Here is a 47,695-nt window from a genome sequence, read left to right on the forward strand (position 1 = left end):
CACCAAGTCTCACGTGCGTTCGACTTGAATTATCAACTGTAGTTGTTTTTCCATGTCAATTCTATTATAATTATAAATAAAGAAAACTTATTTGAACAGAAACGGCTTTTTCAATCCGTTGGAAAACCAACGCTTTTTGAAAATTGTTGAAAAACAATGCTACAAATAAATGAGGTATGATCATGGATATCAGAATAGAAAAAACAAAAACTGCAATTCACAATACATTTTTAGAACTTCGCTCCAAAAAACCATTGGAAAAAATAACCATCAAAGAATTATGTGAAAAGGCTCAGATTAATAAATCAACTTTTTACTCTCATTATAGAGATATTTATGATCTGAGCGATCAATTAGAAACCGATGTCGTTGCCTCCGTCATTGAAGCCATACCAAATCCACAAAACTGCCTGGAAGATCCCGCCGTTCTGGCTAAAAATATGTTTCTCGGTTATCTCTCCAGGGATACCATCATCCGGATCCTGTTTTCCGGAACCAGAGCCGGAGAACTGGTACGCAAAGTCGAATATCAACTAAAAAAAATCCTGTTTGATGCTCACCCGGAGTACAAACAGGATCCTTCCGTCAATGTCGTGCTGTCTTACACGGTCTATGGCGGTTATTATGCATTTTTTGAAAATCGGCAGTACGGAGATGCCACAGTGGTTGATATTATCAGTCAGATTTCTTCCGAAGCAATGAACCTATTATAATTTCTTCCCGCACAAATACGCATCATTTACTCGGAATGATCCTTCTAAATATACATTAAATCCTCTTTGTCTGCCGCTCTTTTATTTCGGGCAAATAACAGGATGGAGACAATCATAAATACAATGGATATCAACTGTGCCGTTGTCAGCCCGAACAGCCCACCCTGTTCATTGGTACGCAAAAACTCCACACAGAATCTTCCGATTCCGTAAAGCATCAGGTACAACGCTCCCACATCGCCATGGTAACGCATCTTTCCTGTCATCCGGATCAGCACAAACGCAATGAGGAAATCACCTGCGGAAGAAAAAAGCTGCGTCGGCAGTAACGGTACCCCTGCCGGTGCAAAACTGTTTTCCGGGAATACAATTCCGATTGGCAAACTCGTCTCCTTACCATAACAGCAGCCTGCGAAAAAGCAGCCCAGCCGTCCAAAGGCCTGTGCCAATGCTACAGATGGTGCCAGCAGATCAAAATATGCGAAAAAACGGATATCCTTAATTTTACAGTAAATCAGCGCCGATGCCACACCAAAAATAATTCCGCCATACACCACAAATCCGGAAGACCCCAAAATACTCAGCGGATCAGCAAGAAATTGTTTCCAACTCAATATCACAAAAAATACTTTTGCACCCAGAAATCCCATCACCACACAGAGAATTGCCAGATCCAGCACGGACTCTGCCTTCATCTCGTAACGTTTTGCTCTATAATATCCCATCAGCACACACAAAATGACTCCTATGGCAATCATCACGCCATAGGTATGAACGGTGAATCTGCCAATAGAAAATAAATCTACTTTCATCTTTTAAACGCTCCTCTTTTTTCAAATCTGTTTCCTATTCTACACCATTTTCTTCCGTTTTCCAACTCTTTCTTCTTACTCTTTTCTGATCTGAAACACACTTGTTACTGTTCACACGCTTTTCGATTTAACGCTCCAATAAACAGGATACATTGTATCGTTTTTTACATTGACAGCTCATTTTCTCTGTGATAACATTTTGGTTACTATGCTGTGTCCGGTCACAACACACAACCCGTGCACATTATTTCACAACATTTTTATTTTCAGATATAAGTCTAAGAATGCCCTCGGCATTCTTGCTGCTTGTTCATGTATATAAGTATTTAGGAAAGGATCTCTTTTTTATGAAAATTCAGCTTTCTGATCATTTTACATTATCAAAACTACTGCGCTTTGTATTTCCATCTATTATCATGATGATTTTTACTTCCATTTACAGTGTCGTAGACGGACTGTTCGTATCCAATTTTGTCGGAAAAACCGCTTTTGCATCCGTCAATCTGATCATGCCATTCATTATGATCCTCGGTGCGATCGGATTTATGCTTGGAACCGGAGGAAATGCAATCGTATCAAAAACACTGGGCGAAGGTGAACCTAAGCTGGCACAGAAATATTTCTCCATGATCATATATTGTACCATGATTGGCGGCGTCATCGTTTCTATTCTTGGTTTCATTTTCATGCCAACAATTGCAAAATTACTGGGGGCCCGCGGTGAAATGCTGGCAGGAAGTATTCTCTACGGACGTATCTCCATGATTTCACTGACCTGTTTCATGCTACAAAATGTCTTCCAGAGTCTGTTAGTCACTGCCGGTAAACCAAAACTTGGGCTGTTGATCACCGTCAGTGCCGGTCTGACCAACATGACCCTGGATGCCGTATTTGTCTATGGATTAAAACTTGGTATTGCAGGTGCCGCACTTGCCACTGTCGCTTCCGAATTTATTGGCGGTCTGACTCCATTACTCTATTTTTTACATAAAAACAACAGTTCACTGCAGCTTTGCAGGACACGGATTCAGCTAGGAATTATGATCAAAACCTGTACGAATGGTTCTTCTGAATTCATGACAAACATTTCCATGTCACTGGTAAACATGCTTTACAATTTCCAGCTCATGCGTATCGCCGGTGAAAACGGAATTGCCGCTTACGGCGTCATTATGTATGTAAGTTTTATCTTCTGTGCAATGTTCATTGGTTACTCCGTAGGATGTGCACCGCTGATAGGATACAATTACGGTGCTGAAAATTATACGGAATTGAAAAATCTGTTTCGCAAAAGTCTGAAACTGGTAGGCTGCGCCGGTGTTTGCCTCGCTATCCTGGCAAACCTTCTGTCTGCACCGCTGGCCTCCCTTTTTGTCGGATATGACGATGCCTTATTTGCACTCACGGTACATGGATTCCGCATCTATTCACTGGCCTTTCTGCTGAACGGATTTTCCATCTTCGGTTCTGCATTTTTCACCGCTTTAAACAATGGATTGATTTCTGCCTGTATCGCATTTTTACGGACCTTTGCCTTTCAGATTGTTGCCGTGCTTGTGCTGCCATATCTGTTCGGCATCAATGGTGTATGGTGCTCCATCGTAGTCGCTGAATCACTGGCAATCTGCGTGACGACGACCTTCTTCGTACGGAAACGGCATGTGTACCATTATGTATAAATTCCTTTTTCGGGTGGCTTAAAATTTACTATCTGGGTTTTAATAGATGTGCGGGGATGTGCAGTGATTCTGAGAAGAATATGTCAGCTTTCGCTGACCAGATTCACGCACCAAGGCTCACGTGCGTTCGACTTGAATCCGATGTTGGGGTTAAAAGATGCCATACGAATTGTCCCGTACTTCGTACTCCCACAATTCTTTTACAGTATTACTGTAACGTCACCCGTAAAGATACCGGCTGATGATCCGTATACTCAAAATCAGTATCAACTACGTTTACCTGCTCCACCTGCAGATTATCAGACACGATATATCCATCAATGACATACACCTGAGAATCCTCATAATTTCCACTGTATGGTCCGTTCAACAGACGGCAGGTTGGCGCATTGTCTGCCACAGCAAAATCAAATCCTTCCGGCAAATCTTTTTTATACACAGTTCCCGGTACCCAACTGTCAGTATCATGGATTTCATATGTATCCACACCTTCAAATTGTTGATTAAAATCACCACCGGCAATCACATAATTGCCCGCTTTGTATTCTTCCTGCAACTTATCTGCCAGCATCCGGCTCTGAATTTTCTTTCCTTCTCCACTGTCATACGCTTCCAGATGAAAATTGATCAGCACCAGTTCTTTGTCTGTTCCCTCAATCGGAATCCTTGTCTCCAGCATGCAGCGTTTCAAATTACAGGTTTTGATCGGCCAGGAAAAAGATTCTGCCAGTTTGATACGCTTTGCACTCTCCACCTGATAATCTGTCATTGTAACCAGACCTGCTTCGACTTTTCCGATCGGCGGAATCGGATAAGGCACAAAATCACACTTGAAATTACAGGCATAAATGCTGCTCATATCCAGTGCCTTCTCATAATACGCACGTTCATTGATATGGAAGGAACGCTTTGCATCAATATCCACTTCCTGAAGGAAATAGAAGTCCGCAGCCTGATTTTTTAATATATCAGAAATACCTGCAAGATTTGTCTCTACAACTTTTTTACTATCCGGCTGTACCTTACTTCCACCGTCCATAAAAAAATCCTCATCTTTGCTTAGTGCACCATAACCTGTGTTGTACGTCAGGACAGAAAAACTGTCGCCTTCAGACAATGTCTTTGTTCCATTTCCCACATTAAGAAACTCAATGGATTTCGGACGATATTCCCGCACCGTATAAAAAATAAGTACTGCCGCTGCAAGCAATACAATGAACAGTATTACAATTCCAACCTTCTTTAATATTATTTTCCCCTTCATAATGTTTCTGCTCCTTCCCAACATTTTTCACCCGAATCATTATTCACAAAAAGGCATCCATAAAACGGATGCCTTTTCCTAATTTCATTATTTGGCTACAATATTGATAATTCTGCCCGGAACATAAATCTCTTTGATCACATTTCCTGTCAGTTTATCGCCAAGTGCTGCCTTACCTGCTGCGATAGCATCTTCTTTGCTGACATCAGCCGGAAGCGTAACCACGCATTTTGTTTTTCCATTGATCTGAACGGCAAGTTCTTTCTCATCATCTTTCATGGCATTCTCATCATAAGTTGGCCACGTCTCATGGAACACAGAATCTTCATGTCCAAGCTGACTCCACAGTTCCTCACTGATATGTGGAGCAAATGGTGCCATCAGAATAACAAATGTCTCTAATGTCTTTTTGTCTACACCGCCTTTTTTCGCCATGTCGATAAGCTTGTTATTATGCTCCATGAATCCGGAGATAACTGTATTCAGGCTGAAGCTCTCCAGACGGGTGGTAATGTCGTAAACCAGTTTGTTACGAACTTTTACCAGTTCTTTTGTCTCTTTCACATCAGCATCCTTGTTATCCAGGATCAATTTCCAGAAACGTGTGATGAAACGATATACACCATCGATTCCTCTGTCATCCCACTCAGAATCCAGTTCCGGTGGTCCTACAAACAGTTCGTAAAGTCTCAGTGAATCACAGCCGTAATCACGTACCAGATCATCCGGTGAGATTACGTTTCCTTTCGATTTGCTCATCTTGATACCGTTTTTACCTGTGATCATACCCTGGTTGAACAGTTTATGGAACGGCTCGTCAAAGTCGATCACACCGATGTCACACAGGAATTTTGTATAGAATCTGGAGTAAAGCAGATGCAGTACCGCATGTTCAACACCACCGATATACATATCAACCGGCAGATATTTGTCTGCTTTTTCTCTGGAAACCAGCTCATTCTCATTTTTGTTATCTACATAACGAAGGAAATACCAGGAAGATCCTGCCCACTGCGGCATGGTATTTGTCTCACGTTTTGCAGGTTTTCCACAGCATGGGCAGGTTGTATTTACCCAATCTGTAATGTCTGCCAACGGAGACTCACCGGTACCTGTCGGCTGATAGGACTCAACCTCTGGTAATAACAGCGGAAGTTCTTCTTCCGGAACCGGAACAGGTCCGCAGTCCGGACAATGAATAATCGGAATCGGCTCACCCCAGTAACGCTGACGGGAAAATACCCAGTCTCTCAGTTTGTAGTTTGTGGTAGCTTTTCCAATACCCATCTCCTCGATAATATGCGGAGCTTCTTTCTTCAGTACGGAAGATTCCATACCATTCCACTCACCGGAATTGATCATGGTACCTTTGGCATCTGTGTAAGCTTCTGTCATATTTTCAATTTCTTTGCCATCTTTTGCGATAACCTGAATAATCGGGATATTGAATTTGGTTGCAAATTCGAAGTCACGATCATCATGCGCCGGAACACACATGATCGCACCGGTACCATAATCAGCTAATACATAATCAGACAGCCAGATCGGTACTTTTGCACCATTGATCGGGTTGATAGCATAGCTTCCGGTAAATACACCTGTTTTCTCTTTGTCCTGCAGACGGTCTACGGAAGATTTCAGAGAAGACTGATAAATATAATCTTCTACTGCTGTTCTTGTCTCATCGTTTGCAAGCTCTTTTGCCATTGCATGCTCCGGAGCCAGGACCATAAATGTAGCACCGTGCAAAGTATCCGGTCTTGTCGTATATACGGTGATTTCTTTATCTGTATTCTCAACCTTGAAGTTAACTTCAGCACCGTAGCTCTTACCGATCCAGTCAGTCTGCATCTTTTTCACTTTTTCCGGCCAGTCAAGCTTGTCAAGGTCATCCAACAAACGGTCAGCATATGCTGTGATTTTTAACATCCACTGGTTCAGGTTTTTCTTCGTAACATCAGCGCCGCAACGCTCACATTTACCATTTACAACTTCCTCATTTGCAAGACCTGTCTTACAGGACGGACACCAGTTGATCGGCATCTCTTTCTGATAAGCAAGACCTGCTTTGAACATTTTCACAAAAATCCACTGTGTCCATTTATAAAAATTCGGATCGGTTGTGTTTACTTCCATATCCCAGTCATAAACAGCAGCGATTTCTTTGATCTGACGTTTGATATTTGCAATATTCTCTGCTGTGGATTTCTCCGGATGTACGCCCATCTTGATTGCGTAGTTCTCAGCCGGAAGTCCGAATGCATCCCATCCCATCGGATGAATCAGATAATATCCATTGAGCATTTTGTATCTGCTCCAGACATCGGAGATAACGTATCCTCTCCAGTGTCCGACATGCAGACCATTTCCTGACGGATACGGAAACATGTCCAGACAGTAGTATTTCGGTTTTTTACCATCATTTACATTAACCGGGTGTTCTTCCCAGATTTTGCGCCATTTCTGTTCAATCTCTCTGTGATTGTACGGTACAGCCATTTTCATTCCTCCTAACAGATTGTCCTTCTTTCTCTTGCGTGGACATAGTCTGTAGAAATTTTAACACAACCACTGCATTTGTCAAGGTTGGCATAGGAAAATTTGCATTGCTAAAGCGAAAAAAACGGAAGATTTTGCCTCTGCAGACGATTGTTAGCTGTAGAGGTAAAATCTTCCGTTTTCTCATATTTAGTTTTATTCTGCTCTTGCAGCCACTTCTTTCTCCTGTACATCAGACGGAGCCTGCTCATAACGTGAGAACTCATACTCATAAGTTCCGCTGCCGCCGGTCATGGAACGAAGATCTGTATTGTAGCCAAATAATGAAGACATTGGTACATCTGCAACAATTTCCTGCTTGCCGCCCTCTACCGGATTCATTCCAAGTACACGACCACGACGTTTATTTAAATCTCCCATAATGTCACCGGTGTATTTGTCCGGTACTAACACTTTTACTGAAGCGATCGGCTCTAATAAAACTGGGGAAGCATCCATAAATCCTTTCTTGAAAGCCTGAATTGCAGCTGTCTTGAATGCCATCTCAGAGGAATCTACCGGATGATAAGATCCATCGTATAATACAGCCTTTACACCTACAACCGGATAGCCTGCCAGCGGTCCGCGCTCTACGGATTCCTGAATACCTTTTTCTACTGCCGGGAAGTAGTTTTTCGGAACAGCACCTCCTACTACAATCTGATCAAATTCATATGCTTCTTCCAGATTGCCGGATGGCTCAAATGTCATCTTAACATGGCCATACTGTCCGTGTCCACCGGACTGTTTTTTATATTTGTACTCTACATCAGCTTTCTTGCGGATAGTTTCACGGAAAGCAACTTTTGGCTGTTCTAACGTAATCTCTACTTTGTATTTTTCTTTTAATTTGCTTACGACCACATCCAGCTGCTGATCTCCGATCGCATACAACAGAGACTGATGATTCTCACTGTCGTTGACTGCTTTCAGTGTCAGATCTTCCTGCATCATCTTCTGCAATGCCTGAGATACTTTATCTACATCAGCTTTGTTTACCGGTTTGTAGCTCATGTATGTATATGGTTTGGATACCGCTGTCTTGATAAAGGTCAATGGTGTTGCCTTTGTGGACAGTGTATCGGTTGTCGCTACCTTATTTAATTTTGCAAGTGCTCCGATATCACCGGCGTGCAGCTCCGGTACTTCTTCCGGTTTGTTCCCGCGCAGTACATACAGTTTACCGATTTTGTCGTCCATGCCATGTTCTTCATTGTACATCACATCATCTGTCTTGATTACACCGGATGTCACCTTGATCAGAGAATATTTTCCGATAAACGGATCCACAATGGTCTTGAAAACATACGCACTCTTTGCTTTTGCAAAATTAAAGTCTGCATCATATACTTCATTTGTCTTGATATTGATAGCTTTGCACTGTTTTTTCTCCGGGCTTGGAAGATATTTTACAATATCATCCAACAAGGTGTAGATACCTTTTGCCATTGTACCGGAAGCCATGGAAATCGGAACCATACTGCCGTCACATACATTGGTATGTAAAACCTGACGGATCTCGTTCTCAGAGAACGTATCACCGGAAAAATAACGGTCCATATATTCTTCACTTGTTTCTGCCACAGACTCCAACAGTGCCTCACGACAGATTTCCAGATTTTCAAAAGAGTAATCCGGCACATCCGTCTTGTCTACGGTTCCGTCTTCTTTCCAGCGTTTTGCTTTCATCTGAATGACATTGACGTAGCCAACAAACTGTCCGTTCTCACGAATTGGTAAATGCAGCGGTGCTATCTTCTTTCCATATAATTCCTGCAGATCTACGACTACCTGACGGAAGCTTGCGTTGTCATCATCCATATTCGTAACCCAGATCATACGCGGAAGGTTATACTTCTCACAGATATCCCATGCTTTCTGTGTACCAACTTCCACGCCGGCTTTGCCATTTACCACAATAATCGCCGCATCGGCTGCAGCTGCTGCCTCTTCTACTTCACCGACAAAATCGAAAAAACCCGGTGTATCCAGCAGATTGATCTTGGTTTCTCTCCACTCGATCGGAACCACAGATGTGCTGATGGAAAAACCACGTTTTATCTCTTCTTTATCATAATCACTGATGGTATTGCCATCTGTGACTGTTCCCATACGATTGGTAATTCCGGAAAGGTAAGCCATAGCTTCAACTATTGTTGTCTTTCCGGAACCCCCATGTCCCAGTAAAACTACGTTGCGGATTTTGTCAGTAGTATAAACATTCATGTCATTTCCTCCAATACATAAAAAAGTATGGTTATATTTTACTAAACTTTTCTTGTTTTTGCAACCTTTTTATAAAAAATGCACAAGTTTCATCCATATTATCTTGCAATTACTTCGCTTTCCGGAAATTCTCTGAACAAGATCTGCTTTCAGAGCGATATCCTCTATCAGACTTTTTCAACATCACCTTACCCGTCTTCTGTTTTTTTTCTTATTTACTTTTACGCTTTAAAGTGTTGACTTTTTTATATAAATGCGTTATCATGGCAAAAGAGTTCGCTGAGCGAACGATATGGATCATAGTTTTTAAATAAAGGGCTCGTTTTCGAAAGATTCCGAGCGTATATGAAATGATAAGGGAGGGTACATTATGATTCCAGAAAAAATCGGCTTTATCGGCCTGGGGCATATCGGCGGTTCTGTTGCAAAGACGGTGCATCGCATCTATCCGGATATTCAGATCGTCGCCTATGACACCTGCCGTGCCACTCTGGACACCGCATTACAGGAAGGTGTGATCAGTGAAGCACTGGATCAGGTTGGCAAAGGATTTTCCGATTGTAATTATATCTATCTATGTGCCCCGGTTCTCGACAATGCAGACTATGTCCGGGAATTATCCGGCATTCTGCATGATGATATGCTTTTAACTGATGTCGGCAGTGTCAAGACCGGCATCCACGAACAGATTCAGAAATTTCCGGATCTGGAACGACATTTTATCGGCGGTCATCCTATGTGCGGAACGGAGCATGTAGGCTATGAGTATTCCACTGCATATATGCTGGAAAATGCATATTATATTCTGACCCCGACACACACTGTTTCTCCCCAGAAAGTTGATGAATTCGAGCATTTTGTGACATCGATCGGTGCGGTTCCATTGATTCTGGATTATAAAAAACATGATTTTTCTGTCGGTTCCATCAGCCATCTTCCTACGGTCATAGCCTCTACACTGGTCAATCTGGTAAAAAATCTGGATGACTCTGATGAGACACTTCGTACGATTGCAGCCGGTGGATTCAAAGATATCACCCGCGTGGCATCTTCCGATCCTACCATGTGGGAAAACATCTGTCTGGCAAACCGCAATCAGATTCTGGAACTAATCGATACCTATGTCAATGCACTGAAGGAAACCAGAAACACCATAGCAGAAAGTCACCCGGAAGAGATCAAAGAATTTTTCAGTTCTGCCAAAGAATACCGTGATTCTTTCAACATCTCGCATCGTGGTCCGATCCGCCCGGTTTACCAGCTGTTCTGTGATCTGATTGATGAAGCAGGCGGAATCGCCACCATTGCTACGATCCTGGCTTCCAACAACATCAGTATCAAGAACATCGGCATCATCCATAACCGCGAGTTCCAACAGGGTGTTCTTCAGGTGGAATTTTACGATAGTGATGCTTATGATCACGCAGTAGAACTGTTACGCAAATATCACTACACCGTGTATGAGAAATAATTTTTCTTTTTTCAAAAAACAGACCAGTTTCAGGAAGAACGATACCCACCCCTATGGATCGTTCTTCTGAAACTGGTCTGTTTGCGGATTGCGAATGTCTGCTTTACTTGCTCCAATACCTGTGTCCTTTTTAATTTTGTGGAAGCGGCTGGATAGATGACAGAACAGCTTCACATTCTGCCTGCCCTGCTTCTGCCGGTCCTGTGGCAATGATTGTAATCATCCGTCCGCCATTTTCCGTCACTGCATAATACTGGTAAATATAGCTGCCCTGATATTCCGCCATACCGGCGAAAGATACAAACGGGCTCGTACCAATGACACTGTCTGTAATACCATTAAAATTGTAAGTAATACCCTGATCGGAATAACTCATCAGTTGCCCGGCAAGTGTATTTGCGTACTCCTGAGCTGTCACTTCACCAAACATCGTCAGATCCTCTGTCATCATTGCAATCGTAGATCCGGTATTTGGATTATAAATATAGAATTCATAACTGCTGGTATCACCCATATTATCTGTATTGCCTGTCACCTGCTGTCCGGCACTTTCCACAGCATCAATCTGCTCCTGTGTACCGATCTGCCAGCCATCCGGAAGTGTCAGGCACATACCAAGACTTGTATTTGTATAAGTAACACCATCCCAGGTTCCTGCCTGATAAGCAACAACATCCTCCGACGATGCACTGCTGTCTGCATTCTCTGCTGTTTCTCCTACTGCAGATGTATCCGTTCCTGCACTGCTCTGATTCTTTCCACCACAGGCCGCCAGAGAACAGATCATCGCTGTCATTAATAACCCCACGATCAATTTTTTCATTCTTTTTAGTCTGCCTTTCTTTCAAAGTAATATTTTGGTCAAAATCTCCATTATATTTTACTTGTATAGATAGAAAAAGTCAAGAAACGCTCCATTTCCTGACTTTTATCTCCATTTATACGATATTTATTTTGACTGTTCTTCTTCCATTTTCGCAATGCTGGCACGAAGTTCATCACGCTCTTCCTTGGATGATCCACGGATTGCAAGATAATTTTTCATCATCTCCGCCGGTGTCAGCCCCCAGAACTCTACAAAGTTCTGTACATCATATTTCATATATTCCTGCGCCTTTACAATCGGATGATAACTGTAAATCTTACCATTACGATCCATTCGTAAGAACTCTTTCTGAACCAGATGACTCAGGTAAGTACTTACCGTCTGAGGTTTCCAGTTCTTTTCATACACTGCATTGCAAGCTTTTACTACTTCACTTAAAACCATATCATGATCTGCGAGCCAGATAGCACGCATCACAAGCATTTCCGCTGTTGTCAAATAATATCTGTTTGTTCTATCAATCATTGCTGTCGCCCCCTTGCGTTTTATGCTCTTTGCATTAAGTAAATTTTTCTTTATTACAAAAAACAGGAAAGCGATACACTTTCCTGCTTCTCAAATGCCGCTGGCCGGACTCGAACCGGCACGGAGTTACCCGCTTGATTTTGAGTCAAGTGCGTCTGCCAATTCCGCCACAGCGGCATGGTGTTCGGTTTTTACCGAACACATTAATCATATCATACAGATATGCAAATTGCAAGAAAAATTTATCTTTTCTTTGTTACTTTTTTATACCAGTCCTTTGATAATGTCAAAACAGTCAAAAGTTGCAAAATAGTCCTTCGGTGTCTCGGCACGACGAATCAGCTGCGCGCCGCCATCTTCTTTCAACAGTATTTCTGCCGAGCGGAGGCGTCCGTTGTAATTATATCCCATAGAATAACCATGTGCTCCTGTATCATGGATCACCAGATAATCACCCATGTCAATCTTCGGAAGCATACGGTCTACTGCGAATTTATCACAGTTCTCGCAAAGAGAACCTACCACATCATACTTGTGGTTGCAAGGTGCATCTTCTTTACCTGCCACGGTAATGTGATGATATGCTCCATAGATTGCCGGACGCATCAGGTTTGCAGCGCAGGCATCCACACCGATATACTCTTTGTATGTGTGTTTCTCATGGATTGCTTTTGTCACGAGGCAGCCATATGGTCCCATCATAAATCTTCCCATCTCTGTATAGATTGCTACATCACCCATATCAGCCGGAACGAGCACTTCTTCGTATACCTTCTGTACCCCTGCACCGATCACACGGATATCATTCGGAACCTGATCCGGTTTATATGCGATTCCTACACCACCGGACAGATTGATAAAACTGATCTTGATACCCAGTTTCTCTTTGATTTCAACACACAGTTCAAATAATGTACGTGCAAGTGTTGGATAATAATCATTGGTAACCGTATTACTTACGAGGAATGCATGGATACCGAAACGCTCCACTCCTTTTTCTTTCAAAAGTTTATATCCCTCAAAAAGCTGCTCTTTTGTAAATCCGTATTTTGCATCACCAGGGTTATCCATGATACCATTGCTCAATGTATACACTCCGCCCGGATTATAACGCAGACTCATGGTCTTTGGAAACGCACCGATCGTTTTCTCCAGAAAATCAATATGGGTAAAATCATCCAGATTGATCGTCGCACCAATCTCATTTGCATATACAAACTCTTCTGCCGGTGTATCATTGGAGGAAAACATGATCTCCTCACCGGACATGCCAAGTTCATGGGCAAGCATCAGCTCTGTCATCGAAGAACAGTCAGCACCACATCCGTACTCTCTTAAAATATTTAACAGAAATGGGTTCGGTGTAGCTTTTACAGCAAAATACTCACGAAACCCCGGATTCCATGCAAATGCCTCTTTCACAGCCTTTGCATTTTCACGGATTCCTTTTTCATCATATAAATGGAAAGGAGTCGGATAAGATTTTACAATCTCTTCGATCTGCTCTTTGGTAACAAATGGTTCTTTTTTCATTTTAATTTCTCCTTGTCGTATCACTTTTTTCTCTCGTTCTACATCATACACAAAAGAACAAAAAAAAACAACCCGTCGTCAGGATTTTCTCCTGACAATGGGCTGTTTTTTGTCTTAACGTCTAGCTTTCAGCATTTCTTAATTGTCTGCTGCTCCGGTTCTCTTTAATACATAGAAACCATCGTCAAAGCAGGTTACATAGATATATCCTCTGTCATCTACGCAGCAATCTTCTGTCATTGCATTACGCGGACCCGGTAATCCCGGGAAGAAGGAGTCTTCCGGTTTTTTATTCGGATTTGGCGGAATAAAGTATGCAAGTTCTTTGATGTAATAAGGATCGGATACATCATAGATACGCAATCCTGCAGCAAAGTAACAGCAGTATACTCTGTCGCCTCTCTGCTCCAGCCATGGCTTGTTGCTCATCGGCTCATGCAGATTATGCGGTCCGAACGGTCCCTGGCATCCAAGGTTCATTACATTGAAGTTCGGATACGGGAAATCTTCCGGTACTTCCGGATACGGGAACTCTGCAATCAGAGTCGGATGTGTCGGATCACTGACATCAACCATATGAAGGTTATTCATAGCCTGTGCTTCTTTGATGGATCCTTCCGGGAAGAACTGGAATCTCTCGCCCTCGTTTGTAACAACACAAAGATCACGACCCGGCAGCGGTAATGCTGTATGAGTACGTGCTCCTGCCAGATGGCTTGAGAATGCCGGCATAAATTTTAACTGTCCTAACAGATGTGGACGGGTAACGTCTGTTGCATCCAGAACATACAGACCATCTCCGCCGTAACCACAGAACATAATTCCGTCATCACGTCTGAATGGCGGTCCATGCATCCATCCTTTATCCATGAAGGACGGAACATGTCCTGCATGATGATCTACTGTTCTGCAAGGATATCCGTCTACGAACTGATGAGGTGCCCACCAGTTACCAACTTCATGTGGATTGGTCGGATCAGAAATATCTACAATACGCATGATCATTCCTTCAAAACGCTCGGATTCGCAGGAAAGATATACATAAGGACCTCCGTTATACATGAAACGATGAACACCGATGGAATGTGGTACCCCACAATCCCAGTAACCCAGATATTTCGGATTCTCCGGATCTTCTTTCAGGCTCCAGATCTGGATACCGGCCTGACATTTCATGTTCATAAGCTCGCTCTGCTCAACTAAGGCACCCGGACCTGAACCGGCTGTCATTGCACAGATCAGAAGATCATCAGCTACCTGGACCTTAGGGGTAGAGGTAGTCGGATATTCTTCCGGATCTAACAGCTGCAGATGTTTTACAAATCTTGTATGTTCCGGATCTGTAATGTCTGCGATCAGAACACCATTCTGGCTGCCGCCAAAGCAGGAACCATACAGATAATATTTTCCTTCTGCAGTCTTGTATACCTGCATCTGGAAAACACCGCTTTTACCATTCCAAGGGTTGAAATCGAGAACTTCCAGGTTTTTGATATATCCGTTATTTCCCGGTCCCTTGGCATAAAATTTGTCTGCCATAATTACGTCTCCTTTTTTCTTGATGATTTTATTCTAATCTAATCTTTTTCATACGTCAAATAAAAAAATGAGCCGTTTGTTATAACCATTTTGTTATGCATTGTGAATCGTTTTTTTCAATATTGTCACAAATCTGCGGATGGCAGGATCCCTGTGCTCATTCCGCCATACCAGACTCAGCGGATGCGTGGATTCCAGTGGCAGATACGCGAATCCGGGGGTATCCAGTGCCCGGCTCCAGCTATCCGTCACCGCTACCCCGAGACCACACTGTACCCCCATGATCATTGCATCTGTACTGTGTACCGGTTGGATCTTCGGTGTGAATCCATAAGGTTTGCACACACTCCGAATCAGATCTGTCACATAATCGTTATCCTCTCCCGCCACCGTTAAAAACTCTTCCCCCCTGAAATCATAGGGAGTCAGTTCGCCCTGGTGTGGTGCATTGGCCGTATTGTAGAGCAGCACCCGGGGAAGATCAGCAACTTTGGCGTGTAAAATTCCCTGGATATTTAAGATTTTCGGTTCTATGGTGACAATGACATCTTCTTTGCCACTCTGCAAAGCCTCCTGGGAACTACGAGGCTCATAACTATTAACTTCTACCTTGACATTTGGAAATTCCTGCGAAAACTCTTTCAGCACAGGAAGCAAAATTTCAGAGATATTCCAGTTATTCAATACACCAAGATGTAACACCTGTTTTTTGTTTTCCAGCGACAGCTTTGCCCGGAGTTTCAGATCAAACAGTTCCCCACGATACCGTTCAAAAAAATCGTAGAACATCTCACCGTTTGCTGTCAGCATGATTCCGCGGTTCAGCCGCTCAAAAAGCGGGCAGCCCAGTTCTTGTTCCAGTGCCAGGATCTGCCGGCTGATGGCAGGCTGTGATACAAACAATTCCTGTGCCGCTCTGGAAAAACTCATATTTCTTGCTGCTGCCAGAAAATATTCTATCTGCAGATCATTCATTGCCTTATCTCAAATGAGAAATATATAAGGCAACGATGATCACAAGTGCAATTCCTGCAATCACGCGCGGCAACAGCATTTTATTCCCTTTTTCTGCTGCTTCTGACTGCGGCACTGTGGCTGCCTTTTCCCGCTCCTCTTTTTTTTCTCTGCGCCAGTCCTCGATCACAGCACGTGCCGCTGTCTCTTCTTCCGGATTGACATAGATTTCCTCGCCGAAATTATTCATCGCCAGCAGAAAATTCCCATGTTTTCCGGATCCGATTTTCTTTCGTGCGCAGACAATTTTTTCCATACGAAGACGCACTTCCACTTCCTCTGCGTCTTCTGTATTATAAACTACCAGTACATTTGTCATTTTATCAATATCTACTGCCATTCTTTTTCTCCTGTCATCCTGCATTAACTAATAGAAGGTTCGGAAATTCATCGGAATTTCCGAACAAACAAAAAACCGGAAACTGCATTCTACAGTTTCCGGTTCAAAAGCTACCGACGGGAATCGAACCCGTGACCTCCTCACTACCAATGAGGTGCGCTACCTACTGTGCCACGGCAGCCTGCTCCGTAATCTCAGTGATTACCGACTTGATAAATATACAATATTTTCCCTCTTCTGTCAACACCTTTTCCATGTGTCTTTTTTCTAAATAATCGTAAATTGTCAGACTTTTAAAACAATTATCCTTTTTTGCACCTTTTCGACCTCTACTAAAAGAAATTCGCAAAAAACACTTGACATTTCCAATGATTGTTTTTATACTCTGCCTTGTAATCACATATGGGGAGCTTATGTACTAGGCTGAGAGGAAGTTAAGAACTTCGACCCACAAACCTGATTTGGATAATGCCAACGTAGGGATGTATAAGGAACGAATGGACTGAGAGATACATTACCGCGTATCTCTTTTTTTAATGGAAAATCACGCAGAAACTCCAAATACGTAGTATATGATGCACACGTTCTTACCTGTAAGATATGTATCACTACATATTCTTCCATGGTATGATTTCCATTATCTAACATCATCTAATCAGGAACATAATAAAATACTGTTATAATTGAGAGTGAACAAAGAGTTCATGAAGGGGTGCACCACCACGGGTGTATTACTTTCGTGAACTCTTTTTTCATCTGGGAAGGAGGATTTATACGATGGTCACAATCAACGGAAAAGAGGTCGTTCTTGCAGACAACACCAGTGTTTCTGCCTATCTGGAAGCCTGCAGCTACAAGACAGACCGCATCGTTGTGGAACTAAATGAAGAAATTCTACCAAAAGACCGCTATGCTGAAACCATACTGAAAGATGGCGACTGCATGGAAATCGTCACATTTGTAGGAGGAGGCTGATATTTATGAATAAGAATCCAACCAATATGCTGACACAAACGCAGATCATGGATGCACTGAACAGACGCCATTCCCCGGAAAAACAGCGCCTGCTATCCGAGGGACATGTAGCCATTGCAGGGCTTGGGGGACTTGGTTCCAATGTTGCCTGTGCACTGGCCCGCATCGGTGTCGGACATCTTCATCTCATTGATTTTGATGTGGTGGACATTACGAATCTGAATCGCCAGCAATATTTCATCGGACAACTCGGTATGTATAAAACAGATGCTCTGAAATCATTGCTGGAACAGATCAATCCATATCTGGATATCCGCACAGACTGCATCCGGGTAACCAGAGAAAATCTCCGGGAACTTTTTGCCGATGCCCCCATCGTCTGTGAAGCCTTCGACGATCCCGTAGCAAAAGCTATGCTTGTCAACGGTATTCTGGAATATTTTCCGGAAAAAAAGCTGGTGTCCGCCACTGGAATGACAGGTGCTGACAGCAGTAACACCATTACCACACGTCGGGTGATGAAAAATTTTTACCTGTGTGGCGACGCTGTATCTGAGCCATCCTATGGCAATGGGTTGATGGCACCACGAGTGGCCATCTGTGCGGCCCATGAGGCAAATATGATCACCCGGTTACTTCTGGGAAAAGAAGATGTATAGCCACCTCGTGCCAAAACTGCTTCTAAGACCATAACGATTTGTCACCGTGATAATAACGCAAACATTTAGTAAAAAGAAAGGTATCGTAATCATGAATACAAATACAATCGAAGATAAATTTATACTTGGAGGACATGAATTCACCTCTCGCTTTATTCTCGGTTCCGGAAAATTTTCTCTGGATCTGGTAAAAGCCTGTGTAGAAAAAGCAGGGGCACAGATCATCACTCTGGCTCTGCGCCGGGCCAATGAAGGCGGACTTGCAAATATTCTGGATTATATTCCGGACAATGTCACACTGCTGCCAAATACTTCCGGTGCCAGAAACGCCAAAGAAGCTGTGCGTATTGCCCGTCTCTCCCGGGAACTCGGCTGTGGTGATTTTGTAAAGATCGAAGTTGTTCACGACTCCAAATACCTGCTGCCGGATAATTATGAAACCATCAAAGCTACAGAAATCCTTGCAAAAGAAGGCTTTGTTGTCATGCCATACATGTACCCGGACCTGAATGCTGCCCGTGCACTGGCAGATGCCGGAGCAGCATGCATCATGCCCCTCGGCTCCCCGATTGGTTCCAACAAAGGTCTTAGCACCCGTGACTTTATTCAGATCCTCATTGATGAAATTGATCTTCCAATCATTGTAGACGCCGGCATCGGACGCCCGTCTCAGGCCTGTGATGCCATGGAAATGGGTGCTGCCGCCGTTATGGCAAATACTGCTGTGGCCACTGCCGGCAATGTGCCGCTGATGGCTGAAGCTTTCAAAAAAGCCATTGAAGCAGGACGAAGTGCATATCTGTCCGGACTTGGACGCACCATTGAACACGGTGCCAGTGCTTCTTCCCCACTGACCGGATTTTTACAGGACTAGGAGGCGCAACCTATGGAAAATAAACATATCAATGAAAGCATTTTAAGTGAAGAGATTTTAGAAGATCAGAAGAAAAACCGTATTGATCACATGACTTATCTGCCAGATATGCAGAACATCGGCTCCGATATCATGGATCAGGTGATCGATGCCATGAACAGCTACGACTATCAGCAGTTTACTGCAGCGGATGTAAAACGTGCTCTGGCGCATACAGAGCGCACACCGCAGGATTTTCAGGCACTGCTCTCTCCTGCTGCACTGCCGTTTCTGGAAGAAATCGCCCAGGCTGCCCGAAAGGAGACAAAGGCACATTTTGGCAACAGTGTCTATATGTTCACACCGATCTATATTGCCAACTACTGTGAAAATTACTGCATTTACTGCGGTTTCAACTGTCACAATAAGATCCACCGTGCCCGCCTGACACCGGAAGAGATTGACAAAGAAATGGCCGCCATCGCCGCCACCGGTCTGCAGGAAATTCTGATTCTTACCGGAGAAAGTCCGACCATGTCCACCGTGGAATATATAGGTGAAGCATGCAAGATTGCAAAAAAATATTTCCGTGTCATCGGTCTCGAAATCTATCCGGTAAATTCTGATCAGTATGCCTATCTGCATGCCTGCGGCGCAGATTATGTCACCGTTTTTCAGGAAACTTATAATTCTGACAAATACGAAACGCTGCATCTGGCCGGTCATAAACGTATTTTCCCATATCGTATCAATGCCCAGGAGCGCGCTCTGATGGGCGGCATGCGCGGAGTCGGATTTGCCGCACTGCTTGGACTGGACGATTTTCGCAAAGACGCATTTGCCACCGGTTACCATGCTTATCTGCTGCAGCGGAAATATCCGCATGCTGAGATTGCTTTTTCCTGTCCACGGTTGCGTCCGATCATCAACAATGACCGCATCAATCCTATGGATGTCCATGAACGGCAGTTATTGCAGGTCGTCTGTGCTTACCGGCTGTTCATGCCTTATGCCAGCATTACCGTCTCCACCCGGGAGTGCGAGCGTGTCCGGGATCACCTGGTAGATATCGCAGCCACCAAGATTTCAGCCGGTGTCAGCACTGGTATCGGCAGCCATGTGGAAGATATCGAGGATAAGGGCGACGATCAGTTTGAAATTGCAGACGGCCGCTCTGTGGATGAAATCTACCAGGCTTTACTTGAACATCATCTGCAGCCGGTTATGAGTGACTATATCTATGTGTAATACAATATCTCTTCTGGCTGTGACAAACCGGCATCTGTCCGTACATCCATATCCGGAACAGATTGCCCGCATCTGCCAGACTCATCCAAAAGGTCTGATTCTGCGGGAAAAAGATCTGGAGGCAGAGAGTTATCTGGCACTTGCTGCACAGGTGTTGGACATCTGTCACAAATATGATGTTCCTTGTATTCTCCATACGTTCTGGAAGGAAGCGATTGCACTTGGCTGCACATCCATCCATCTGCCCCTTCCTCTGCTGCGGAGGCTCTCCGAAAAAGGGATTTTGTCTTCTCCGGAGTTTACTTCCTTCACGGTTCTTGGTACTTCCGTCCATTCCGTGGCAGAAGCCCGGGAAGCAGAACATTTGGGTGTTACCTATCTCACTGCAGGACACATTTATGTGACAGACTGTAAAAAAGGACTTGCACCCCGTGGTCTGCATTTTCTGCAGGAAGTGTGCAAGTCTGTATCCGTGCCGGTCTACGGCATCGGTGGTATTAAATTTGATCCGGTTCAATGGCAGGAACTGCAATCGGCAGGTGCCACCGGCGGTTGCATCATGTCCGGCATGATGGAGCTGTAATCAGACCGTTCGACTTGAATCATCGTCTGCTTTACAGCATATCCAGCACAAACAGGCACACGCCGGACAGAAGAAACAAAATCATGCCCGGATTGCCAAACATGGCTCCCGCCATCTCATGGAATGGCCTTTCGTACTCACCGGAACGCCATTCCAGTTTTTTCACAGACACGGCAAAGAAAATCAATCCGGCAATGCCCATGATGATCATACTGATTTCCAGTATAACCAGTCCCAGAACAGCCCCCGCATGATTGAACATCATATCGATATAAGCATACGGATCTGAAGTATCCCAGGCACTGTAATTCAGCTGTTGCAACAACAAGGAAGACAGAAAACCACCCAGCATATTCACTGTCATATGCAACGAAATCGTATATTTCAGCTTTCCGGTGCGGATATATACATAAGCAAATATGCATCCCAGTCCGAAAGCATAGAAAAACTGATGAAAATTCCCGTGAAACACACCAAAAAGCAGACCGGATAACACAACTGCTGCTTTATCTCCATATACAATGGTACGGTCTATCAGTACCTTACGAAAAATCAGTTCTTCCATCACCGGTGCCAGAACAACAGAAAAAAGTAAGGTAAACCACGGGCTTCCCTGAGACAGCAGTTCTTCCAGTTCAAAGGACAGATCCAGTCCGGTCCCCTGTGCAATAAGTGCACTCACTGCATTTCCAATGATATTTCCCACATACATCACAAAAATACAGATACACAATGTCCGGATCCACTGTCCCGGCCGCATCTCATTCCGGTAAAGCTGCATGTTCGGCAGCGCCTGCATCATCTTTGCACATACCGGGATTGCCACCAGATACAGCGGTACCATAGCCAGCAGCCAGCTTGTAACCGGAATACCGGCTGCCTGCGGCGCAATCAGAGACAACAGCAGTGACAACAGAAACTGAACAGCAACCGTCAGAACTACCATCATAAAATAGCTGAACCCTACCCTTGAAAAAAATCTTTTGTCATCCATAAATTTATCTTCTCCATTTCTTCATCCTGTGTTCCATTTTACACCATTTGAGGTATAATATATATAGTCATTTCAAAAATAATATATCCGCAAACTCTTTCATCAAAAAATTATAAGGATACACAAACAAAAAAGGGGACATTTACTATGAAAATTGTTGATATGCACTGTGATACGTTGTCTGCCCTGCTTTCTGCAAAACGTCAGGGCAAAAACTTTGATTTTGAGAACTCTGATACTCAGATTTCATTGTCTAAAATGCAGGCGGGGGACTATCTGCTCCAGAACTTCGCCATCTTTGTAAATCTCGGTGAAACCGACTCACCGCTACCGGAAGCGCTGGAAATGATTCTGCTCTTTGAATCTGAAATGGAAAAACATGCTGATCTGATCCGTCCGGTCCGTTCTTACGCTGACATCGAGCAAAACCAGGCAGATGGTGTCATGTCTGCTCTACTCACCGGCGAAGAAGGCGAGATTACAATGGGGAATCCGGATTTTCTTTATTTCTTATACAAACTCGGCATGCGTATGATGACACTCACCTGGAACTATGAAAACTCTCTCGGTTTTCCAAATGTCAGACTGGATAAGAAAGCATCTGCTTCTTCCGACAGATACTGCCTGAGCCAGAACAAAGGTCTGAAAGAACAGGGGATTGTCTTTCTGGAAGAAATGGAACGTCTTGGCATGATCATTGATGTCTCTCACCTTTCTGATGCCGGTTTTTATGATGTGCTGGAGCACACCACAAAACCTTTCGTGGCAAGCCATTCCAATGCCCGCAGTGTCTGCCCTGCAGTAAGAAATCTTACAGATGACATGGTTCGCCGGCTGGCAGAACGCGGCGGAATCACCGGTATTAATTTCTGCAAAGAATTTCTCGGAAAACCGGATGTCTCCCAGAACTATCTGGATCAGGCTGTGGTACATATGAAATACCTGATAAATCTTGGCGGAGAAGATTTTGTTGCGCTTGGTTCTGACTTTGATGGCATTACACGCTATCACGATCTGTCCGACTGCAGTGTTATGCCAAAACTGGTCCACACAATGAAAAAAGCCGGCCTGACGCCGACTCAGATTGAAAAAATCTGTTATAAAAACACCTTACGTGTCTATCGTGAACTGCTATAATTTCAAACGCACCTAAGACCTGGTGCGTGATTTTGGTCAGAATAAGCATCCTCCCACCATTTCGTTCTCTACGCACTTTACGCGGGGGAATGCTTATTCTGCGTTAAAAGGAAGCGGGATCCGTTCACTTTTACTTATGGCATCTGAGCTTCAGGATTTTCGTCTTGATCCGTTGCAGTGCATTATCAATGGATTTCTCCGTCTTTCCCATCTTCCGGGCAATCTGCCGGTAATTCCATCCATCCAGATATGCATCCAGTACCTTATTTTCCATAGGGCTCAATGTTTCATGAATGTCCTGAAGAAATGCAGCCACCGTTTCCTGATCAATGAGCATCTGTTCCGGATTATCCTGAGGACTGTTCAGACTGTCCTCCAGAGGTACTGTTTCCGAATCCATATCGGACCCGGACAGCGATACATATGCATTCAGAGGAACATGCTTCTTTCGCCCTGCAGCTTCAATTGCATGATAAATCTGCCTGCTGATGCACAGTTCTGCAAAATGAAAAAAACTGCTTTTTTTGCTGTCAAAATCCCGCACTGCTTTAAACAGGCCGATCATTCCTTCCTGCACCAGATCATCAGTATCCCCGCCAAGTAAAAAGACAGCATTTGCCTTTTTACGGACGAGGTATTTATATTTTTCCATCAGAAAATCCATCACAGCGGAATCTCCGTCCCGCAGTTGTTCAATCAGTTCTTCGTCCGTAAAGGCATCATACTGTCTTTTCATATCTTATGATTCCGTTCTTGTTATTTTTTCTGCAGGCGCTGGCGCACGATCTCATAAGCCAGAACTCCTGCTGCCACAGAAGCGTTCAGGGAATCAATATCCCCTTTCATCGGAATGGATGCCGTAAAATCACAGTTTTCTCTTACTAACTTACTGACACCATCACCTTCGTTTCCGATGACCAGACCGATCGGTCCGGTTAGATTCTGACGGTACATCACTTCACCGTCCATATCTGCACATACAAACCACAGCCCCTGTTTTTTCAATTCCTTCATGGTGGCACTCAGATTTGTCACTTTCGCCACCGGTGTATAGTTTAAGGCTCCCGCGGAAGTTTTTGCCACCGTAGCAGTCAAACCAACGGCACGGTTTTTCGGAATGATGACACCGTGTGCCCCCGCCAGGTTAGCAGTACGGATGATAGCTCCCAGATTATGCGGATCTTCAATTCCATCTAACAGAAAGATAAATGGCGGCTCTCCGTTTTCCTCAGCTTTTGCCAGAATATCCTCCACAGTTGCATAATTGTATGCTGCCGCATAAGCGATAACCCCCTGATGTTTCTTTGTTTCAGACATATTATCAAGACGGTCTTTGGAAACAAATTTTACCATGGTACCATGTTTCTTTGCCTCCCGCAAAATTGTTTTGATCGGGCCATCCTGACAGCCCTCCAGCACAAATACCTTGTCAATCGTCTTGCCGGAACGAAATGCTTCCAGAACCGCATTTCTGCCCTCGATGGTTAATTCTTCATATCTCATGTATGTTCTCCTGGTTATTTCTTATTTTTTATTTAAGCACTCAGACGCTTCTTTTGACCTGTACAGATCATGAACGGTGTGTTTTTTCTTCTTTACCCAAACCGTCCAGTCCCAGAACGGTCAGTTCCAGAATCCGGTCAAACCGATCCGCCAGATACAGATATCCCATCAGAGCCTCAAATCCTGTAGCCCGTCGGTAATCACTCATACTTGCATTTTTCGCCATAGTTGGAGACTTCGCATTCCGGCCACGCTTGTAGACCGCTTCTTCCTCTTCGGACAGCACCGGAAGCAGATATTCCATCATGGCGGACTGGGAATGTGCCTTCACCAGATGGCTTGTATGATTGTGAAGTTGGCTGGCTTTCGTATTACCCTGTGCAACAATCATGGAACGGATGACCAGATCATAAATACCGTCTCCGATATAAGCCAGTGTCAGCGGCGAGTATGTCCGGATATCTCCTTTTCGAATATCAAATGTTTCACGGATTGCACTGAAAATTGGCAATGCTGCAGTATCTACGCTCTTTTCCATGTAACTCCTTCTCTTGTATCCTTCAGAATAATTCCCATTGCAGCCAGTTCATCACGGATTTCGTCCGCACGGGCAAAGTTTTTCTCTTTTCTTGCATCCTGACGTTCTTTAATAAGTTTCTCAATATCTGCGTCCAGAATCTCTGCTTCTTTCTCCACAATGATTCCCAGCACATCGCACAGTTCTTTTAATTTGGCATATAATGCATCAATGTATGCCTTGCTGTTCTCGCCGGAAACATTAGTATTGCAGAATTTAACATACTCAAATACTGCAGATACTGCATCCGCTGTGTTGAAATCGTCATCCATGGCAGCCTCAAATTTTTCCTGATAAGCATGAGACTGATTCAGCAGATCTTTCTCTGCTTCTGACAGTTCACCGGCTGTGCTTCCGGACAATCTCTGCAGGTTCTCTGCCGCTGTCACAATGCGCTCCAGGCCGCTCTTTGCTGCTTCCATCAGATCTGCGCTGAAATTTAACGGACTTCTGTAATGAGCGGAAAGCATAAAGAAACGCAATACCTGAAGGTCATATTTCTCACCGATTTCTCTTACCGTAAAGAAGTTGCCGAGAGATTTGGACATTTTCTTGTTATCAATATTCAAAAATGCATTGTGCAGCCAGTATTTCGCAAACGGTACACCGTTGGCTGCCTCACTCTGTGCGATCTCGTTTTCATGATGCGGGAAAATCAGATCCTCGCCGCCTGCATGAATGTCAATCTCATCACCCAGATATTTTTTTGACATGACAGAACACTCAATATGCCAGCCCGGACGACCCTGGCACCACGGAGACTCCCAGTACGGTTCACCGTCTTTTTTCGGTTTCCAGAGCACAAAATCCAGCGGATCTTCTTTCAGATCACCGGTCACTTTGATACTTCTGTGTCCTGCTTCCAGATCATCTATGTTCTTATGGGAAAGTTTTCCGTAATCTTTGAACTTTCTGGTACGGTAATATACGGTTCCATCCGCTGCCGCATATGCATATCCTTTCTCAATCAATGTACTGATCATATCCAGCATACCCTGGATTTCCTGCGTAGCCAACGGATGTGTGGTTGCCGGTTTTACATTCATATCGTGCATATCTTTTTTGCACTCTTCGATGTACTGTTGGGACACCTCCTCGGCTGTACGGCCCTCTTCCATGGCTTTTTTGATGATCTTGTCATCCACATCCGTAAAGTTAGACACATAATTTACTTCGTATCCTTTGTATTCCATATATCTGCGCACAGTGTCAAATACAATCATCGGACGGGCATTTCCAATATGGATAAAGTTATATACGGTAGGTCCGCATACATACATACTTACTTTTCCTTCATGTAAAGGTACAAATTCTTCTTTCTGTTTTGTCAGTGTATTGTAAAGTTTCATTCCATTTAAGCAGGTCACCCCGCTCTCCTTTCTCAATTCTGTTTCTTAAATATGCGCACCTCCCGTGCACTTATTTAAAAATTATTTTCAATTGCCTGTAACCCACAGACGATTTCCTTATTTCTTCATCAGAACAGCTGCCACGATTTCGTCCATCTGCTCTTTCTTTTCTTCAATATCCAGCACCAGGAAAAACTGATTCACGGCACGGTACAGGTTCTGGCGTTCATCGGAAAAATTGGTCATATTCCGGTCACCGCTAAGATAATCCGTCAGAAAATGAATACCACTTTCCATAGTCATCAGCCATACCGCATACACCATCAATTCTTTTTCTTTTGCTGTCAGGATCCGTCCCATCTCATGACAGTAGCCCTGCACATAGCCCCGAAAAAGTTCCATATCAAGCTCAATATTGCCAAATTTTTCATCTTCCGTAAATGTCGCTGCACCGGCGCGCACCGCATCTCCGAAATCCAGTATGGATGCTCCCGGCATCACAGTATCCAGATCGATCAGGCAAATTGCTTTCTTACTATCACTGTCGATCAGCACATTACTGTATCGTGTATCATTGTGTGTGACACGTTTTGGAATCTGCTTTGACTCAATAGCTTCCTGAATCTCATTCAGCTTTTTGGAACGATCCAGCACAAACTGAATCTGCTCCTGACAGTCTGAAGTACGAAAGCAAATATCCGCACGGACTGCATCCAGCAGCTGACGCATCGCATTCTTCATATCATGCAGCTTCGGCACCGTAACTCCGAGCTGACTGCTGTCAAAATCACGCAGTCTCCGATGAAACACGCCGACCGCATTGGCAGCCTCATATGCCTGCTCCGGTGTCGTCGGTTTTTCCATTTCCTCACCACAGCAGATCATCCGGTATAAACGGAAATAACTGCCGTTTTCCGTCTGCAGAAGCTGATTGCCTGCCTTCGTCCGGATAAATGTCAGTCCTTCCAGCTGCGGATCCCGTCCTTCCTGCTCGATTACCTCATGCAGGTATTCTGTGACAAGGAACAGATTATTCATCACCTCTGTAGGATATTTGAACACGATATGGTTCATCTCCTGAAGGACATAATGCTCTCCGCCGCAGACAATCTCATATGTGTGGTTCACGGTTCCATGACCCAGAGGTTTCACATCCGTGATCTCTCCTTCAATCTGAAATTTACTGATAATTTCTTCAAACTTTAACATCTTTCTACCTCCATGGTCAGACCAATTTTTTAACAAAGTGCTTCTTCTGCCAGACATGTAAAGGTCAGATTTATCATCCTCAATGACATCCCGCACAGCCCGGGCATCCACCTTCACTGTCACCCACAGCCACACTGTTTTCATAAATCGTTGACAACATGCAGACTGCATTTGCGGAAATACCTTCTTCCCGTCCGGTAAATCCCAGATGCTCTTCCGTGGTAGCCTTAACATTCACCTGATTTTTTGCAAGATGAAGGGTATCCGCAATATTCTGCTCCATCTCTTCAATATAAGGACGAAGTTTCGGTTTCTGAGCGATTACCGTTGCATCGATATTTTCGATAATATAATGCTCCTGCTCCAACAGATTTCCCACATGCTCGAGCAGCTTCAGACTGGAAATGCCACGATATTTTTCATCCGTATCCGGAAAATGCTTGCCGATATCTCCCAAAGCCGCTGCGCCCAGCAGCGCATCCATGACTGCATGCAGAAGCACATCCGCATCTGAGTGTCCAAGAAGTCCCAACGTATGTGGTATCTCCACACCTCCAAGGATCAGCTTGCGATCTTCCGTCAGTTTATGCACATCATAACCCATTCCGATTCTCATAACTGTATCTGCACCTCTTTTCTCTTCTATTTGCCCCAAGAGCCTATTTGGTATTTAGTTTATCACACTTCCCGAAAAATTTCCATTGACTTCCCGTTTTTTTCTTTGTTAATATAAATTAATATAAATTTCAAGGTTACAGTTCATTCCTCATGTACATTCAAGCATGCCTGCATAATAAGGAATGATGCGCGTGAACCATAATAATCGTATATTCAGAGGTGATTTTTTGAAATTATCAGATAAACAGAAAAAAATGCTGCAGGGTGCTGTCGCTCCGACCATTGTTGCCACCCTGATATTTTTTATTACATATTTCTTTTTCGGCATGGAAAACACCATGATCGGACCATTTGCCACGCTGTCTTTCCTGCGCTGCAGGAATATGTGCAACCACTACGAATGTCTGATCCGGAATTTTTCCGTGTATATGATCATGGCTGTACTTTCCTTTCTGGCTGTACTGAATCTGCCACTGTGCATCATTGTCAATGCCATTGCACTGTTCTGGATCGCCTGTCTGCTCATTGATGAATACAATCCAAACAATTATTTTCCGGCAGGAATGGCACTGATTTTTTTCCAGATTGCACCGGTGCATACAGTATCTGACCTTGGAAACCGTCTGTTGGCTCTTCTGGCAAGTTTTGGCATCGTATTTTTATTTGCCTGGTTTCTTTCTTTGAATACAACCGTACAAAACCGGTTAAAGGCACTGATTTCTGATGGATTTGATGTATGTAAGGAACTCCTGACACAGACCGGATGCATAACTGCAGATTCCCATTCTGCTCAAAACGAAACATCCGAACAGGTTCCGGAACTTCACAAAAAGCTCTGCACGATCAATCAGCACATCAGCCGCGAAATTTATTCTGCCAACCGTGCTACCCTGCGTTTAAAAGGGAAAACCAACTGGTACTGCCGCTTTGTCCTTGTATTCCAGATTATAAACTATCTGACGGATCACGCACAGGAGGATAACAACCAACAGACGGCACGGGGTATTTATGAAAAATTTTATGCGCAGTTCCAGGAAATTGAACCTGCCACCGATTACCGGCGGCTGAATTTCCGCATCCGCAAACCTGATATCCGTAATCTGCGGTTTCGATTTGCACTGCGTCAGGTCATTGTACTGACTCCCTGTCTGGTACTTGCCTACCTGTGGCAGACAAACAATATCTACTGGCTGGTCATCTCCGTATTTTTTATGATGATACCATTTACGGAATATACCATGCAACGGGTACGACAACGAGTATTTGGAACGATGGCAGGCATTGTCCTTAGCTTCATCCTTTTTACAATCTTCCCGGATTTCACTTCCAGAGTTGTAATTATGACAGCAGCGAACTTTTTAATCTATGCGGCGGACGGATATGGTCCCACAGTTGCTTTCATTACATGTTCTGCCCTCGCACTGCAGTCCATCGACAGCAATATACCTGTCGTATTGACACAACGGCTGATCTACACATTACTTGGCGGCGGGATTGCTCTGCTCTCCAACCGGTATATTTTCCCGGTTCGGCTCCAGAAACAGATGCAATATCTCTTTGAACTGCTCCGCACTCTGCGGGAACAACTGGCAGAAATCGGTATCCACACCACACCCGGGGATAATTCCAGACGTCACCAGATCGATCAGCTGATCATAAAATCCTATTTGCTCTCTACACGCGCGGAAGATTTGCAGGCGTCTCTGCCGGAAATGCAGAAATATTCCGACTTTGAGGATGCAAGGAAACAGCATATGGAATTTCTGGCTTCCTATCTGGCACAATATATGGCATAGTTTCTGATAGATCCGAGCAAAGCGGACATTCGCAATCCGCTTTCGCTACTTGCTCATGAACGCAGAATAAGCATTCCCCACCGCTTAGTGCTCTACACACTTGAAGCGGGGGAATGCTTATTCTGCGTTCAAAAAGAGAAAACCGGAGTATTTTTCTCAGCCAGCAATCGCTGATTGAAAAAAATACTCCGGTTTTTATGATACCTGCCTGAAAATTCTCCAGCTCCCCTCAGGTTTTATAATTCGTGCTGGTATAAGGTCCGCTCATCCCGGATGACGACTGTTCCTGCACCGTCAATACTAAAGAACTCGATCGGAAGTACATGTTCAATCCTTCCATCCAGGATATGTGCTCTGTTTACTCCCTGATGTACCGCATCCATGCAATGATTCAGATAATCCATGAAATCTTCTGGAAAATGACGTGTTTTCTTCAATTCTTCCACTTCCTCAGATGTAATGCGCGGATATACATCACTACGAGTCTCATCTGTATAAATCCCCGGATAACGGGACAGATAGATCAGCTTGTCTGCCTGCATCTTTACCGCAATTTCCAATGCCGTATCTTTTGGATCAATATATTCCATCTCATTGTCGATATCATTCGGCACGATGACCGGTATATAATCATTTGAAATGGTCATATGAAGAGTCTCCACATCTACACCACAGATTCCCAATGCCTTGGTACCACAAAGTTCCAGCATCTTTGCGATTCGCTTGTTCTCACGAAATTTATCCACGCCCATCGGCGTCCGGTGTACCACGATCGGAATGACACCAATACTCTTCAGCAGAACAATGTCCTTCATCAGTTTCTTTTCTTCCACACCGGAAAGCCACTCTCCGCAATCATATTCTACGACAATGATCTTGTTTACAAAATCTCTGATATACGGCAGTGCATCACAAAGTACTGCCGCTTTATGTTCAATGTTTTCCAAATAACGATCCATAATTATACCTCGTCTGCTTTAAACAAAAAGCCTGCAAGAAAACTCTTACAGGCTTCTAATAGCGAGAGGGGGATTCGAACCCTCGACACTGCGGGTATGAACCGCATGCTCTAGCCAACTGAGCTATCTCGCCATATTAAATGGGACCTACAGGGCTCGAACCTGTGACCCTCTGCTTGTAAGGCAGATGCTCTCCCAGCTGAGCTAAGATCCCATTTTGTTGACCGGTGAACCTTTATCTGTTCGCCCTGTCGACTTCGTTAGTATACACCCATAACAAGCCGAAAGTCAACAAGTTTTTTTACTTTTTTCAAAGTTAGACATTTTATTTGTAATTTATGTTTTTTTCACGCAATTTACACATTTCATCCTGATGATCTGCTACGCAAGTTTCAGCAGCCAAAAAGTCGTGCGGTTCTCGGAACTGTCCTCGATATTTTCTGCAATCATCTCCAGATCCCACAGTTTCCCTGCACGTGCGCTGCAAATGGCAGCCGTTGTTTCCGGCAATATTCCTTTTGCCAGCCACTCTGCTCCAATAGCAGTATCTTCAATCTCAAGTTCTTTCAAATCAGGAAACTTTTCCTTACGGGTATTGATCGTCTGACGCAGAGCCTGCGGATGAGAAGCCACTTCCTGCAAAGCTGCCGCATCCACTCCCGGCTTTTTAAACAGACAATGATGGATCGGCAGCACATACACAGCAAGTTTTTCATAAGAAATATTTTCAAAAGTATGTACAAACTCTCCCACCGGACCGGCTGTAGAATTCTCCACACCCAGTACACCATATTGAACCTCACCCTTCTGCATTGCTTCCAGAATATTTTTTGCACATACCAGAGGCACAAGTTCTGTCTCTGTCATGCCTGCCTGTGCCAACAGTTCATTTGCTGCTACTTCTGAAAAGCTTCCCGGAATTCCCATATAACCAATCTTATCCATTTTTACAATCCTCATTTCCATTTTCTCTCATAACTTATAAAAGTTTCTGTTTTGCAGAACATTCTCCATTATTATTACATAAACTACACTTTTATAAGCCCATATGTATTTATTATAGCGTTTTCTGTAAAAAAATCCAGATAATTCTCATCTTTCCGATTGTTATTAACCTGGAATTGAGGTAAAATACAGGAAAGTGTGCTTTTACACATTAAAAAGCTAAACTGGCAAATTTTCCCGCATTTTGGAGGAATGAATTATGGAATTTAACAGACAGATCAGCAACGTGGAACCATCAAAATCCGTTACTTTGCTGACAAAAACAAAAGAATTACAGAAAATTGATCCTGAAATATTAAATCTGACCGGCGGTGAACCGGATTTTCCAACACCGAAAGCCATCTGTGATACTGTTGTGGCGGAACTTGCTGCCGGACATACACACTACTCCGACAGTCGCGGAGATGCACAGCTGCGTGCCCGCATTGCCCGTAAATTACAGGAGGAAAATCATGCTCCTTTTCAGCCGGAGAATATTTTGATCACACCGGGGGCAAAATATGCTGTGTACCTGACCATCCGTGCACTGATCAATCCAGGAGATGAAGCGATCTGGCTCACACCCGGCTGGGTTTCTTACCCGTCCATCGTAGAAGCCAGTGGTGGTATTCCTGTGGCGGTCCATTTAAAATATGAAGAAAACTACCGCATTACAGCAGAAGCGCTGGAGGCTGCCGTATCGGATAAAACCAAACTTCTGATCATCAATTATCCGAACAACCCCACCGGACAGATTCTGACAGAAGCAGATATTCAGGCATTGACCGTCTTTTTGCGCAAGCATCCGAACATTTATGTTTTATCCGATGAAATTTATGAGAAAATCGTATATGATCAGAAGCAGATTATCAGCCTTGCTTCTATTCCGGAATTTTTCGATCGAGTTGTCATCGTCAATGGTTTTTCCAAATGCAGTGCCATGACCGGATGGCGTCTGGGCTATCTTGCCTGCAATACTGCGATGTATCAGGTTGTCCTGAAGCTGTTCCAGCATTCCATCAGCTGCACCAGCGGCTTTTTGCAGAGAGGTGCACTGACTGCCATGGACTGTGTGGAAAAAACAGAACAGATGCGTCAGGCATACGAAAAGCGCAAGAATCTCCTGGTCAAAGGAATCCACGAGATCCCAGGAGTGGAACTTCTGACTCCTGCCGGAGCTTTTTATGCCTGGGTAAAATTTGATACCGATATGGACAGTGAAACACTCTGCAATGATCTCCTTGATAAAGCAAAAATTGCCGGTGTTCCGGGAATTGCCTACGGAGAAGAAGACTGTGTCTGCATCCGCTTCTCCTTTGCAGCATCGGAAGATGTGTTAAGAACCATGTTAGAACGGTTAAAAACTTATCAGACCACTCACAATGACTTATAATTTACAAAAAAAGAACCTCGTTTCATACATAAGGAAAAACCAAAGATTGTACATTAACATCGTTTCCACGGTTTTTCCTTTTATCAATTGTATGAATGAAGGTTCTTTTTATGTATGGTTATTTTTTCACTTATCAGGACGCTCTGCCTGAAAATTCCGGTTTTCCACTTTTTGGCGGTGTTCATTTTATATGGATTGCAGGCATTGCCATGAGTATTTTCCTCCTGTGCAAAGTATACCTGCGTCTTGCCAAAAACAAACGCCTGCAAATGCTAAACGCTTTTGTGCTTCTGGCCTTGTGCTGCACATTTACGCAGGATGCTATTTTGGCTGTCACCGGACATATGAATGCAAGAATGCTCCCGTTCCATCTCTGTGATCTGGCCACATTTTTTTACCTGTTTTTGCAAATGCGCATTCTGCGCACCGGTCACTGTGACTCACTGGCAGAAATTGCACTGTGCCTTTTTATGCCTGGCGCCGTTCTAGGAATTTTATTTCCGGTGTGGAGTGTATATCCGGCTTTTCATTATATGACAATCCACGGTTTTATATATCACGCTCTGATCATCCTTTATCCATGGCTGCTTTTTGTCAGCGGAAACGTTCGTCCCAGAACCAAACACATCTGGCAGCCGGTACTATTCCTTTGTTGCATTGTGCCACCCGTTTATCTCTTTAATAAAAAATTTGACAGTAACTACATGTTTATCAACTATCCACCAGCCAATACGCCACTGAAAGTTCTTGCCGATCAAATTGGAAATCCCGGCTATTTGCTTGGATATGCCATTTTTATCTTTTTGATGATACTGATTTTATATCAGATTTTCAACAGATTTCAATGATCCTATACCCGTAATAGCCCAAATCATCTTGGTACCCACTGTATTCTTTATCGGCGCATCAATGTTAAGATGCCACCGAAAAATCCATATACAAGTGTAATCCAGCCACAAACCAACATTAAAAATACCAGATGCGTCATTCCCGGAATCGTAACAAACAGATTCAAGATCATCACTGCTGCCAGTGAAATTGCCGCTACAACTACCGTACGCAAAAACAGATATAAATATTTACCTGAATTTACTGTATGTCTTCCTGCTTTATTTGAATATGCATAAATCTTTTCCATCATGTCATGCCCTCTTTCTTAACATCAAAAACTCTTTTCTTTTGATATTGAAATCCTAGCATGTCATCGTAAAAAACAAAGCATATTACCGTAAATTATAAGTAAAACTTTTATTTCGTTTTTATGCCAATTTGCATTTTTCAATAATTACAGATAGTATACCATAAAGAAAAGCGCCCTACAAAGGACGCTTTTCTTTCGCTCACAAGTATTTATTCATTTAAGGAATGGTGCTTTATTCGTGGCAGTGTGCACAGTCTACAGACTGGAATTTTTCATGATCGTATGCAATGCCGTTTTTATCATAGTAATCTTTTACTGCTGCTTTTACTGCTTCCTCAGCAAGTACGGAACAGTGGATTTTTGCTGGCGGAAGTCCGTCAAGTGCCTCTACTACTGCACGGTTGGACAGTTCCAGCGCTTCGTCGATTTTTTTACCTTTGATCATCTCAGTAGCCATAGAACTTGTTGCAATGGCAGAGCCACATCCAAATGTATTGAATTTTACATCTGAAATTGTCTGATCTTCCTGATTGACTTTGATATACATTCTCATGATATCACCACATTTTGCATTTCCTACTTCGCCGACTCCGTCAGCATCTTCCATTTTACCTACGTTTCTCGGATTCTGAAAATGATCCATTACTTTTTCACTATATAACATGTTTTTTCTCTCCTTTTTCCAATTCATCCCAAACCGGTGACATATTTCTTAAATAAGTTACGATCTTTGGTAATTCTTCTAATACATAATCCACTTCTTCCTGTGTATTATACTCAGACAGGGATAAACGAAGGGAACCGTGTGCTACTTCGTGCGGCAGTCCGATTGCAAGAAGTACATGAGACGGATCTAAGGAACCGGATGTACATGCAGAACCGGAAGATGCTGCAATACCTTTCATATCAAGCATCAGTAACAGGGATTCGCCCTCAATGCCTTCGAAACAGAAGTTTACGTTACCCGGGAGACGTTTTGTACGGTCTCCGTTTAATTTGGAGTGCGGAATCGTCAGCAATCCATCGATCAGACGGTCACGTAAAGCTGTCATTTTTGCTGCGTTCTCTTCCTGATGAGCCAGAACATTTTTCAATGCTGCAGCCATACCTACAATTGCAGGAATATTTTCTGTACCGGCACGTTTGCCACGCTCCTGTGCACCACCCTCAATGATGTTAGAAAGCAGGATCCCTTTTCTTGCATACAGGAAGCCCACTCCTTTTGGTCCATGGAATTTATGTGCGGATGCAGACATCATATCGATATTCTGCTCTTTCACATTAATTGAAAGATGTCCAACTGCCTGTACAGCATCTGTGTGGAAATAGACCCCTTTTTCTTTACAGACTGCACCGATTTCAGCAATTGGCTGGATGCTTCCAATCTCATTATTTGCATACATGATTGTTACAAGACAGGTATCCGGGCGAATGGCTGCCGCAACTTCTTCCGGCTGAACGATACCATTTTCATGGACATCCAGATATGTTACTTCGTAACCTTCTTTTTCCAGTTTCTGCAATGTATGAAGTACGGCATGATGCTCAAACGTTGTGGAAATAATATGTTTTTTATTTCTGCGTGCACCCCATTTTGCTGCAGACACGATAGCCTGATTGTCTGCCTCACTTCCACCGGAAGTAAAATATATTTCATTCGGCTGTGCCCCGATACAGGCTGCGATCTCCTCTCTTGCTTTCTCCAGTACCTCCTTGGATTTCTGACCCGGAGTATGAAGACTTGATGCATTTGCATATACAGTTTCCAGGCATGGAATCATAGCGTCCAATGCAACCTGGCTCATTTTTGTCGTTGCCGCATTATCAAAATATACGTTCATAGTCCCTCACACTTTCTAGTTTAGTATTTGTATCTCAACTATTGTTTTCTCAATTCGCGGATATCTTATCATAGTATTCCCCTAATGTCAATAGGAATTAAGGTGTTTCATTTAAAGAACAAAAACAAAAATAACTCCAACAATCCTATGTCGGAGTTATTTTTGTTTTAATTCATGCTCCTGTTACGGCACCACAATGATATTGTTATGTCCTTTTAATACTGCATCCGGGATTTGTTCTGTCAGAATCTGGGCAGACTCAAATGTTGCGAACCGGACCGGATTGACCTGATGAAACTTCGTGCTGTCACACAACACATAAGATTTCAGACTGTGCACCATGGCACATTCCTTGATTTTGGCTTCATTGATCTCTGGGGTGGTAAAACCAATCGTCGGAGATGCACCGTTGGTTCCCATAAAACTTTTTGTAAAATTAAACTTCTGAAGGCTTAAACAGGCTTCATTTCCAACAATCGCTTCCGTTGCCGCCTTCAGTTCACCACCAAGGATAATGACATGGAATCCCCTTTCTGCAAGCTCCAGCGCGTGTGAAACCGCATTTGTTACAAAAGTTGCCGTTTTTTCTGTAATATATGGTATCATGCAGGCAGTCGTCGTTCCGGCATCCACATATACAAAATCATGGGGTTCGATCAGGGAAGCAGCATATCTGCCAATCTTCTGCTTCTCTTCCTGATACATTCCCTTACGCTGAGAAACCTGCTCATCTTTGGTCGCAAGATTTGATTCTGTCAGCATGGCTCCGCCAAATACTTTCACCAGCGCACCTTTTTCATCCAGTGTGTTCAAATCACGCCGGATCGTAGATTCCGAAGCATCGAAGTATTCTTTCAGCTCCTGAACAGTCACGCTGCCTTTCAAAGTAAGCAGGCGCAGAATTTCCTCCTGCCTCTTTTCTGTCAACATCTAGTATCATTCCTCTTTTCTATTACTTTTCTAATGCAAGAACGCCCTCGGAATTCTTGCTGCGAGATACACATGCTATGCGTTACTGTTCACGCGTGCTATTCGCAAAACGTCCTTTCAGGACCTCCGTAGCTACCCTACAGCCATTTTTTCAGAATTTCTTCCTTATTTGCACTACTGTCAGTTTCGCAGATCAGACGACGGATCGTCAGCAGACGACCCGGAGATACTGACAATTCATCAATACCCATTGCCAGGAATAACTCTGTCAGATCGCTGTCTGCACCAAGTTCTCCGCAGATACCACACCAGATTCCTGCTTTATGTGCATTCTGTACGGTCTGATAGATCATTCGGAGTACTGCGATATGATGTGCATCGAAAAATGCATCCAAAGACTGGTTCTGACGGTCAATCGCCAATGTATACTGCGTCAGATCATTGGTTCCGATACTGAAGAAATCTACTTCCTTTGCCAGCAGATCACTGATAGTTGCTGCTGCCGGTGTCTCGATCATAATACCCTGCTCCGGTGTACCATACGGAACGCCGTCTGCATCCAGTTCTGCTTTTACCTCTTCCACAATCTCTTTGATCTGTGCAATTTCAGATAAAGAAGTGATCATCGGATACATGATTGCAATGTTTCCATAAGCGCTTGCACGGAACAGTGCACGCAGCTGTGTTTTGAAGATTTCCGGTCTGGTCAGACAGATGCGGATGGCACGGACACCCATCGCCGGATTCTCTTCTTTTGCCAGTTCAAAATAATCTGCCTGTTTGTCCGCACCGATATCCAGGGTACGGATGATGACACGTTTGCCTGCCATAGTCTCAGCAACTTTTTTGTATACTTCAAACTGTTCTTCTTCCGTCGGATATGTCTCGGACTCCAAATATAAGAACTCGCTGCGGAACAGTCCGATACCCTCAGCACCATTCTGAAGAACCAACGCCAGATCTTTGACATTGCCGATATTTGCATAAGTCAGTACTCTTTTGCCGTCCAGTGTAATACTCTCTTTATTTTTAAAAGTCTGAAGAAGCTCTTTCTTCTCCTCCTCCTCTTTTTTCAGAGTTTTCATTTTTTCCATGGTCTCAGCATCCGGATCCACATAGATGGTGCCATGGTTGCCGTCTACAACAGCCAGTTTCCCATCCAGGTCCTGTGTAAGCTCCATCTCTGTACTTACCAGGGCCGGAATTCCCATGGTGCGGGCAAGAATTGCTGTATGGGAGTTGACAGAACCATGTACAGTTACGAAAGAAAGTACTTTGTCCTTCTCCAGCTGAACTGTCTCACTCGGAGCCAAATCATCCGCCAGAATGATCACCGGCTCATCTGTCACAACTTTACTTTTGTTCTCACCATTTAAGTTTGCAATAACACGTTCAGAGATATCACGGATATCTGCCGCACGCTCCTTCATATAGTCATCATCCATCTCGGCAAACATAGAAGAAAAATGATCGCTTGTCACAGCTGTCGCATACTCTGCATTCACCTGCTGCGTACGGATGATATTTTCTACCGAATCCTGATAATCCTCATCCTCCAAAAGCATCTGATGCATTTCAAAAATAGCGGCATTTGCTTCACCTACTTCTTTTACAGCTTTGTCGTATAACTCCCCAAGTTGTGCCTGAGCCGCTTCTCTGGCAACCTGAAACCGTTTTACTTCTGCTTCCACGTCCTCAATCTTCTGACGTGTAACCTGCTGCTCTCCTTTTTGGTATACACATAAATGTCCGATTGCAATACCGCCAAACACACTTTTTCCCTGATATACGTTCATACCACATTGTTCCTTTCCTTATTTATATCATTCACCGTAATTTTCTATCAAACAAAAAGCTGTGTACGCCAGATGTTTTCCACCGTACACAGCCTCTCTGGCTCAAAATACCAACCATTTTATAAATGATCATAACTTATTCAGAGCATTCTTTTCCAAAACCTTTTTTCAGTTGTTATCTTACAGATTTGTTTTGAAGAAATTTTCCAGTTTCTCAGCTACTGCGTCTTCGTCTTCGCCTTCTACTGTTACAGTAACTTCCTGTCCACATTTAATACCAAGGCTCATAACAGCCATTAATTTCTTCGCCTCAACCGTTTTACCTTCTTTTGTAAGTTTGACAACGGAAGTAACTCCTTTAAGCTCTTTTACCAGTTCAGAAGCCGGACGAGCATGGATTCCCTGTGCATCTGTGATTACGTACTTAAATTCTTTCATGGTTAGTTCTCCTTTTTCCTCAATTATTCATTTACTTTTTTCTTCAGAAGACCGAGTAAAACAGCGGAAATTACGGTTCCGACTGCAAGTGCTACCAGATACATGCCTGCATTACCCATAACCGGTACAACAAAGATTCCACCATGCGGTGCCATCAGTGTACATCCGAATGCCATAGATAACGCACCTGCTACCGCTGAACCAGCCACACAGGATGGCAGGACGCGGATCGGGTCTGCTGCTGCATATGGAATTGCACCTTCTGTGATAAATGCAAGTCCCATAATAAAGTTGACCGGTCCAGATTTGCGTTCCTCTTTTGCAAATTTGTTCTTAAAGAGCAAAGTAGCAAGAGCGATTGCACACGGTGGTACCATACCACCGATCATAACTGCTGCCATAATATCATAGTTTCCGGCAACGATTGCTGCGGTACCAAATACATATGCTGCCTTATTGAATGGGCCACCCATATCGATTGCCATCATTCCGGCACATATGATTCCCAGTAATATTTTACTAGAAGCCCCCATATTGGTCAAGGCTGTATTTAAAGCTGTATTCAAAGCTCCTACCGGAGGTTCGATGACAAACATCATGATCAGTCCCATCAGCAGGATACCACATACGGGGTATAACAATACCGGTGTGATCTTTTCCAACGCATCCGGCAATCTGGAAAATACTTTTTTCAGTAATAAAATGATCAATCCTGCCAGGAAACCGGCTGCCAGCGCACCAAGGAAACCGGATTTTCCGTTTGCTGCAATCATACCACCGACAAAACCAACTGCAAGTGCAGGTCTGTCACCGATACTCATAGCGATAAATCCGGCCAGCACCGGAAGCATCAGTCCAAAAGCAATTCCACCAATCTGTTTAAATGCTGCTGCTACTGGTGTGATCGTACCAAAGTTTGCTCTCATATCTGCGGAGAGTGAATTGATATCTACGTTCATTCCATCGATCAGGAATGCAATCGCGATCAGAATACCACCGCCGACAACAAACGGAAGCATATGGGATACACCGTTCATCAGATGTACATACAATTTGTGACCAATTCCGCCGGAAGTTTTCTTGGAAGCAGTACTCTGGCTGCCTGCATTACTGCTGTGATAGATTGGTGCATCTCCGCTGATCGCACGTTCTACCAGCTGATCTGCTTTACTGATTCCGTCAGAAACCGGAACCTCGATCAGTTTCTTTCCATCAAACCGATCCATCGGAACCTTTGCATCTGCTGCTACGATAACGCAATCTGCATTTGCAATCTCCTCATCTGTCAGCACATTTTTTGCACCGCCGGATCCTCTTGTTTCTACTTTAATAGAACAATTATGAGATTTTGCTGCTTTTTCCAGACCTTCCGCTGCCATATAAGTATGTGCAATACCGGTCGGACAGGAAGTAACTGCAATAATTCTGCACACAGAACCTTCTGTCTCCGTCTGAGCTGCCAGCTGATCGTTCAGATCCGGTTTTTCCTCATCTGCCGCATCTACAATCTCTAAAAATTCATCTACGGAAGATGCGTTTTTCAGCTTCTCCACAAAGTTCTCATCCATTAATAACATGGAAAGTTTACTGAGCACATCCAGATGAATGTTGTCCTCGGTATTTGGTGCTGCGATCAGAAACAGCAGATTGACCGGCTCATCATCCAGAGAATCAAAATCAACACCATCTTTGATGACCATAGCTGCAAGTCCCGGTTTTGTAACTGCATCACATTTTCCATGTGGAATTGCAATTCCCTCTCCAATACCAGTGGTACTCTCTTCCTCTCTCAGATAAACCTGTTTGCGATACGCTTCCTCGTCATTGATCTTGCCGCTTTTTACCATCAGGGCAACCGCCTGGTCGAGCGCATCAGATTTTGATGCACAAACGGCATCCAGCGAAATACTTCTTTTGTCCAGTAAGTCTGTAATTCTCATACTCTCATTACCTCCTCTTTCCTTTGTCCGTTTTGTTTTATCTTCTTATCAACTGTTTCTTATGCCTCGATGGATGCATAAACCTGTCTGATTTCTGCTTCTGTCGCAAGCAGTTCTGAAAATGCACTTGCACTTCCTGCGGAAATTCCCATGCGGAAGGCATGTTCATAATCCTGTTTTTCAATCCATCCGGCTACAAATCCTGCCACCATGGAATCACCTGCGCCGACTGCATTCACCAATGTTCCCTTCGGTGCCGGAAGCTGATGGAATCCGCCGTTCTCATCCAGAAGAACTGCGCCCTGTCCTGCCATAGATACAAGTACATTTCTGGCTCCCATCTCCTGCAGTTTCTTTGCGTATGGCTGAACCTCATCTCTTGTCTTTAACTCTACACCAAAAATCTCGCCAAGCTCATGATTATTCGGCTTGATCAAAAACGGATGATACTCCAGTACATTCATCAGAAGTTCTCCGGTAGCATCAACCACGAACTGTACACCTTTGGATGCCAGACGTGCCATAATGTCACGATAGATCATCTTCGGCATACTTCCCGGAATGCTTCCTGCCAGTACCAGATAATCTTCTGACGTCAGTGTATCCAGTTTCTGCATCAGAGATTCTACATTCTCCGGACTGATATCCGGTCCCATACCATTGATCTCTGTTCCGTCAAAATCCTTCAATTTGACATTGATCCTTGAGCACCCCTCCGGTAAAGATATAAAATCATGTGTAAAGCCGATCTCTGCCATTCTGCGCTCAATCTCCTTACCTGTAAAACCTGCTGAAAAACCAAGTGCTTTTGTTTCGATTCCCAGATTATAAAGTACTGTAGACACGTTGATTCCCTTGCCGCCCGGGAGCATCTGCTCTGCACATGTCCGGTTTGTCATACCCATCTGAAAATCATTTACTGATACGATATAATCCAGTGACGGATTAAAAGTTACTGTGTAAACCATCTTGCACCTCCATGTCTTTTATGCCTGTATTATACCGTCATAATCAGTCATAATCAATCATTTTAATTCACAAAAAAACTTTTTATTTTTATGCAATATTCACAATCATTCATTTTCATTCACTTTTTTACATAAAAAGATCAAATAGTGTAAATTCGTTCAATCTCATTCATTTTTATTACAATGCTCTGCGATTGTTTCTATCTGTAATGGTTTTATACATGGATAAAATCTTCATGGCATAAAAAAGGGAAATCAATTATTTTTCTCAACGGCCGATTGTAAGCCGCGGAAACAAAATAATGATTTCCCTTCTCAGTCATATCAATTTTTCAGAAAAATAAGCAAACTTTAGTCGCGGAAGAATGCTACACCGGACTCGAAGATCTTCAGATCCTGCTCGCCGTAAATATTGATAGCCACGCCATCACCACGACGTTCAGAATGAGCCATCTTACCGAGAACCCTTCCATCCGGACTTGTAATACCCTCGATAGCCATGTAAGAACCATTGACATTCCACTCTTCATCCATCGTCGGATTGCCTGCCTCGTTGACGTAGCAGGTTGCCACCTGACCGTTTGCAAAGAGTTTCTGCAGCCACTCCTCGTTTGCTACAAAACGACCTTCACCATGAGACGCCGGGTTCGTGTAAATCTTGCCCACCTCTGCCTGTGCCAGCCATGGCGATTTATTGGACATCACTTTTGTATAAACCATCTTGGAAATATGACGTCCGATGGTGTTATATGTCAGTGTCGGAGAATCTGCTTTCTGCTCACAGATTTCACCGTAAGGAACCAGACCAAGTTTGATCAATGCCTGGAAACCGTTACAGATACCGAGGCAGAGTCCGTCACGCTCATTTAAGAGTTTTTCAACAGATTCTTTGATTTTTGCATTACGGAATGCAGTTGCAAAGAATTTTGCACTTCCCTCCGGCTCATCACCGGCAGAGAATCCACCCGGAAACATAATGATCTGTGCCTGGTCGATTGCTTTTGCAAATACATCGACAGAATCACGGATATCCTGTGCATTCAGGTTTTTAAATACTTTCGTCACAACATTTGCGCCTGCACGCTCAAATGCTTTTGCAGAATCATACTCACAGTTTGTACCCGGGAATACCGGAATAAATACCGTCGGTTTTGCAATTTTATTTTTGCATACATAGATTTCTTTGGTAGTATAAAGTTTTGCATCCAGCTCTTTTTTATCTGTGGTTGCTCTGGTCGGATATACTTTTTCCAATGTGTTTGTCCATGCGGATAATGCATCATCCATTGCAATCTCCACATCACCATAACGGAATACCGGCTCTTCTAAAACAGAACCAACGATGGACACGTTTGCACGGAGTCCTACAGCCTCTAATGCTGCTTTTACAGCATCCGCATCTTCCGGTGCAACCTCTGCTACCAGATTACCAAATCCCGGTGCAAATGCTTCTTCCGGCTTCAGGCAGCCACGGATGGATACGCCCAGTTTGTTACCAAATGCCATCTTGCTGACTGCAGCTACCAGACCTTTTGCATCCAGTGCATATACCGCTTTCAGTTTCTGATCCTGGATCAGGCTGTATACTGCATCATACAGTTTCATGACCTGAGCATAATCCGGCAGATCATAAGCATCATGATCAATGGTAAAATACATCAGTTTATCGCCTGCTGTCTTTAACTCCGGAGTCACGATATCCTGTTCTTTTGCAACGTCTACAGCAAAGGAAACCAGTGTCGGCGGTACATCAATCTCATTGAAAGTTCCGGACATGGAATCTTTTCCGCCAATGGACGGCAGACCAAAGCTCATCTGTGCCTGATATGCGCCAAGTAATGCTGCAAACGGCTGACTCCAGCGTTTCGGATCCTCGTTCATTCTGCGGAAGTACTCCTGGAATGTGAAGCGGATCTTCTTGTAATCACCTCCGGCTGCCACGATCTTGGAAATAGACTCCAGAACCGCATAAACAGAACCGTGGTATGGACTCCAGCTGGACAGATACGGATCAAATCCATAACTCATCATCGTAACGGCATCGCATTTTCCAGTCATAACCGGAATTTTTGCAACCATACTCTGTGTTTCGGTCAACTGATATTTTCCACCATATGGCATATATACACTTCCGGCACCGATGGAACCGTCAAACATTTCCACCAGACCTTTCTGGGAGCATACGTTTAAGTCTTTTAATGTATCTACCCATGCAGCCTTTACATCGTTATGTTCCAGATCTTTTGCAACGCTGTCAAGCGCGATTTTATGCAGATAATTATCCTCTCTGCTCGGAATTTCCACCTGAACACCTGTCTCCTGGTGTGCACCGTTTGTGTTCAGAAATGCACGGGAGATATTTACGATTTCTTTACCTCTCCAGATCAGAACCAGACGCGGATCTTCCGTAACAACTGCTACCGGAACTGCTTCTAAGTTTTCCTCTGCTGCATAAGCAAGGAACTGATCCACATTTTCCGGTGCGATGACAACGGCCATACGCTCCTGTGACTCAGAAATAGAAATTTCCGTACCATCCAGACCGGCATATTTTTTCGGAACTTTATCTAACTCCACACGCAGGCCATCTGCCAGCTCACCAATGGCAACGGATACACCGCCGGCACCAAAATCGTTACATTTTTTAATAATATGACTGACTTCCTCTCTGCGGAACAATCTCTGTACTTTACGCTCTGTCGGCGGGTTACCTTTCTGAACCTCAGCACCACAGGTATCGATGGAAGATGTGTTATGTGCTTTGGAAGAACCGGTTGCTCCACCACAGCCGTCACGGCCGGTACGACCACCAAGCAGGATGATAATATCACCCGGATCAGAAGTCAGACGCTGTACGGCACGTCTCGGAGCTGCACCCAGAACCGCACCGATCTCCATACGTTTTGCCACATAGTTCGGATGATATACTTCCTTGACAAAACCGGTTGCCAGACCAATCTGGTTACCGTAGGAACTGTAACCCGCTGCTGCGGAACGGACAATCTTCTTCTGCGGAAGTTTTCCTTCCAGAGTGTCTTTTACGGAAACGGTCGGATCAGCCGCACCTGTGATACGCATTGCCTGGTAAACATAAGTACGTCCGGATAACGGATCACGGATGGCTCCACCCAGGCAGGTTGCGGCACCACCAAACGGCTCGATTTCAGTCGGATGGTTGTGTGTCTCATTTTTGAAGTTTACCAGCCACTCTTCCGTCTTGCCATCCACCTCCAGCGGAACAACAATACTGCAGGCATTAATCTCATCAGATTCTTCCTGATCTGCCAGTTTTCCTTCTTTTTTCAGTTTCTTCATAGCCATCAGTGCAAGATCCATCAGGCATACAAATTTATCGTCACGATCTTTATAAAGTTCTGCGTAAGTCTCCTTATAATTATCATAGGAAGCTTTGATCGGCTCCAGATAATCACCATCTTCAAATACAACATCCTTTAACTCTGTGGAGAAAGTAGTATGACGGCAATGATCAGACCAGTATGTATCAAGTACACGGATTTCTGTCATTGTCGGGTCACGGTGCTCATCTTTCACAAAATAATTCTGAATGTGCTGGAAATCCTTGAATGTCATAGCCAGATTTAAGGATTCATATAATGCTTTCAGTTCTGTTTCCGGCATCTCGCAGAAACCATCAAATACGATAACATCTGCCGGCTCGTCAAAGTTCTGAACCAGTGTCTCCGGTTTTTCAAAACCGGTCTCTCTGGAATCTACCGGGTTGATACAATGATGTTTGATGGCATCTAACTGCTCCTCAGTCACATCACCTTCGATCACATAAGTTGTTGCGGTACGGATGACCGGCTCCTCATTCTCGTTCAGAAGTTTTACACACTGAACAGCGGAATCTGCTCTCTGGTCAAACTGGCCCGGCAGGAACTCCACACTGAATGCTTTTGCGCCTTTCAGATCAAAAGTTTCTTCATAAATATCATCAACAGGCGGCTCGGAGAAAACACTGACCAGTGCTCTCTGATAAGTAGCCTCAGAAATGTTTTCCACATCATAACGGATCAGAACACGTACTCCTGTGACGGAAGTAATTCCAAGATAGCTCTTGATTTCTTCCTGCAGTTCTTTTGCTTTTACTGCATACGCTTCTTTTTTCTCTACATAAACTCTGCGTACATTACTCATATCGGATCCTCCATTTTAAAATTAGGTAAAGCGGACATTCTCTCCAGTCCATCTCTGCAATATTACATGGCACAGACCTGTTCCGTGCTATCATGGTACCTTTAGTATACCGTAGACATTTAAATTAGAAAAATTAATATATTTAATTCTATATATAAGTTTCACTAATTTATAATTGACATACGCTCTCACACTTTATATACTAATATAAAAAGAGATTTCTGTAAATCAAAACATACAAAGGGGATACTTCTATGGATATCAATTATGAACTTTACAAAGTATTTTTTTATGTGGCACAGTCGTTAAGCTTTTCGGAAGCCAGCAAACATCTCTACATTTCCCAGTCTGCGGTCAGCCAGTCCATCAAGACACTGGAACGCAAACTCGGACAGCCGCTTTTTATCCGCAGTACAAAAAAAGTGCAGCTCACCCCGGCCGGGCAGCTGCTGTTAAAACATGTGGAACCGGCGATGAACCTCATCCGCCGCGGTGAAAACCAGCTCTTTGACAGTCAGGGGCTCGGACTTGGTCAGCTGCACATCGGCGCCAGCGACACCATCTGCCGTTATTTTCTCGTTCCGTATTTCCGGAAATTCCATCAGCAGTATCCAAATGTGCCGATCAAGGTCACGAACGCAACCTCTTTGAACTGCGTGGATCTGCTGGAACAGGGAAAGGTGGATCTGATCATCACCAATGCACCGAATACCAGGCTAAACCAGTCTTACATCCGGAAAACTGTCTGTGAATTCCATGATGTATTTGTAGCAAATCCGGCTTATTACCCATTGAAATCCCGGGTACTGCGCCTGGCGGAGCTTTCCGGCTACCCACTGATCACCCTGGAACGTCACTGCACCACCTGCGAATTTCTGCACAATCTGTTTCTGCAGCATCAGCTGGAGCTGGTACCGGAGATTGAACTTTCCAGTAACGATCTGCTGATTGATTTTGCAAGAATCGGTCTTGGCATTGCCTGCGTACCGGACTACTGCGTCCGGGAAGGCAATGAGGATCTGGATATCATTGAAACAAAAGAAACCATGCCTGCACGACAGATCGTGGCTTCCGTGAATCCGACACTTCCGATCAACGCACCAACAGAGGCATTTCTGGACTTGTTACCATCTCTGTAAAGGGCAAATTCGTAAGCAGAAATCCAG

Annotated in this window: 41 protein-coding genes, 4 tRNA genes and 1 riboswitch; of the genes, 13 read left to right on the plus strand and 32 right to left on the minus strand. The window is 43.9% G+C overall.

The features are described 5' to 3' along the window. Positions 1-182 precede the first annotated feature (182 nt). Positions 183-713, plus strand: a complete 531-nt coding sequence (locus HMPREF0373_RS08025) for a TetR/AcrR family transcriptional regulator (RefSeq protein WP_044963464.1) — start codon at positions 183-185, stop codon at positions 711-713. A 44-nt stretch (positions 714-757) separates the two neighbouring features. Here the strand turns inward: HMPREF0373_RS08025 and lgt are convergent, their stop codons facing one another. Beyond that, the gene (gene lgt / locus HMPREF0373_RS08030) at positions 758-1,525 is read right to left on the minus strand and encodes a prolipoprotein diacylglyceryl transferase (RefSeq protein ID WP_021739184.1); all 768 of its coding nucleotides are present in this window, start codon (positions 1,523-1,525) and stop codon (positions 758-760) included. A gap of 347 nt (positions 1,526-1,872) precedes the next feature. On the opposite strand from lgt, the gene HMPREF0373_RS08035 reads away from it, so the two are divergent. Beyond that, the gene (locus HMPREF0373_RS08035) at positions 1,873-3,204 is read left to right on the plus strand and encodes an MATE family efflux transporter (RefSeq protein WP_044963466.1); all 1,332 of its coding nucleotides are present in this window, start codon (positions 1,873-1,875) and stop codon (positions 3,202-3,204) included. A 208-nt stretch (positions 3,205-3,412) separates the two neighbouring features. Here HMPREF0373_RS08035 and HMPREF0373_RS08040 read toward each other — a convergent pair whose 3' ends face one another. From HMPREF0373_RS08040 to HMPREF0373_RS08050, 3 genes are all read right to left on the minus strand, one after another. After that, entirely contained in the window at positions 3,413-4,468 is a 1,056-nt protein-coding gene (locus tag HMPREF0373_RS08040; protein ID WP_044963468.1) for an endonuclease/exonuclease/phosphatase family protein, read from the minus strand. Positions 4,469-4,555: 87 nt separating this feature from the next. Next, on the minus strand, positions 4,556-6,967 hold the full coding sequence (leuS, locus tag HMPREF0373_RS08045; RefSeq protein WP_044963470.1) for a leucine--tRNA ligase: 2,412 nt from the start codon (positions 6,965-6,967) through the stop codon (positions 4,556-4,558). Between the two features lie 195 nt (positions 6,968-7,162). After that, a complete protein-coding gene (locus HMPREF0373_RS08050; protein ID WP_021739188.1) occupies positions 7,163-9,232 on the minus strand; it encodes an elongation factor G in 2,070 nt (689 codons plus the stop codon). Between the two features lie 370 nt (positions 9,233-9,602). Between HMPREF0373_RS08050 and HMPREF0373_RS08055 the strand changes: the two genes are divergently transcribed. Then, the gene (locus HMPREF0373_RS08055; protein ID WP_021739190.1) at positions 9,603-10,703 is read left to right on the plus strand and encodes a prephenate dehydrogenase; all 1,101 of its coding nucleotides are present in this window, start codon (positions 9,603-9,605) and stop codon (positions 10,701-10,703) included. Positions 10,704-10,833: 130 nt separating this feature from the next. On the opposite strand, the gene HMPREF0373_RS17160 is transcribed toward HMPREF0373_RS08055, so the two are convergent. The 8 genes from HMPREF0373_RS17160 to HMPREF0373_RS08095 all read right to left on the minus strand — a co-directional run bounded on the left by HMPREF0373_RS17160 (position 10,834) and on the right by HMPREF0373_RS08095 (position 16,661). After that, positions 10,834-11,526, minus strand: coding sequence for a hypothetical protein (locus HMPREF0373_RS17160; protein WP_021739191.1), 693 nt, complete (start codon positions 11,524-11,526; stop codon positions 10,834-10,836). A gap of 126 nt (positions 11,527-11,652) precedes the next feature. Then, entirely contained in the window at positions 11,653-12,054 is a 402-nt protein-coding gene (locus tag HMPREF0373_RS08065; protein WP_021739192.1) for a BlaI/MecI/CopY family transcriptional regulator, read from the minus strand. Positions 12,055-12,149: 95 nt separating this feature from the next. Further along, positions 12,150-12,231 (minus strand) — tRNA-Leu (locus HMPREF0373_RS08070). Positions 12,232-12,318: 87 nt separating this feature from the next. Then, positions 12,319-13,587, minus strand: a complete 1,269-nt coding sequence (locus HMPREF0373_RS08075) for a diaminopimelate decarboxylase (protein WP_022036645.1) — start codon at positions 13,585-13,587, stop codon at positions 12,319-12,321. 138 nt (positions 13,588-13,725) lie between these two features. Further along, complete coding sequence (locus tag HMPREF0373_RS08080; protein ID WP_021739194.1) at positions 13,726-15,126, minus strand: LVIVD repeat-containing protein; 1,401 nt, start codon at positions 15,124-15,126, stop codon at positions 13,726-13,728. Positions 15,127-15,219: 93 nt separating this feature from the next. Further along, entirely contained in the window at positions 15,220-16,101 is an 882-nt protein-coding gene (locus HMPREF0373_RS08085) for a LysR family transcriptional regulator (protein ID WP_021739195.1), read from the minus strand. Between the two features lie 4 nt (positions 16,102-16,105). After that, positions 16,106-16,480, minus strand: a complete 375-nt coding sequence (locus HMPREF0373_RS08090; RefSeq protein ID WP_022036643.1) for a hypothetical protein — start codon at positions 16,478-16,480, stop codon at positions 16,106-16,108. A 108-nt stretch (positions 16,481-16,588) separates the two neighbouring features. After that, a tRNA-Thr gene (locus HMPREF0373_RS08095) sits at positions 16,589-16,661 on the minus strand. 212 nt (positions 16,662-16,873) lie between these two features. After that, positions 16,874-16,980: riboswitch (TPP riboswitch) on the plus strand. A 277-nt stretch (positions 16,981-17,257) separates the two neighbouring features. Between HMPREF0373_RS08095 and thiS the strand changes: the two genes are divergently transcribed. The 5 genes from thiS to HMPREF0373_RS08120 all read left to right on the plus strand — a co-directional run bounded on the left by thiS (position 17,258) and on the right by HMPREF0373_RS08120 (position 20,798). Beyond that, complete coding sequence (thiS, locus tag HMPREF0373_RS08100; RefSeq protein WP_021739197.1) at positions 17,258-17,455, plus strand: sulfur carrier protein ThiS; 198 nt, start codon at positions 17,258-17,260, stop codon at positions 17,453-17,455. A 5-nt stretch (positions 17,456-17,460) separates the two neighbouring features. Beyond that, entirely contained in the window at positions 17,461-18,114 is a 654-nt protein-coding gene (thiF, locus tag HMPREF0373_RS08105) for a sulfur carrier protein ThiS adenylyltransferase ThiF (RefSeq protein ID WP_021739198.1), read from the plus strand. A 91-nt stretch (positions 18,115-18,205) separates the two neighbouring features. Continuing rightward, complete coding sequence (locus tag HMPREF0373_RS08110) at positions 18,206-18,988, plus strand: thiazole synthase (protein WP_044963472.1); 783 nt, start codon at positions 18,206-18,208, stop codon at positions 18,986-18,988. Positions 18,989-19,000: 12 nt separating this feature from the next. Further along, complete coding sequence (gene thiH / locus HMPREF0373_RS08115; RefSeq protein WP_021739200.1) at positions 19,001-20,215, plus strand: 2-iminoacetate synthase ThiH; 1,215 nt, start codon at positions 19,001-19,003, stop codon at positions 20,213-20,215. Next, positions 20,208-20,798, plus strand: coding sequence for a thiamine phosphate synthase (locus HMPREF0373_RS08120; RefSeq protein WP_021739201.1), 591 nt, complete (start codon positions 20,208-20,210; stop codon positions 20,796-20,798). Before thiH ends, HMPREF0373_RS08120 begins: the two co-directional genes overlap by 8 nt. Before the next feature lie 31 nt (positions 20,799-20,829). Here HMPREF0373_RS08120 and HMPREF0373_RS08125 read toward each other — a convergent pair whose 3' ends face one another. Beyond that, positions 20,830-21,792: a CPBP family intramembrane glutamic endopeptidase gene (locus HMPREF0373_RS08125; RefSeq protein ID WP_021739202.1), complete on the minus strand. Its 963-nt coding sequence runs from the start codon at positions 21,790-21,792 to the stop codon at positions 20,830-20,832. A gap of 147 nt (positions 21,793-21,939) precedes the next feature. On the opposite strand from HMPREF0373_RS08125, the gene HMPREF0373_RS08130 reads away from it, so the two are divergent. Continuing rightward, positions 21,940-22,929, plus strand: coding sequence for a dipeptidase (locus HMPREF0373_RS08130; RefSeq protein WP_021739203.1), 990 nt, complete (start codon positions 21,940-21,942; stop codon positions 22,927-22,929). 130 nt (positions 22,930-23,059) lie between these two features. Here the strand turns inward: HMPREF0373_RS08130 and sigH are convergent, their stop codons facing one another. The 6 genes from sigH to ispF form a co-directional block, all read right to left on the minus strand. Beyond that, positions 23,060-23,665, minus strand: coding sequence for an RNA polymerase sporulation sigma factor SigH (sigH, locus tag HMPREF0373_RS08135; protein ID WP_021739204.1), 606 nt, complete (start codon positions 23,663-23,665; stop codon positions 23,060-23,062). Between the two features lie 20 nt (positions 23,666-23,685). Further along, positions 23,686-24,432, minus strand: a complete 747-nt coding sequence (gene rlmB, locus HMPREF0373_RS08140) for a 23S rRNA (guanosine(2251)-2'-O)-methyltransferase RlmB (protein WP_021739205.1) — start codon at positions 24,430-24,432, stop codon at positions 23,686-23,688. Between the two features lie 67 nt (positions 24,433-24,499). Continuing rightward, a complete protein-coding gene (locus HMPREF0373_RS08145; protein ID WP_021739206.1) occupies positions 24,500-24,970 on the minus strand; it encodes a Mini-ribonuclease 3 in 471 nt (156 codons plus the stop codon). Continuing rightward, positions 24,955-26,358 (minus strand): cysteine--tRNA ligase, encoded by a 1,404-nt coding sequence (gene cysS, locus HMPREF0373_RS08150; protein WP_021739207.1) that lies wholly within the window; start codon positions 26,356-26,358, stop codon positions 24,955-24,957. The genes HMPREF0373_RS08145 and cysS overlap by 16 nt, the downstream gene beginning before the upstream one ends. A gap of 117 nt (positions 26,359-26,475) precedes the next feature. After that, a complete protein-coding gene (locus tag HMPREF0373_RS08155; protein ID WP_044963474.1) occupies positions 26,476-27,567 on the minus strand; it encodes a phosphotransferase enzyme family protein in 1,092 nt (363 codons plus the stop codon). Between the two features lie 79 nt (positions 27,568-27,646). Beyond that, entirely contained in the window at positions 27,647-28,183 is a 537-nt protein-coding gene (gene ispF, locus HMPREF0373_RS08160; protein WP_044963476.1) for a 2-C-methyl-D-erythritol 2,4-cyclodiphosphate synthase, read from the minus strand. 229 nt (positions 28,184-28,412) lie between these two features. On the opposite strand from ispF, the gene HMPREF0373_RS08165 reads away from it, so the two are divergent. Then, a complete protein-coding gene (locus tag HMPREF0373_RS08165) occupies positions 28,413-29,981 on the plus strand; it encodes an FUSC family protein (RefSeq protein ID WP_044963478.1) in 1,569 nt (522 codons plus the stop codon). Positions 29,982-30,217: 236 nt separating this feature from the next. On the opposite strand, the gene HMPREF0373_RS08170 is transcribed toward HMPREF0373_RS08165, so the two are convergent. The 4 genes from HMPREF0373_RS08170 to HMPREF0373_RS08185 form a co-directional block, all read right to left on the minus strand. Further along, on the minus strand, positions 30,218-30,940 hold the full coding sequence (locus HMPREF0373_RS08170) for an amino acid kinase family protein (protein WP_021739211.1): 723 nt from the start codon (positions 30,938-30,940) through the stop codon (positions 30,218-30,220). 59 nt (positions 30,941-30,999) lie between these two features. Continuing rightward, positions 31,000-31,073: transfer RNA gene (locus HMPREF0373_RS08175), tRNA-Met, on the minus strand. An 8-nt stretch (positions 31,074-31,081) separates the two neighbouring features. Continuing rightward, positions 31,082-31,154, minus strand: a tRNA-Val gene (locus HMPREF0373_RS08180). A 167-nt stretch (positions 31,155-31,321) separates the two neighbouring features. Continuing rightward, positions 31,322-31,900 carry a prephenate dehydratase gene (locus tag HMPREF0373_RS08185; RefSeq protein ID WP_167618662.1) on the minus strand — a complete coding sequence of 193 codons (579 nt, stop codon included), beginning with the start codon at positions 31,898-31,900 and terminating at the stop codon, positions 31,322-31,324. A gap of 244 nt (positions 31,901-32,144) precedes the next feature. On the opposite strand from HMPREF0373_RS08185, the gene HMPREF0373_RS08190 reads away from it, so the two are divergent. Together HMPREF0373_RS08190 and HMPREF0373_RS08195 are read left to right on the plus strand one after the other, a co-directional pair. Further along, positions 32,145-33,317 carry a pyridoxal phosphate-dependent aminotransferase gene (locus HMPREF0373_RS08190; protein ID WP_021739214.1) on the plus strand — a complete coding sequence of 391 codons (1,173 nt, stop codon included), beginning with the start codon at positions 32,145-32,147 and terminating at the stop codon, positions 33,315-33,317. 110 nt (positions 33,318-33,427) lie between these two features. Continuing rightward, positions 33,428-34,165 (plus strand): YwaF family protein, encoded by a 738-nt coding sequence (locus HMPREF0373_RS08195; protein WP_044963479.1) that lies wholly within the window; start codon positions 33,428-33,430, stop codon positions 34,163-34,165. A gap of 47 nt (positions 34,166-34,212) precedes the next feature. Here HMPREF0373_RS08195 and HMPREF0373_RS08200 read toward each other — a convergent pair whose 3' ends face one another. The 9 genes from HMPREF0373_RS08200 to HMPREF0373_RS08240 all read right to left on the minus strand — a co-directional run bounded on the left by HMPREF0373_RS08200 (position 34,213) and on the right by HMPREF0373_RS08240 (position 46,529). Beyond that, positions 34,213-34,458 carry a hypothetical protein gene (locus HMPREF0373_RS08200; RefSeq protein ID WP_021739216.1) on the minus strand — a complete coding sequence of 82 codons (246 nt, stop codon included), beginning with the start codon at positions 34,456-34,458 and terminating at the stop codon, positions 34,213-34,215. Between the two features lie 232 nt (positions 34,459-34,690). Beyond that, entirely contained in the window at positions 34,691-35,122 is a 432-nt protein-coding gene (gene nifU, locus HMPREF0373_RS08205) for a Fe-S cluster assembly scaffold protein NifU (RefSeq protein WP_044963481.1), read from the minus strand. After that, the gene (gene nifS, locus HMPREF0373_RS08210) at positions 35,112-36,299 is read right to left on the minus strand and encodes a cysteine desulfurase NifS (protein WP_021739218.1); all 1,188 of its coding nucleotides are present in this window, start codon (positions 36,297-36,299) and stop codon (positions 35,112-35,114) included. Before nifS ends, nifU begins: the two co-directional genes overlap by 11 nt. A gap of 183 nt (positions 36,300-36,482) precedes the next feature. Then, positions 36,483-37,229, minus strand: coding sequence for a DeoR/GlpR family DNA-binding transcription regulator (locus tag HMPREF0373_RS08215; protein ID WP_021739219.1), 747 nt, complete (start codon positions 37,227-37,229; stop codon positions 36,483-36,485). A gap of 137 nt (positions 37,230-37,366) precedes the next feature. Then, positions 37,367-39,025: a phosphoenolpyruvate--protein phosphotransferase gene (gene ptsP, locus HMPREF0373_RS08220; protein WP_021739220.1), complete on the minus strand. Its 1,659-nt coding sequence runs from the start codon at positions 39,023-39,025 to the stop codon at positions 37,367-37,369. Between the two features lie 180 nt (positions 39,026-39,205). Next, positions 39,206-39,463: an HPr family phosphocarrier protein gene (locus tag HMPREF0373_RS08225; RefSeq protein WP_021739221.1), complete on the minus strand. Its 258-nt coding sequence runs from the start codon at positions 39,461-39,463 to the stop codon at positions 39,206-39,208. Positions 39,464-39,486: 23 nt separating this feature from the next. Next, entirely contained in the window at positions 39,487-41,403 is a 1,917-nt protein-coding gene (locus tag HMPREF0373_RS08230) for a PTS fructose transporter subunit IIABC (RefSeq protein ID WP_021739222.1), read from the minus strand. Between the two features lie 59 nt (positions 41,404-41,462). Next, entirely contained in the window at positions 41,463-42,371 is a 909-nt protein-coding gene (pfkB, locus tag HMPREF0373_RS08235; protein WP_021739223.1) for a 1-phosphofructokinase, read from the minus strand. A 351-nt stretch (positions 42,372-42,722) separates the two neighbouring features. Continuing rightward, positions 42,723-46,529 (minus strand): phosphoribosylformylglycinamidine synthase, encoded by a 3,807-nt coding sequence (locus tag HMPREF0373_RS08240; protein WP_021739224.1) that lies wholly within the window; start codon positions 46,527-46,529, stop codon positions 42,723-42,725. A gap of 254 nt (positions 46,530-46,783) precedes the next feature. Here HMPREF0373_RS08240 and HMPREF0373_RS08245 point away from each other — a divergent pair, with 254 nt between their 5' ends. After that, positions 46,784-47,668, plus strand: a complete 885-nt coding sequence (locus tag HMPREF0373_RS08245) for a LysR family transcriptional regulator (protein ID WP_021739225.1) — start codon at positions 46,784-46,786, stop codon at positions 47,666-47,668. The last annotated feature ends 27 nt before the right edge of the window (positions 47,669-47,695 follow it).

Origin of the sequence: Eubacterium ramulus ATCC 29099 (assembly GCF_000469345.1) — a bacterium.
GTDB classification, from domain to species: domain Bacteria; phylum Bacillota; class Clostridia; order Lachnospirales; family Lachnospiraceae; genus Eubacterium_I; species Eubacterium_I ramulus.

What these genes read in the sequence shown, in the direction of transcription:
- HMPREF0373_RS08075 (WP_022036645.1), bottom strand. Translation starts at nt 13,587, where the DNA reads ATGAAAAAAGAACCATTTGTTACCAAAGAGCAGATCGAAGAGATTGTA.
- rlmB (WP_021739205.1), bottom strand. Translation starts at nt 24,432, where the DNA reads ATGAGATATGAAGAATTAACCATCGAGGGCAGAAATGCGGTTCTGGAA.
- HMPREF0373_RS08040 (WP_044963468.1), bottom strand. Translation starts at nt 4,468, where the DNA reads ATGAAGGGGAAAATAATATTAAAGAAGGTTGGAATTGTAATACTGTTC.
- HMPREF0373_RS08025 (WP_044963464.1), top strand. Translation starts at nt 183, where the DNA reads ATGGATATCAGAATAGAAAAAACAAAAACTGCAATTCACAATACATTT.
- HMPREF0373_RS08110 (WP_044963472.1), top strand. Translation starts at nt 18,206, where the DNA reads ATGAATACAAATACAATCGAAGATAAATTTATACTTGGAGGACATGAA.
- ptsP (WP_021739220.1), bottom strand. Translation starts at nt 39,025, where the DNA reads ATGAACGTATATCAGGGAAAAAGTGTGTTTGGCGGTATTGCAATCGGA.
- HMPREF0373_RS08245 (WP_021739225.1), top strand. Translation starts at nt 46,784, where the DNA reads ATGGATATCAATTATGAACTTTACAAAGTATTTTTTTATGTGGCACAG.
- nifU (WP_044963481.1), bottom strand. Translation starts at nt 35,122, where the DNA reads ATGTTATATAGTGAAAAAGTAATGGATCATTTTCAGAATCCGAGAAAC.
- thiH (WP_021739200.1), top strand. Translation starts at nt 19,001, where the DNA reads ATGGAAAATAAACATATCAATGAAAGCATTTTAAGTGAAGAGATTTTA.
- ispF (WP_044963476.1), bottom strand. Translation starts at nt 28,183, where the DNA reads ATGAGAATCGGAATGGGTTATGATGTGCATAAACTGACGGAAGATCGC.
- HMPREF0373_RS08230 (WP_021739222.1), bottom strand. Translation starts at nt 41,403, where the DNA reads ATGAGAATTACAGACTTACTGGACAAAAGAAGTATTTCGCTGGATGCC.
- thiS (WP_021739197.1), top strand. Translation starts at nt 17,258, where the DNA reads ATGGTCACAATCAACGGAAAAGAGGTCGTTCTTGCAGACAACACCAGT.
- pfkB (WP_021739223.1), bottom strand. Translation starts at nt 42,371, where the DNA reads ATGGTTTACACAGTAACTTTTAATCCGTCACTGGATTATATCGTATCA.
- HMPREF0373_RS08185 (WP_167618662.1), bottom strand. Translation starts at nt 31,900, where the DNA reads ATGAGGATTGTAAAAATGGATAAGATTGGTTATATGGGAATTCCGGGA.
- HMPREF0373_RS08055 (WP_021739190.1), top strand. Translation starts at nt 9,603, where the DNA reads ATGATTCCAGAAAAAATCGGCTTTATCGGCCTGGGGCATATCGGCGGT.
- nifS (WP_021739218.1), bottom strand. Translation starts at nt 36,299, where the DNA reads ATGAACGTATATTTTGATAATGCGGCAACGACAAAAATGAGCCAGGTT.
- HMPREF0373_RS08130 (WP_021739203.1), top strand. Translation starts at nt 21,940, where the DNA reads ATGAAAATTGTTGATATGCACTGTGATACGTTGTCTGCCCTGCTTTCT.
- HMPREF0373_RS08200 (WP_021739216.1), bottom strand. Translation starts at nt 34,458, where the DNA reads ATGATGGAAAAGATTTATGCATATTCAAATAAAGCAGGAAGACATACA.
- HMPREF0373_RS08195 (WP_044963479.1), top strand. Translation starts at nt 33,428, where the DNA reads ATGTATGGTTATTTTTTCACTTATCAGGACGCTCTGCCTGAAAATTCC.
- HMPREF0373_RS08050 (WP_021739188.1), bottom strand. Translation starts at nt 9,232, where the DNA reads ATGAATGTTTATACTACTGACAAAATCCGCAACGTAGTTTTACTGGGA.
- sigH (WP_021739204.1), bottom strand. Translation starts at nt 23,665, where the DNA reads ATGAAAAGACAGTATGATGCCTTTACGGACGAAGAACTGATTGAACAA.
- HMPREF0373_RS08225 (WP_021739221.1), bottom strand. Translation starts at nt 39,463, where the DNA reads ATGAAAGAATTTAAGTACGTAATCACAGATGCACAGGGAATCCATGCT.
- HMPREF0373_RS08035 (WP_044963466.1), top strand. Translation starts at nt 1,873, where the DNA reads ATGAAAATTCAGCTTTCTGATCATTTTACATTATCAAAACTACTGCGC.
- thiF (WP_021739198.1), top strand. Translation starts at nt 17,461, where the DNA reads ATGAATAAGAATCCAACCAATATGCTGACACAAACGCAGATCATGGAT.
- HMPREF0373_RS08085 (WP_021739195.1), bottom strand. Translation starts at nt 16,101, where the DNA reads ATGAATGATCTGCAGATAGAATATTTTCTGGCAGCAGCAAGAAATATG.
- HMPREF0373_RS08065 (WP_021739192.1), bottom strand. Translation starts at nt 12,054, where the DNA reads ATGATTGATAGAACAAACAGATATTATTTGACAACAGCGGAAATGCTT.
- HMPREF0373_RS08090 (WP_022036643.1), bottom strand. Translation starts at nt 16,480, where the DNA reads ATGGCAGTAGATATTGATAAAATGACAAATGTACTGGTAGTTTATAAT.
- leuS (WP_044963470.1), bottom strand. Translation starts at nt 6,967, where the DNA reads ATGGCTGTACCGTACAATCACAGAGAGATTGAACAGAAATGGCGCAAA.
- HMPREF0373_RS08120 (WP_021739201.1), top strand. Translation starts at nt 20,208, where the DNA reads ATGTGTAATACAATATCTCTTCTGGCTGTGACAAACCGGCATCTGTCC.
- HMPREF0373_RS08155 (WP_044963474.1), bottom strand. Translation starts at nt 27,567, where the DNA reads ATGTTAAAGTTTGAAGAAATTATCAGTAAATTTCAGATTGAAGGAGAG.
- HMPREF0373_RS08125 (WP_021739202.1), bottom strand. Translation starts at nt 21,792, where the DNA reads ATGGATGACAAAAGATTTTTTTCAAGGGTAGGGTTCAGCTATTTTATG.
- HMPREF0373_RS08145 (WP_021739206.1), bottom strand. Translation starts at nt 24,970, where the DNA reads ATGGAAAAGAGCGTAGATACTGCAGCATTGCCAATTTTCAGTGCAATC.
- HMPREF0373_RS08170 (WP_021739211.1), bottom strand. Translation starts at nt 30,940, where the DNA reads ATGGATCGTTATTTGGAAAACATTGAACATAAAGCGGCAGTACTTTGT.
- HMPREF0373_RS08190 (WP_021739214.1), top strand. Translation starts at nt 32,145, where the DNA reads ATGGAATTTAACAGACAGATCAGCAACGTGGAACCATCAAAATCCGTT.
- HMPREF0373_RS08215 (WP_021739219.1), bottom strand. Translation starts at nt 37,229, where the DNA reads ATGTTGACAGAAAAGAGGCAGGAGGAAATTCTGCGCCTGCTTACTTTG.
- HMPREF0373_RS08080 (WP_021739194.1), bottom strand. Translation starts at nt 15,126, where the DNA reads ATGGCAGACAAATTTTATGCCAAGGGACCGGGAAATAACGGATATATC.
- lgt (WP_021739184.1), bottom strand. Translation starts at nt 1,525, where the DNA reads ATGAAAGTAGATTTATTTTCTATTGGCAGATTCACCGTTCATACCTAT.
- cysS (WP_021739207.1), bottom strand. Translation starts at nt 26,358, where the DNA reads ATGAAACTTTACAATACACTGACAAAACAGAAAGAAGAATTTGTACCT.
- HMPREF0373_RS08240 (WP_021739224.1), bottom strand. Translation starts at nt 46,529, where the DNA reads ATGAGTAATGTACGCAGAGTTTATGTAGAGAAAAAAGAAGCGTATGCA.
- HMPREF0373_RS17160 (WP_021739191.1), bottom strand. Translation starts at nt 11,526, where the DNA reads ATGAAAAAATTGATCGTGGGGTTATTAATGACAGCGATGATCTGTTCT.